The 57,671-nt window shown below is 61.4% G+C and carries 48 protein-coding genes and 1 other RNA gene (1 of these 49 running past the window's edge); 16 read left to right on the top strand and 33 right to left on the bottom strand.

All coding sequences use genetic code 11. From position 1 onward, the window contains the following. The 13 genes from ACG2LG_RS03250 to ACG2LG_RS03190 all read right to left on the bottom strand — a co-directional run. On the bottom strand, positions 1-1,595 hold the beginning of the coding sequence (locus tag ACG2LG_RS03250) for a sialate O-acetylesterase (RefSeq protein ID WP_396256258.1). 1,807 nt of this gene lie to the left of the window's left edge; only the first 1,595 of its 3,402 coding nucleotides appear in the window; it begins with the start codon at positions 1,593-1,595; its stop codon lies beyond the left edge, outside the window. 99 nt (positions 1,596-1,694) lie between these two features. After that, the gene (locus ACG2LG_RS03245; protein ID WP_396256256.1) at positions 1,695-5,402 is read right to left on the bottom strand and encodes a sulfatase-like hydrolase/transferase; all 3,708 of its coding nucleotides are present in this window, start codon (positions 5,400-5,402) and stop codon (positions 1,695-1,697) included. A 206-nt stretch (positions 5,403-5,608) separates the two neighbouring features. After that, positions 5,609-7,813, bottom strand: coding sequence for a hypothetical protein (locus ACG2LG_RS03240; RefSeq protein ID WP_396256254.1), 2,205 nt, complete (start codon positions 7,811-7,813; stop codon positions 5,609-5,611). A 97-nt stretch (positions 7,814-7,910) separates the two neighbouring features. Further along, the gene (locus ACG2LG_RS03235) at positions 7,911-8,594 is read right to left on the bottom strand and encodes a PEP-CTERM sorting domain-containing protein (protein WP_396256253.1); all 684 of its coding nucleotides are present in this window, start codon (positions 8,592-8,594) and stop codon (positions 7,911-7,913) included. 125 nt (positions 8,595-8,719) lie between these two features. Beyond that, a complete protein-coding gene (locus ACG2LG_RS03230) occupies positions 8,720-11,311 on the bottom strand; it encodes a hypothetical protein (RefSeq protein WP_396256251.1) in 2,592 nt (863 codons plus the stop codon). A gap of 352 nt (positions 11,312-11,663) precedes the next feature. Beyond that, positions 11,664-15,446, bottom strand: coding sequence for a LamG-like jellyroll fold domain-containing protein (locus ACG2LG_RS03225; protein WP_396256249.1), 3,783 nt, complete (start codon positions 15,444-15,446; stop codon positions 11,664-11,666). 338 nt (positions 15,447-15,784) lie between these two features. Beyond that, positions 15,785-16,525: a PEP-CTERM sorting domain-containing protein gene (locus ACG2LG_RS03220; protein WP_396256248.1), complete on the bottom strand. Its 741-nt coding sequence runs from the start codon at positions 16,523-16,525 to the stop codon at positions 15,785-15,787. Positions 16,526-16,803: 278 nt separating this feature from the next. Next, positions 16,804-18,825 (bottom strand): protein kinase, encoded by a 2,022-nt coding sequence (locus ACG2LG_RS03215; protein ID WP_396256247.1) that lies wholly within the window; start codon positions 18,823-18,825, stop codon positions 16,804-16,806. Next, positions 18,818-19,417 (bottom strand): RNA polymerase sigma factor, encoded by a 600-nt coding sequence (locus ACG2LG_RS03210; RefSeq protein WP_396256246.1) that lies wholly within the window; start codon positions 19,415-19,417, stop codon positions 18,818-18,820. The genes ACG2LG_RS03215 and ACG2LG_RS03210 overlap by 8 nt, the downstream gene beginning before the upstream one ends. A 260-nt stretch (positions 19,418-19,677) precedes the next feature. After that, on the bottom strand, positions 19,678-19,803 hold the full coding sequence (locus ACG2LG_RS03205; protein WP_396256244.1) for a hypothetical protein: 126 nt from the start codon (positions 19,801-19,803) through the stop codon (positions 19,678-19,680). Between the two features lie 329 nt (positions 19,804-20,132). Continuing rightward, positions 20,133-21,083 (bottom strand): hypothetical protein, encoded by a 951-nt coding sequence (locus ACG2LG_RS03200; RefSeq protein WP_396256242.1) that lies wholly within the window; start codon positions 21,081-21,083, stop codon positions 20,133-20,135. Between the two features lie 51 nt (positions 21,084-21,134). Then, positions 21,135-22,379, bottom strand: a complete 1,245-nt coding sequence (locus tag ACG2LG_RS03195; protein ID WP_396256241.1) for a tyrosine-type recombinase/integrase — start codon at positions 22,377-22,379, stop codon at positions 21,135-21,137. Then, on the bottom strand, positions 22,376-22,735 hold the full coding sequence (locus tag ACG2LG_RS03190; protein ID WP_396256239.1) for a hypothetical protein: 360 nt from the start codon (positions 22,733-22,735) through the stop codon (positions 22,376-22,378). The genes ACG2LG_RS03195 and ACG2LG_RS03190 overlap by 4 nt, the downstream gene beginning before the upstream one ends. A gap of 184 nt (positions 22,736-22,919) precedes the next feature. Between ACG2LG_RS03190 and ACG2LG_RS03185 the strand changes: the two genes are divergently transcribed. From ACG2LG_RS03185 to ACG2LG_RS03175, 3 genes are all read left to right on the top strand, one after another. Further along, complete coding sequence (locus ACG2LG_RS03185; protein WP_396256238.1) at positions 22,920-23,120, top strand: helix-turn-helix domain-containing protein; 201 nt, start codon at positions 22,920-22,922, stop codon at positions 23,118-23,120. Positions 23,121-23,477: 357 nt separating this feature from the next. Then, complete coding sequence (locus ACG2LG_RS03180) at positions 23,478-24,530, top strand: DUF5131 family protein (RefSeq protein WP_396256237.1); 1,053 nt, start codon at positions 23,478-23,480, stop codon at positions 24,528-24,530. A 156-nt stretch (positions 24,531-24,686) separates the two neighbouring features. Then, entirely contained in the window at positions 24,687-25,718 is a 1,032-nt protein-coding gene (locus tag ACG2LG_RS03175; protein WP_396256236.1) for a hypothetical protein, read from the top strand. A gap of 425 nt (positions 25,719-26,143) precedes the next feature. Here ACG2LG_RS03175 and ACG2LG_RS03170 read toward each other — a convergent pair whose 3' ends face one another. From ACG2LG_RS03170 to ACG2LG_RS03095, 16 genes are all read right to left on the bottom strand, one after another. Beyond that, entirely contained in the window at positions 26,144-26,593 is a 450-nt protein-coding gene (locus ACG2LG_RS03170) for a hypothetical protein (RefSeq protein WP_396256235.1), read from the bottom strand. 35 nt (positions 26,594-26,628) lie between these two features. Next, entirely contained in the window at positions 26,629-27,345 is a 717-nt protein-coding gene (locus tag ACG2LG_RS03165) for a M48 family metallopeptidase (RefSeq protein WP_396256233.1), read from the bottom strand. After that, positions 27,345-30,467 (bottom strand): type I restriction endonuclease subunit R, encoded by a 3,123-nt coding sequence (locus ACG2LG_RS03160; protein WP_396256231.1) that lies wholly within the window; start codon positions 30,465-30,467, stop codon positions 27,345-27,347. The genes ACG2LG_RS03165 and ACG2LG_RS03160 overlap by 1 nt, the downstream gene beginning before the upstream one ends. Further along, positions 30,464-31,204 (bottom strand): zeta toxin family protein, encoded by a 741-nt coding sequence (locus ACG2LG_RS03155; protein WP_396256227.1) that lies wholly within the window; start codon positions 31,202-31,204, stop codon positions 30,464-30,466. The genes ACG2LG_RS03160 and ACG2LG_RS03155 overlap by 4 nt, the downstream gene beginning before the upstream one ends. Continuing rightward, the gene (locus ACG2LG_RS03150; protein WP_396256225.1) at positions 31,201-31,443 is read right to left on the bottom strand and encodes a hypothetical protein; all 243 of its coding nucleotides are present in this window, start codon (positions 31,441-31,443) and stop codon (positions 31,201-31,203) included. Before ACG2LG_RS03150 ends, ACG2LG_RS03155 begins: the two co-directional genes overlap by 4 nt. Before the next feature lie 218 nt (positions 31,444-31,661). Beyond that, on the bottom strand, positions 31,662-33,005 hold the full coding sequence (locus ACG2LG_RS03145) for a type II TA system antitoxin MqsA family protein (RefSeq protein WP_396256223.1): 1,344 nt from the start codon (positions 33,003-33,005) through the stop codon (positions 31,662-31,664). Further along, positions 32,980-33,399 (bottom strand): hypothetical protein, encoded by a 420-nt coding sequence (locus ACG2LG_RS03140; RefSeq protein WP_396256222.1) that lies wholly within the window; start codon positions 33,397-33,399, stop codon positions 32,980-32,982. Before ACG2LG_RS03140 ends, ACG2LG_RS03145 begins: the two co-directional genes overlap by 26 nt. A 90-nt stretch (positions 33,400-33,489) precedes the next feature. Then, positions 33,490-33,786, bottom strand: a complete 297-nt coding sequence (locus ACG2LG_RS03135; protein WP_396256220.1) for a hypothetical protein — start codon at positions 33,784-33,786, stop codon at positions 33,490-33,492. A gap of 78 nt (positions 33,787-33,864) precedes the next feature. After that, entirely contained in the window at positions 33,865-34,806 is a 942-nt protein-coding gene (locus ACG2LG_RS03130; protein WP_396256218.1) for a phospholipase D-like domain-containing protein, read from the bottom strand. A gap of 633 nt (positions 34,807-35,439) precedes the next feature. After that, entirely contained in the window at positions 35,440-36,147 is a 708-nt protein-coding gene (locus ACG2LG_RS03125; protein WP_396256216.1) for a PD-(D/E)XK nuclease family protein, read from the bottom strand. Positions 36,148-36,231: 84 nt separating this feature from the next. Next, positions 36,232-37,878 (bottom strand): RNA-directed DNA polymerase, encoded by a 1,647-nt coding sequence (locus ACG2LG_RS03120; protein ID WP_396256215.1) that lies wholly within the window; start codon positions 37,876-37,878, stop codon positions 36,232-36,234. 42 nt (positions 37,879-37,920) lie between these two features. Next, positions 37,921-39,186 carry a restriction endonuclease subunit S gene (locus ACG2LG_RS03115; RefSeq protein WP_396256214.1) on the bottom strand — a complete coding sequence of 422 codons (1,266 nt, stop codon included), beginning with the start codon at positions 39,184-39,186 and terminating at the stop codon, positions 37,921-37,923. Then, the gene (locus ACG2LG_RS03110) at positions 39,183-40,322 is read right to left on the bottom strand and encodes a YhcG family protein (RefSeq protein ID WP_396256212.1); all 1,140 of its coding nucleotides are present in this window, start codon (positions 40,320-40,322) and stop codon (positions 39,183-39,185) included. The genes ACG2LG_RS03115 and ACG2LG_RS03110 overlap by 4 nt, the downstream gene beginning before the upstream one ends. Further along, a complete protein-coding gene (locus tag ACG2LG_RS03105; RefSeq protein WP_396256421.1) occupies positions 40,319-42,721 on the bottom strand; it encodes an N-6 DNA methylase in 2,403 nt (800 codons plus the stop codon). The genes ACG2LG_RS03110 and ACG2LG_RS03105 overlap by 4 nt, the downstream gene beginning before the upstream one ends. A gap of 240 nt (positions 42,722-42,961) precedes the next feature. Beyond that, positions 42,962-43,783 carry a hypothetical protein gene (locus tag ACG2LG_RS03100; RefSeq protein ID WP_396256210.1) on the bottom strand — a complete coding sequence of 274 codons (822 nt, stop codon included), beginning with the start codon at positions 43,781-43,783 and terminating at the stop codon, positions 42,962-42,964. A 297-nt stretch (positions 43,784-44,080) separates the two neighbouring features. Continuing rightward, on the bottom strand, positions 44,081-44,359 hold the full coding sequence (locus ACG2LG_RS03095; RefSeq protein ID WP_396256208.1) for a helix-turn-helix domain-containing protein: 279 nt from the start codon (positions 44,357-44,359) through the stop codon (positions 44,081-44,083). A 147-nt stretch (positions 44,360-44,506) separates the two neighbouring features. Here ACG2LG_RS03095 and ACG2LG_RS03090 point away from each other — a divergent pair, with 147 nt between their 5' ends. Beyond that, positions 44,507-44,863, top strand: a complete 357-nt coding sequence (locus ACG2LG_RS03090) for a hypothetical protein (RefSeq protein WP_396256206.1) — start codon at positions 44,507-44,509, stop codon at positions 44,861-44,863. Positions 44,864-44,950: 87 nt separating this feature from the next. Here ACG2LG_RS03090 and ACG2LG_RS03085 read toward each other — a convergent pair whose 3' ends face one another. Beyond that, a complete protein-coding gene (locus tag ACG2LG_RS03085; protein ID WP_396256204.1) occupies positions 44,951-46,114 on the bottom strand; it encodes a hypothetical protein in 1,164 nt (387 codons plus the stop codon). A 365-nt stretch (positions 46,115-46,479) separates the two neighbouring features. Here ACG2LG_RS03085 and ACG2LG_RS03080 point away from each other — a divergent pair, with 365 nt between their 5' ends. The 4 genes from ACG2LG_RS03080 to ACG2LG_RS03065 all read left to right on the top strand — a co-directional run bounded on the left by ACG2LG_RS03080 (position 46,480) and on the right by ACG2LG_RS03065 (position 48,992). Further along, positions 46,480-46,665 carry a hypothetical protein gene (locus tag ACG2LG_RS03080; RefSeq protein ID WP_396256202.1) on the top strand — a complete coding sequence of 62 codons (186 nt, stop codon included), beginning with the start codon at positions 46,480-46,482 and terminating at the stop codon, positions 46,663-46,665. Between the two features lie 224 nt (positions 46,666-46,889). Further along, entirely contained in the window at positions 46,890-47,579 is a 690-nt protein-coding gene (locus ACG2LG_RS03075; RefSeq protein ID WP_396256200.1) for a hypothetical protein, read from the top strand. A 91-nt stretch (positions 47,580-47,670) separates the two neighbouring features. Beyond that, positions 47,671-48,168, top strand: coding sequence for a hypothetical protein (locus tag ACG2LG_RS03070; RefSeq protein ID WP_396256198.1), 498 nt, complete (start codon positions 47,671-47,673; stop codon positions 48,166-48,168). After that, positions 48,165-48,992, top strand: a complete 828-nt coding sequence (locus ACG2LG_RS03065; RefSeq protein WP_396256197.1) for a RecB family exonuclease — start codon at positions 48,165-48,167, stop codon at positions 48,990-48,992. Before ACG2LG_RS03070 ends, ACG2LG_RS03065 begins: the two co-directional genes overlap by 4 nt. A gap of 155 nt (positions 48,993-49,147) precedes the next feature. On the opposite strand, the gene ACG2LG_RS03060 is transcribed toward ACG2LG_RS03065, so the two are convergent. Then, positions 49,148-49,897, bottom strand: a complete 750-nt coding sequence (locus ACG2LG_RS03060) for a DUF2321 domain-containing protein (protein ID WP_396256419.1) — start codon at positions 49,895-49,897, stop codon at positions 49,148-49,150. A gap of 471 nt (positions 49,898-50,368) precedes the next feature. Between ACG2LG_RS03060 and ACG2LG_RS03055 the strand changes: the two genes are divergently transcribed. The 5 genes from ACG2LG_RS03055 to ACG2LG_RS03035 all read left to right on the top strand — a co-directional run bounded on the left by ACG2LG_RS03055 (position 50,369) and on the right by ACG2LG_RS03035 (position 53,275). Beyond that, a complete protein-coding gene (locus ACG2LG_RS03055; protein ID WP_396256195.1) occupies positions 50,369-51,172 on the top strand; it encodes a DUF932 domain-containing protein in 804 nt (267 codons plus the stop codon). A gap of 13 nt (positions 51,173-51,185) precedes the next feature. After that, positions 51,186-51,548 carry a hypothetical protein gene (locus ACG2LG_RS03050; protein ID WP_396256194.1) on the top strand — a complete coding sequence of 121 codons (363 nt, stop codon included), beginning with the start codon at positions 51,186-51,188 and terminating at the stop codon, positions 51,546-51,548. Beyond that, on the top strand, positions 51,529-52,032 hold the full coding sequence (locus ACG2LG_RS03045; RefSeq protein ID WP_396256192.1) for a hypothetical protein: 504 nt from the start codon (positions 51,529-51,531) through the stop codon (positions 52,030-52,032). The genes ACG2LG_RS03050 and ACG2LG_RS03045 overlap by 20 nt, the downstream gene beginning before the upstream one ends. Positions 52,033-52,143: 111 nt before the next feature. Beyond that, entirely contained in the window at positions 52,144-52,452 is a 309-nt protein-coding gene (locus ACG2LG_RS03040; protein ID WP_396256190.1) for a hypothetical protein, read from the top strand. 424 nt (positions 52,453-52,876) lie between these two features. After that, entirely contained in the window at positions 52,877-53,275 is a 399-nt protein-coding gene (locus ACG2LG_RS03035; protein ID WP_396256189.1) for a hypothetical protein, read from the top strand. Positions 53,276-53,450: 175 nt separating this feature from the next. Here ACG2LG_RS03035 and ssrA read toward each other — a convergent pair. Both ssrA and can read right to left on the bottom strand, forming a co-directional pair. Continuing rightward, positions 53,451-53,807: a transfer-messenger RNA gene (gene ssrA, locus ACG2LG_RS03030) on the bottom strand. 38 nt (positions 53,808-53,845) lie between these two features. Continuing rightward, positions 53,846-54,496, bottom strand: a complete 651-nt coding sequence (can, locus tag ACG2LG_RS03025) for a carbonate dehydratase (protein ID WP_396256188.1) — start codon at positions 54,494-54,496, stop codon at positions 53,846-53,848. Between the two features lie 56 nt (positions 54,497-54,552). Between can and ACG2LG_RS03020 the strand changes: the two genes are divergently transcribed. The 3 genes from ACG2LG_RS03020 to ACG2LG_RS03010 all read left to right on the top strand — a co-directional run bounded on the left by ACG2LG_RS03020 (position 54,553) and on the right by ACG2LG_RS03010 (position 57,625). After that, positions 54,553-55,899, top strand: coding sequence for a replication-associated recombination protein A (locus tag ACG2LG_RS03020; RefSeq protein ID WP_396256186.1), 1,347 nt, complete (start codon positions 54,553-54,555; stop codon positions 55,897-55,899). Positions 55,900-56,138: 239 nt separating this feature from the next. Beyond that, complete coding sequence (locus ACG2LG_RS03015; protein WP_396256184.1) at positions 56,139-56,402, top strand: helix-turn-helix domain-containing protein; 264 nt, start codon at positions 56,139-56,141, stop codon at positions 56,400-56,402. Then, the gene (locus tag ACG2LG_RS03010; RefSeq protein WP_396256183.1) at positions 56,399-57,625 is read left to right on the top strand and encodes a type II toxin-antitoxin system HipA family toxin; all 1,227 of its coding nucleotides are present in this window, start codon (positions 56,399-56,401) and stop codon (positions 57,623-57,625) included. Before ACG2LG_RS03015 ends, ACG2LG_RS03010 begins: the two co-directional genes overlap by 4 nt. Positions 57,626-57,671 lie beyond the last annotated feature (46 nt).

The raw sequence follows: 57,671 nt of genomic DNA, 5'->3' as shown, positions 1-57,671 counted from the left end.
GGAATGGTGACCTCGGTGCTGACGCCGGCGGGTCCCAGCGCACCCGCCGTGTAGGTGATGGTCACCTTGTTGGGACCCTCGTTGTTGACGTCCTTCTTCACCCGGAAGTGGATCTTATCCAGCGCAAGGTCCAGGGAGTTGTTGTTCTGCACCACCAGCGTCAGCGTGAACGGTGAACCGAACTGGACGATCGCCTTCGAGTTCGTATCGACGGGATCGACGTCGAGGTCCGTGGTGCCCCAGAGAATGCTGTTGCTTTGGAAGTTGCCCGCGTTTGCGATGGCACCCGTGGTGCTGCTCAGCGTCACCGTGGTGTTGGCCATGGTGGGGCTCTGCAGGGCGACGTCATTGGTCCCGTCGAATCCGCCCACCAGAACGGGCTCCACCGGCTCCGGGTCGGTGGTGGCCTCGGCCGCCGGGGTGGACGCGGCGGTCTGGTTCTGGTTGGCGCTCTTGTCGCGCGCGGTCACGGTGTAGCTGTAGGTGGTGTCGGGGCTGAGGCCGTTGTCCGTGTATTCCGGGCTGTCCTGCCAGCCGCTGTCGCTGCCCCCGAGATTTCCGGAGGTTTCGGCGAAGTAGTATTCCACGCCGCTGGCGTCGGTGGCCGTGGTGGCCGTCATTGAGATCGAGTAGGAACCCGCCGCCGTGGGAACGACCGCGAAGGTCATCGGGTCGGGGCTGGGTTTGGCCGTGTCCGGCGCGTCGGTGGTAGCGGACTCCGGGTCCGAGGCTGCCGTTTCGTAAAGACCGACGGCATCACGCGCTTTCACCGTGTAGGTGTAGGTCGTATTCGGGCTCAGGCCTTCATCCGTGTAGGTCGGGCTGCTTTGCCAGCCGCTGTCATTGCCTGCACCGGAGGTGCAGGTAAAAAAGTATTCCACGCCGCTGGTATCGCTCGCGGTGGTGGCCGTCATGGTGATGCTGCTGTCACTCACGGCTGCCGGCACGCTGGCCCAGGTCATCGGGTCGGGGGTCGGTGGGTCGGTGTCGGCGGCGATCGTGCCGACCGTGAAGCTGTGCAAAGCAGCGCCACCATTACCGGAGCCGAATGCGATCGTGATTTGCGTTCCCGCAGCGATGTTGGAAAGGCCGGAACCGCTGAAATCATAGGCTGTCGGAGTGCCTGGTATGCCGTTGGTTGTAATCGTGCCGCCACTGAAGGTCCAATTGGCACCATTTGTCACCGTATCGCTGGTCCATGCGCTCGAGGAGATCGTTATGGTATCTCCCGTGCCATTCTCGTCTGCAAAGGTGAAGCCTTTGAAACTGAGGGTTGTATCAAAGCTGAAAATCCACGTCTGAGGGTTGCCATTGTTGATTCCGAATTTGTCGTTAAAGACGCCTACCGAAGTGCCATCCATTCCAAGTGCGCTTTCAGCATTATCTTGAAGGACTGACACGGTGGTGAGGTTAAGCGTGCCCCCGCCATCGGCGGCGCTCAGGGTCAAAGGTGTCGTTGTCCCCGCGCCGTTTCCCGCAAGCGCAGCCGCGTTGCCGGAGGTGTTGGTTACGAAGGTCGTATCCGCGTGGCTTGCGACAGTGAGCGCAAGCGAGGCGAGGGTGGAGAAGACCAGGATTTTTGGGTTGCGTTTCATGGCAGGTGGGTTGTTTGGATCGGGGTCAGATTGCTTCGGCATCGGTGGCTTGTGGATTTGAGACAATTCGTTTCGCAGATTCAGAAAACCGCCGAGGTCCTATTCTTGAGTGACCGCCAGCCGGAGGAAAAGTGCCTCCAGTTCCGGGGTGGTTGTGATGGTGATGGTTCGGGTTCCATCGGTGGTTTCCATGAGAGAGGTGGCCTTCGTGCCGTTGCTCGGGCCTGAAACCCCGTCGGGCGGGAACCAGTCGGAGAGGTCGGGCGACCACTCGTAGCCGGCGGACAAATTGGCCGGGGGATTCGGGTTTTGCGGATGTTGGATGCGCGTTTCGTTGGCGCCGGTCATCAGGATGGTCAGACCTGCATTGGCCACACCGGGGTGAGTGCCGAACCAGGCCTCCAGACCATTGGCAAGTGCATCGCCGTCAGGGTCGGCGCCGAAGGCGCGGTCTTCCACCGGCAATCCGAAGTCGGGGTTCGCCATCCAGATGGAAAAGAGGTTCAGTTCTGCTGCCGGGACTCCCCGGGCTGCAAGATCATCCAACTGAGCCAGGCTGAGGGCCTCATTGTAGACGGCCACATCATCGACCTGCCCGACGAAGGGTCGGTTGTTGGCACCGACCTGATCCCGGCCGATCTGGATGCTTCCACCCGCCAGCAGATTGACGATATGGTCGGTGCCGCTCGGAACGTCATACAGCTTGCCGTCCACATAAAGGTCGACGTCCCGGAAGCTGTCGCCTGTCGAGCTGTCGAAGACGGCCGCCACCGCATGGGTGTTGCCGTCACTCAAATCAAAGTCCGTGGACGACAACTCGAAGAAGGCGCCGGCAGTCATTTCGATGCGGTAGCCACCATTGCCCATGACAAACAGGCGCAGGTCCCTGCCGCCTTGGTTGGGGCTCGGGGAGTAGTTGAAGAAGGTTCCCAAGGTGTCGGCGGTGTGTCGGATAAAGGCAAACACGGTGAACGATCCGGTGCCCCCCAGTCCGCCATTGGTGTTGGCATCGAAATACGAACCCGAGCTTGGCAGATTGAGCGAATTCGACCCCGTCGGGGCGATGGCCGCGCCATTCGTCGCCGCCGAGCCGACAAGCGTGCCGACCGCGCTGCTGACGGAATCGGTCACATCGGAAGGGTCCACACCCTCGAAATCCCAATAAGCGGTCAAATTTCCCGGGCTTGGTCCGCTGACCTCGACCACCACCCGGGCGGTCGCCGCCGCGGCCCCGTCACTGACCGTGTAAGGGAAGGCATCGGTGCCGATGAAGTTCCTGGCCGGGGTGTAGACGAGGTCATTTCCGGAAATGACGACGCTGCCACCAATCGGCTCGCCCACCGAGCTGATGGATAGCGGCGAAGGCCCACCGTCCGGGTCGCTGTCGTTGGCCAGCACCGGAATCGTGACCGGATCGCCCGGACCCGAAAGACTTCCGCTGGTCGCGGCCTCGTCGTCGACGGCGCTGGGCGGTTGTTGCGGAGCCACGTCCACTGTCACGGTCGCGCTGTCGCTGCCATCACCGTCGGTGATGGTGTAGCTGAAAGCGGCGGTGCCTTCGAAACCCGCGGGTGGCGTGTAGCGGATCTTTCCGGTTTCGATGCCTGCCGTGCCGAAGTCGGGGGTGGCCACGCTCTGGATGGAAATGGGTGAAGGCAGGCCGTCATCCAAGTCATTGGCCAGCACGTCGATGAGTATGGATTGACCGATGATCGTAGTGGAAAGATCTGCGACTGCCGTCAGCGGCTGCGGGGTGGACGCAAAGAGCGCGGAGTCCGGCACCGGCTGTTGCGTCAAACCAGGCCCGGACCACTGGAGCGAAAGGTTGCGCCCCCCCGTGGCGTGCCGGTAGTAGAGGCGATAGGGATGCAGTCCGGCTTCGAGGTTCACGGCGACCGATGTGGCGCTGGGGCTGTGGTCGTAATCGTTGGCAATGAGGTGGCCATCGTGCAGGAAGAAGTCGACCCCGGTATCCGAGTCCAGGCGGAAGGTGTAGCTGCCTGACGTCGGGATCTCGATGTATCCGCTGTAGAGCATGCCGAAGTGTTCGTCGGCCGGGCGCACGTCGAGGCTGATGTTGGTGGTGGTGCCGGTGGCCGTCGGCGTCAGGTCCCGGAACTCGGGCACCCATTGCCAGGTGGCTCCGGGATCCGTGTAGCTCTTCCAGTCGACACCGGAGGTCAGGGTGTAGGCAAACGATAGCGCAGGCAGCGCAAGACCATCGTATGGCCGACTGACACCGCCGCCCGGACGACGCGCGGTGAGGGCGAGGGTCTGCATCTCGGCGGCGAGCTCGGGGAGGCTGCCCGCCAGGTCCGTGGCCTGCCCGGGATCGGTGGTGACGTCGTAGATCTTGAAGGGCTCGCTGCCCGTGCTGATGCCCGTGCGGACGCCCATGTGATTGCCCATGCGCAGAGCCTGCATTTCACCCTTGGTCTCTCCCCGGTGATTGGGGAACTCGGTCCAGTCCGGGGTGCTTCCGCTGTTTTGAAATTCAAAGTAGAGGTATCCCTTGTCACGTTGGGTGCCGCTACCTGTCAGCGCGGGCAGCAGGGACACCCCGTCGCACCAGGCCGGAGCCGGCACGCCGGCCATCTCGCAGAAGCTCGGCATCCAGTCCCAAAGTGCACTGGGATAATCAATCTCGTGAATATTGGCTTCGTTGCCGGTGGCTCCGGCAATGTTGCCCGGCCAGCGAACGATGGTGGGCACGCGGATTCCCGCCTCCCACATGTCGCGCTTGATGCCCTCCATGTTGGCGAAGGACTCGAAGGTGCGCGGGTTGTTGCCCTCGTTGTGCGGCCCGTTGTCGGAGCTGAAGATGCAGATCGTGTTGTTGTCGATGCCCAGGTCCTTGAGGGTCTGGAGGATGTCGGCGACCGAATTGTCGATGCGCCGGATCATGCCCACGTGCTGCTTTTCTGATGCCGCCCATGCGGAGGGAATGTCGGGGTGGGTGTAGCCGTCGATGGTGCCGGTCCCGTCGGCCGTCGAGGCGTAGCGGACGTTTCCCGATCCGTCGGTGGCGGTGGTCCATTGGATGCCCCCGGTCAGTGGGTCACCGTCATTGTCGATGGGCGGATAAGCCACCGCGGGCCGCTGCATGTTGAAGTGCGGGGCATCGTAGGCGATGTAGAGAAAGAACGGCTGGTCATCGCCATCAGTGGCCTCGTTGATGATCTCCTGCTTGGCACAAGCGGTCCAGGCGTCGGTGGTGTAGAGGTCAACCGAGGCATTGGTGATCTGCTGGTAATCGTCGTAGATGTGGGCGCTTTTGTTGGTCGTCCCGTTGCGCGGGTAGTGCTCATGGCCGTCGGAGTGAAAGAGGTAGCCGAAGAAGCGGTCGAAGCCCCGGTCCAGGGGGTGGGCGGCCAGATTCTGCGAACCGGTCCCGGTCAGATTGGTGGATCCCTCCCCACCGGACAAACCGTCCTTACCGATATGAATGGTGCGGTATCCGGCTGCCTTGAGAACGGATGCGACGTTGTGGCTATCGGGGAGCGCCTTGTCGAATTGGCTGTTGCGGACCTCGCAGTGGCCCTGGTGGCGGCCGGTCAACAGTGAGGCGCGCGACGGTGCACAGACCGAGGCGGCGACATAGTGATGCGTCAGCTTCGCCCCCTCGGCGGCCATCCGGTCGAGCGCCGGAGTGTCGAACTTCTTCGTGGCCGAGCGCTGGTCTTGCCAGAAGCAACCGAGATCACCGTAGCCGAGGTCGTCGGTGAAGAAGATGATGATGTTTGGCCGACCCTGGGCCGACAGAGTCGACAGTGCCAGCAGGCAAAGGAAGAGCGAGATTCGAGGCATGGATGGAAATGAAGTCAGGAAACAGGAAAGCCCGCTGAATGTCGCCCGGACGGTCGGACCACCGCCACTGCTGCCGGTGGGGACCAACTCACTGCTCGCCGCTGAAACACCCGCAGTCTGCGGATGCTGCGAAAAGCTGACTTGAAAGGTAGCTTCGAGGTGTTTCGACTCCTTGAGGCGCGTTGGTTTCAGGGATCGCAACATGTCTACGGTGTGGGAGCGATGGTGGTGCGCACACGAAGGAACTGGGAGTCCGCCGCTCCACAGGGGGTCGTGGAACGATAGGTCACCTTCTCGAAGAAGGCCCCGATCTCGCTCGGGCCGGTGAGGACTTCCACACCCGCAGCCGGGGAGAACGCGCCGGTATCGAGGCTGCCGGCGTTGCTGGTCTCGCCGGTCCGGGTTGCCTGGGGATCGACCTTGATGCGGTCGAAGACCAGAGCCGGGTAGTCGAGTGCGCTGTCCTCGACGCTGGTAAAATGATGAAGCGGAACACTGGATGAATCATCGGGCAGGGTGCCCCCGGCGTATTCCTCGCCGTTCGTGGCTCCGTCGCCGTCGGGATCGGCATCGACGAGGGCATCGGGGCCAGCCAGAGTCGGGAAGCCCTCGAGGTAGGCATCGAAACCGCCGTCGGTCACCTTCGAGTAGAAGGTGCCGATGACGCGTGTCGCGTTGGGCCCCGGGTTTCCGTCAAGGTCCCGCATGTTGCAGACCATGATGAAGCGCTTCAGTTCGGGGACGTAAAGAATGTCGGCGTCCTGGACCCGATAGTTGTCCCAGTCGTCGGTTTCGCCCTCGCGGGGTTCGAAGGCGATGCCGAGGTAGGTGAATGGTTGATTGATGTCAGTCGATGACCAGGCGATCACCCGATAGGGATTGGTCTGCGTTTCCAAATCGCAGAAGAGATAGTAGATGCCGTCGACCTTGATGATGGTGGCGTCGCCCACGCCATTGGCATTGCCCCCATCGGGATTGGGATCGACAGCCTTGGCATCGACCAGGGTCCAGTTTCCGAGGCCGGTGGTGGAAGTGTAGTGGGACAGGCTGGTGCCATCCGGTCCATAGGGAAAGTTGCCATACTCCCCGAAGATGTGGAAGACGCCGTCTTCATGGAAGACGCCGATGTCGTCGCAGGTGCCCGAGGGGAAGGTGCCGGCCTGGGTCCAGTTGCCGCTCGAGTTGACCAGGTCGCCGGTGTAGGTGAGGACCTTGCCGGCCTCGAAGAGGTAGTAGGTGTCGCCCACTTTGACGCCGTCGTCGTATTCATACTGTCCGTTGATCTGGTAGTTGCCCTCGATCAGGGTCCAGTCGGCGCTGTTCCATGAGAAGGTGTTGGTGCCCCAGAGGAAGGCGTTGGAGGGCTCATGGCTGACGATCAGGTAGTATTTGTAGGTGGATCCGGTCGGTTCGTGGAAGATGACCGCATCGTGGTTGTTGCCGTCCGTGGTGGAGAAGACCGGCTGGTCGACTGGCCGGTACCACTGCGTCCAGAGCGAAACTTGAGAGGGAGAGCTGTTATCCACCGACTCCGTCACCGTGACTTCGAGATTGCGGGTGGCCTCGTTGCCGTCCTTGCTGGCCGTCAGGGTGTAGGTGGTCGTCGCGTTGACCGTGACGCTCGTGCTGCCGCTTCCGTTCGTGCTCAGCGCAGCGGCATCGATACTGCCGGGTTCGATGACGAGCGTGTCGTAGTTGGAGGCGCTCCAGTTGAGCGTCACCGAAGAACCGGGTGTTGCGCTGGCGACATTGGATGTGAAGGACTGGATGGCGGGGTTGGGCGTGCCCCCTCCCCCGACCGAGCCAACCGTGAAGCTCTCCATTTCGACCGCACCGTTTCCTTCCACCCATGCGATCGTGATTTCAGTGCCCGCAGCGACATTGGACAGGCCGGAACCGGTAAAATCATAGACAGTGGAGGCCGCCGGAACAATGCCTGTCGTGATCGTGCCGACGCCACCTGCCTGCGTGAATACCCAGTTGCTGCCGTCGGTCACCGTATCACCACCCCATGCAGTCGATGAAATCGACATTTTATCTTTAATTTGATTACTGTCAAAGAGTTGAAACCCATCGAAGCTGAGGGTTTGATCGAAGGTGAAGGTCCAAATCTGGTTGGTCCCCCATTTGTCGTTGTTGGCACCCATTGAGTTTCCATCCATGCCCAGGGTTGGAGTGCCCGCATTCACCGTTACTAAATTCGTGGTCAAATTGAGGGTGCCGCCGCCATCATCGCTACTCAGGGTGAGGGCGGTGACATCTGTGGCACCAACCCCTTCCAATGCCGCCGCATCCGCCTCATTGGGGGCAAGAATCTTGGAGGCGGTGTTGTTGGTCAAAAAGGTCGTGTCGCCGTGGCTGGCAGCGGTCATTGCAAGCGAGGCAATGATGAAGTGGAGTGAGTTTCTCATTCGATGATTGAGGGTTTTATTCGATGGAAGCGGGGTCAAAAAAAGCCGCCGCATAAACCATGCAGCGGCTTCCTTGAAATGCAGATTTGCGCTGACCTTAACGCCGACGGCGGGCGAGGAGCGACAGACCTGCCAGACTGATCAGCGCCAGCGAACCGGGTTCGGGGATCACGCTGACCGTGAAGCTCTCGAGGCCGGTGCCGCCGTTGCCGCCCGCAAAAGCAATGGTAATCGAGGTGCCGGAAGTGATGTTTGCGAGGCCGGCACCCGTGAAATCATAGACTGTCGACGAGTAAGGCACATCGCCGGTCGTAATCGTGCCGGTAACGCTGTCGAAGGTCCAATTGCTGCCGTCCGTCACGCCGGTAAGGCCTTCCCATGCACTGGATGAAATGGACATGGAATCTCGATTAGTATTTGTGACCTCGTCGATGAATTGCACGCCATCAAAGCTGAGGGTTTGATCGAAGGAAAAAATCCAAGTCTGAAAGTTTCCATTATTTATTCCAAACCTGTCTCCAGCGACTCCTAGAGAGTTACCGTCCATTCCGAGACTGTTCTCCTTGGCATCTTGAAGGACTGACAAGGTGGTGACGTTGAGCGTGCCGCCGCCGTCACCAGCGCTCAGGGTCAGCGGTGTCACGGTGGTCGCGACGGCTCCATCAAGGTCAGCGGCGTTGCCGTTGTCGTTGGTGACGAAGACCGTGGCAGCGTGGCTGGAGGCGGCAAGCGCGAGCGAGGCAATGGCGGAGCGCAGGAGAAATTGGGAGGTGGTAGTCATGATAGGGAAGTGTTGGATGTTGATTTTCGAAGGTGGAACTGATCAGTGGCAGAATTCGTTCGGGGCAACGGCGGATGAAGGATGGGACAGATGGGTTATGTGATGAGAAGCGCGTGAACTCTGCTTCAGGGGGTGGACTCGGCACCCTCGAGGCGTCCGAAGAGCTTGCCTCCGGCAGACTGGGTGGCGTCGCTGATGGTGGCCTCGATGGCGATCAGGGGGTCGCCACTGGTATTCGTGCCACCGTCCGTCGCCACGAAGCTGACGCTTCCGGTGCCGTTGGCCTCGACAATCGGATTGGGAGCACCCACTGCGCCGGGCACCGGGACACCGAGCCAGGATCCGGCCAGGTCACCGTCCCACCCCAGGGTGAGTACGGCCGTCCCGCGGGCTGCGGCGGCCAGGCAGTCGAAGCTCATGACGAGATCTCCGCCATTTTCATCGCTGCTCGGCAGCAGGCCGGTCGCATTGACGTTGGGATTGTCCGCGCCAAGCAGGAAGGCAAGGCCATCGATCACTCCGTCGCCATTGGCGTCGCCTTCGAAGGTGACGCCGCTGGCTCCATCCCGCGCCGCCCATGTATTGAAGGCAGGGGATCCTCCGGCCACGGAACCGGAGAGGGCGAAGTTGTCCAGGCGGAAGCCCGTATTGCCGGCGGGGTCTTCCGGAGGCCCCGGGGTCCAGGTGAAGGTGGCGGTCTCACCACCCGCGAGCGTCGTATCCGCGAGGAAACCCGCGAGCGGGATATCGAACCCATTGCCAGCACCATTGGGGATGGCCATAATGATGCTGGCTGGCGCACCCAAGTTGCCCGAAGCATAGGCGATGGTGCAGTAATTCGGCCCCTGATTATTTATATCCTTCTTCGTTTTGAAGTGAAGGCCCTCCAGGGAAAGTTCGTCGGCCCCGTTGTTGGTCACCGTCAGCACCAGGGTCCAGCTGGTCCCGGTTCCTTCCTGGATGACGGCTGCACGGCCGGGATCCTGGGTGTTCGAAATGGAAGGTGCCTCGACATCGAGCGCGGAGTTGCCCCAGAGAATGCCATCCATCTGCGCGTTGCCGTCTGTCGGCACACCGGGCACTTCGGAGCTGGTGAGCGTCACGTCGACGTTGCTGATCGTTGCGCTCTGAATCGCGGTTGCGGAGGTCCCGCCAAAGCCGCCGATGAGGAGCGTCCCGATGCCCGTTGAAGGGTGGGTGGTCGCCGAGGCGGGTGATGATGCCGTCGTGGGGTTCTGGGCGAGGCTCTTGTCCCGCGCGATGACGGTGTAGGTGTATTCAGTGTTTGGATCCAGGCCGGTGTCGAGGTAGGTCGGGCTGTCCTGCCAGCCGCTGTCGCTGCCGCCGGGATTGCCGGAAGTCTCGTCGAAGAAGTACTCCACGCCATAGGGGTCGGTGGCGGTGGTCGCCGTCATGGTGATGCTCGTGGGGGTGATGGCGATCGGGGCGGTGGAGAATGTCATCGTACTGGGTGATGGAGGCGTCACATCCGCAGGATCGGTGGTGGCGGCCTCCTCGCCGGACGGATCGGTCGTGTTGCCCAGGGAGTCTCTTGCCGCCACGGTGTAGCTGTATTCAGTGCCTGGATTCAGGCCGGTATCGGTGTATTCCGGGCTGTCCTGCCAGGCACTGGTGAATTCCACACTGCCTCCCAACCCAAGCCTGCGGACGAACTGGTATTGCACCCCGCTCGGGTCGCTGGCGGTGGTGGCCGTCATGGTGATGATGCTTTCGGAGGTCGCCGTCGGCACACTCGCCCAAGTCATCGGATTCGGGGTCGGCGGGGCGGCAGGATCAGTGGTGGCGGCCACGGCCCCCGAGGCCCCGGTTTCGTGAAGACCGAGGGCATCGCGCGCTTTCACCGTGTAGGTGTAGGTGGTGTTGGGGCTGAGTCCGGTATCGATGTAGGTCGGGCTGGTCTGCCACCCGCTGTCATTGCCGGCGCCGGAGGTTTCGGTGAAGTAGTACTGGACGCCGCTCGGGTCGATGGCGGTGGTGGCCGTCATCGTGATGCTGGTTTCGCCGATGGCTGCCGGTTCGCTTTCCCAGGTCATCGGGTCGGGGGTCGGCGGGTCGGGATCGAGTACGACCGTGCCGACGGTGAAGCTATGCAGCTGGACACCCCCTCCGCCGGAAAGGTGGGCAATGGTGATCGTCGTGTTGGCGGGTACGCTCGACAGGCCGGAGGCGTCGAAGTCGAAAATAGTCGGCGACCCCGGAATCACCGCCGTGGTGATCGTGCCAACCGTGCCATCGGTCGTGAACGTCCAATTGCCGCCATCGACCACGGTGTCACTCCCCCACGCCGTTGATGAAATGGTCAGTCTGTCCTGAACGGTGTTCGCATCAGAGAGTGAGATGTCCTTGAGGCTGCGAGCCTGGTCAAAGGAGAAGGTCCAGACCTGGTCGACGCCCCACTTGTCATTGTTGACGCCAAGGGAATCTCCATCCATGCCGAGGGTGGTGGCTCCATTCTGGTCGACGACACTGACGGTGGTGAGATTAAGCGCACTCCCTCCATCGTCAGCGCTCAGGGTCAGGGCCGTGACGTCACTGGCGCCGATCCCTGCGAGAGGCGCACCATCGCCCTCGTCCGGGGCCAGGGTCTTGGGCGAGGTATTGTTGGTCAGAAATGTCGTGTCGCCATGGCTGGCGGCAGTGAGCACCAGCGAGATGATGGCGGGAGGAAGGAAACCTTTCGAGATTGCTGTCATCATGCGAGAGGGAAGGGCCGCGAGAAGTGGGAGTTTGAAGTGATGATTCATGCCTCCTTTTGTGATCCTTGCGATGAGCGGTGGTTGAATGCTGACGGGGGATCGAGGGTCCGGGGCGGACGCACGACCTCGCCGAAATGCCCGGATTTCGGGCATCTGTAGGAAAGAACCGTCCCGACGGGAAAATCGAAACAGTTGAGGCGAAATTTTTCCAAATTTCTGCGGTTTCACCGCGCGGGCGCACGCAGGAGGGCGCTTCGTGGCGGCCGACTATTGCCGTTCCTCGAGGATCGAGAGTTGCTCCTCGGTGAAGCGCCCCGGTGTCAGTTTGACCTCCTGCTGGGAGGTGAATCCGTCATGGGGTCTCGGTGATGCGGTAGAATCTCCGGGCCGGAAGGCTGGTGGGTGTCAACTCGTGGGTGGTGGTCGTTCCCTCGGAGGGAATATTGAGGCCGGTCGGCTCGGGGTCCCATCCGATGAAGTCGTCTGAACCCTCGATGTCGTAGGTGGCTCCGGGAAGGGAGTTCCACTGCAGCGTGACCGTGGCGGCTTGTCGATCCACATTGGTGAGCCGCCCCTTCAGCGAGCGGTCGATGGCACTTCCGATGGTGGACATGCCGCTGCCGGGCGCGAGGGGAGTCAGGTAGTCGCTGTCAAGGTCGTAGGGAGTTCCGGGAGAACCGCGCAGGTCCTCCCCGACGTAGAACCAGGTGGTGCCGTCGATCTCGACCCCCTCGCCGCGCCGGAACGCCTTGAGTAGTGGGTCGGCCCTGGCGACATCGTAGGCCAATGTGGATGAGCCGAAGGCATGCAGGAGGGACAATTCGGCGGCGCCCAGGCCGCGGCCCCAGAGGACCAGATCATCGAGTTCCCCGACGAAGGGTGCGTTGGTGTTGAGGGGATGACGCCCGATGAACATCTGCCCTCTCGACGAGGTCGTCTTTGTCAGGATGGTCTCACCCGGATCTGTGGTGTCGGCTGCATACTGGACACCGTCCACGTAGAACAGGACTTCGCCAAGGGTCGATTGGTCCCAGGCGGGGACGACGATGGCGCAGTGGTGCCACAATCCGTCATTGATCACCGGTCCCCCAAGCGCGGCGGCGGTGTAGGCGCCGATGTCGAGTTGCAGGCGACCGTCCGCGCTGATCTGTGCGTTGAACTCCCCGAAAGGTCTCTCGTCGTCTCCGTATCCGGCGATGTTCATGAAGCCGGGCCGGGACGTTCTGAGCCAGAAGGCGAGGGTGCGCGGCTTGGCGAGCGGAGTGGGGCATTCCCCCGCATTGATCTGGTCGGGGTTGCCCGCGACCCCTGCGAAGCTGAGGGCGTTGCCGAATTTGCCGGGGCCGAAATCGGGTGAGGCGAGCCATGCGGAGTCGAGGTCGCCGAGCCACTTCTTCTGGCCGTCGGCATTGAGGTCGGGAAGCGTGCCCTCGTTCGGCATCTGTCGGGTCCCGGCTGGATGATCGAAAGAATAGTGGAGGAGATAATCGTCGTGCTCGATATTGGCGAGAAACCCGGTGCTGTCCGAGACGACTTTTTCGGGGCCGGACTTGTCGATCGTGATTCGGCCGGAGGCCTTGAAGGGTTCCCGGATTTCAGCGAAGCCTGCTTTGCCGTTGCCGTCCTCCGGTTGCCAGTAGGGGACGGAGGTGTCGCGATACTGGCGACCGGTTTTGATCGTGCAGTCCAGTTGATCGGGGAAGACCCGGACGAGAAGGTAGTTGAGGACGCGTGATCCGGGCGGAGAGCCGTGGACGATTTGTTGGACGCCCTCGTGTGCGAGAGAAGCCGCGATGTCGTGGACTTCACCGGAGAAGTGCAGATCGACCCCGTAGTCCGCCATGGCTTGGAACAGCGGGCTGGACTCGCCATCGATGTAGGTCATGCCTGAGGAAGCGGTGGTCAGCACCGGCTGCAGGATCGGGGTGTGGCACTGGGTGATGATGTGGCGGATGGTCGGATCCGCTTCCGCCTCGGCGAGAAGGTTCTGGACCCAGGCGAGTTGAGTGGCTTCCAGCTCCGCTTTGACCGTGCCGCCATAGGGGTAGAGGAAGGTGCCCGGCCCGACGTGCTGCCAGACGTCCAGCGAAATGATCAGGGTGTCCTTGTGGCGCAGGGCGAAGGCGGTCTGCTCGTGCGGCGAGCCCACCGGCCGGTCCGGGTAGATGAGCGGAGCCGGCGTGTCGGCAAAGTCGGGGCTGGTGCGGTCGGGCCGTCCGCCCGGCGTGTAAGTGGACCACTGGCCGGCCGGAAAGCGGGTGAACCAGCGCGAGAACTCGCTGCGCATGGTCGGGATCAGCTTGGTGTTGGCACCGTTGATTCCCCAGTCGTTGTCACCGAGTTCATGGTCGCCCACGCAGGCGATGACCCGGAGGTCGTTGGCGCCGAACCAGGCGTTCTGATAGTGGCCGTAGAAGTAGTAGGAGCCCTCGATGAAGGCGAGCTCCCGGTTTGCATCGCTGTTGACCGGGCCGATGATCTGCCGCCCGGCGGCGTCCTTGAACCACTCGCCCTCGACGAGGTCGCCGGCCACAAGGAAGAGGTCCGGTGACTCGGAAGTCATCGACTGGAAGAGGCCGAGAAAACTGTCCTCGATCTCGGCCGTGCTGCCATTTTGACCGCCATCCCAACCGGAGGCGGCGGGCACCCCCGTGAGCGCACCGGACATGTCGGCGATGTCAGCATTGGTGAAGTCGGGCATCGACACAAAGGTCCACGCCTCTTCGTCGGGGAAGAGTGGATGGCCGACCAGTTCAACGCGATCGAGAAGCAGGGTCTCATCCTCCTCATCCGCGCTGAAGTCGGCGAAGAATCCGAGATTGGTAATCGGGCCGCTGAGATCACCGGCAGGCGGTGGACCAAGAACCGCCGAGTTGTCGGAAAGCGTGACAGAGCGCCAGTCAGCGGCGGCGGTCGAGAGGGTCAGGCTCTTGTTCTCAAAGGGAGAATTGTCCGCGGAGGTTCCGAAGGAGGTTGCCGATGCGAACCACTGCCCCCTCACCTCGATCATGGGGCGGACCTCGACGTTGGCGCCGTTGGCTCCACCGGCCTGCTCCCAGCGGAGTTCAAGTCCGGTATATCGCGCCGGGTCGTGGTCGATCCAATCCTCCTCGGTGGAAATGATCGCCTTGGTGTCCCCATTGGACTGGCTGGCGAAGATCTCCGCGTGGTCGTCACCGAAGATGCCGGCAATCTGCGCGGTGGAGGGCAAGCCGCCGATGGCGGCACGGTAGGTAAGTGTGTGAATTCCGACGCCGCCGGCACCGGAATCTGTTCCGTTGCAGCGGATGTTGAGTGTGCTGAGGACCGGGGGAGTGGCGAAGCTGAGAGTGGCGAGTTGCGCGAAGCTGGTGGCGGTCAGGGTCAGGGTCTCGCCGGCGAAAACAGCGGTTCCGTTGCTGAGTGTGGCCCCCGGATCCGAGGGGAAGCCGGAGAGCAGAATGGGCGAATCGTTGCCGCCAAATCCCGAGAAAGTGATCTCATCCACCACCATGCTGTCGACAGGGGTGATGTCGCAGTTCTCTCCCTGGCTAAGGGTGGTGGACTTAAACGAGCCAACGATCCCGATCGAGGTGTAGGTGGCCTCCTCGCCAATGAAGAGGTTGCCCGAGGCACTGCTGAAGCTGAGTCCTCCTGAACTCGCCGTGGCGCTGCCGAGGTCACCGCTGCCGAGGTCGCCTGCAGCGACCACGGTCTGTGTGGGGGAAATGCTGCCGCCCGACCCAGTGCCCGTCGCCGAGCTTGCATCCCAGCCGCAGGCGGCAAGCGGACGGGCACTGCGGCGACCGTTTGGGAACTCCTCCCGATAGAGCGTTTGTGGCTGCGGGGTATGGGAAAGGCTGACCAGGCTTATGCCCTTGCCTTCGGCATCCGCCTCCGGCGCAGAGATGGTAAAGAGGTCGACGTTCTGCGGGTTTGCAAACGCGACGGCCGCGACCTCGACGAAGCTGGTCGCGGTGAGGGAAAGGACGCCATTGGCAAAACTCGTCGTGCCATTGCTCAGCGGAGCCCCAGGATCGCTGGTAAAACCCGAAATGAGCACCGGCGAATCGGAGGGGTCGAAGCCGCCGAGTTCCAGGGCATCAATCCGGTTCCTGCGGTCGAAGAAGAGGCTGAGGGTTTCCGTTCCGGACACGGTTGCATTATCAAAGCCTCCTTCAATCCCGAGAATGGGAGTCCCGTTCAAATCGCCTCTGAATAGCTGGCTCCCACTCTGCGCCAGGACTCGCAGGGTGGCGTTTCGAACCACTTGCGGGAGACTGCCAGTCGGCCCCAATTCGGCGGGGAGCAAGGTCTCAGCCGCAAGCGGGAGCGTTAAGCTCGCCAGCAACGAGAGGGTTTTCGCACCGTTCATCAGAGCCGGGTTCTTGAGGGGCCATGCGAGGATAGGCACTCAGAGAGCGTCCCGACCTTCGTTCGGACGGAATCTGAAGCAGCAGGTTGGAGGCCTCGCCAGGCCACCAGCGGTCCGGATCAGAATCCACGACGGCGCCGCAGCAGCGCCAGCAGACCCATCGCTCCCAAGAGGGCCGTGGAAGGCTCCGGTATCGCGGTATAGGTGAAACCGCCAAAGCCGATGCCGCCTGCGCCCGCATCGCTACTTCCGGAGGTAACGGTGAATGAGTTCAAGCTGACGGGATTCTCAAAGTTGACGGTGACCTGATGGGCAAATCCATCGATCCGCAGTGTGAGCAGATCACCCACGCCGTCGTAAACGTAACCGTTCGGCTGGGCCTCCAGACCATCGCCATCAACGGCTCCCGTATTGGTGAAGCTTGAAACCGAAATCACTCCCGGATCACCCGCAAGCCCGATGAAGGCAGGGTCGTCATTATTCCCCCAGGCGTGCAAGGTAACCTGGGTGAGATTGACCTGTTGATTGAATGTGACGGTCACGAGTTCATTGTTGGAAAGCTCTGAAGCTTTCCAGCCGCTATGACCATTGTTACCGATCTGAACCATCTCGGTGCCGGATCCAATGTCACTTACAAAAATATTCGATGCGCTGCCATTGTTGGTCGAACTGATGGTGAAATCAGCATAGGTGAGCGTCGACGTGCCCAGATCCAGATCAGTGGCTCCGGTAATGCTGGCTCCGGAAACTTCGGCGGAGGCATTGATGGTGGCTTGATTCAGGACAACCGTGGTCGCGGAAGTGGTGAGAATCGAAGCGAGAAAGAGAGCAACGGAGACGATGGATTTCTTGGATTCCATGATTGGGAATGAGGTCGTGATTTGCAGGTGGTTCAGGTAGTTCCAGCGAAGAGAGTGCAAAAGTGCTTTCTTGTGCGCAATCTGAATGGTGACTGAATGCCAGCTATGCTCGCATTTCCTTGGTGGACACACGAAACTGACAGAACGCCCGGATTTCGGGCATTCGCAGGGAAGAACCGTCCCGACGGGAAAATCGAAACACTCGGGGCGAAATTTTCCCAAAGTTTCTGCGGTTTCGCCGCGCGGGGGCACGCAGGAGGGCGCTTCGTGGCGGCCGACTACTCCCGTTCCTCCCGCTCCTCGAGGATCGAGAGTTCCTCTTCGGTGAAGCGCCCCGGTGTCAGTTTGACCTCCTGCAGGGAGGGCATCCGGGTCAGCGGCTGGAGGTCTCGGACGTCGGTGTCACGGAGATCGAGGAACACCGGTTGCAGGCCGTTGAGTTCCTCGAGGTCGGTCACGCCGGTCCCCTCCAACACGAGCCTGACGGGCTTGAGGAAGCGCAGCAGACTGAGGTCGGAACAGCCGTGCCTTGCCCGCAGGGAAAGCACACGGACCTTGGCGCCGCGCACCACGAGGGACCGGTCCCGGGAGTCGAAGGTGAGTTCCACCTCGGAGGCATCCGAATTCACCACGGCGAGCACCTCGCGGAGGATCGCCACCCGCTCCTCATCCGGCCTGGGGAACTGCTGGTCATAGATCAGCATCCGTTCCATCAGGGGGTTGCGGCTCGGATCCTTCAAGCCGGCGAGGGTCCTCAGCAGTTCGGCGAAGGCTGGGGCTGGAAGGCACCCGGATTCGGTCTGAGCCGGAGCATGCTCGTGCGCCAGGGCGACCAGGTCCTCGACGTTGTCGAGGTTTCCGCTCCGGACTTGGAGCGCGCCCTTGAGATCCTGGGTGAGAAACAGCAGCCAGAACTTATATTGCCAAACCGGTGACTCAGGGGGTGGGTCGAGCGCGATCACCCGGTCCAGGCGCCGATGCCCTTCGCGGACCATTTTTGGCAGGATGGCTTCATTCTCAAAAAATGGCTTCCCTGTCAGGCGGCTCACCGACTCGGCAGCCAGGCGCCCCTGCTCTTCGAGTCGGCGGTCGGATTCCTCGGTGGCGGCGAGATAGTTCTGCAGGGCGGTTTCCGCCTCGACTTTCTGGGCGCGGTAGAGGTCCTGGGCCTGCTCGGCAAGCTGCCGCGCCACCACGGCCTCCTCGCGGCTTCGTTCGAGCCTTTCGATGAACACGGTGGTCCCCGCCACGAACAGCAGCACGAACCCCGCCACCAGCAGGCAGGGCGTGCGGTGGCGGCGGTAAAACAACTGCACTTCCCGAACAAACCCCGCATGCTCGACCGAGGTGCTGTAGCCGGCGAGGTAGCGCGACAGGTCCCGCTGGAGCCCGGCCACGGAGGAATACCGCTTGACCGGATTCTTCCTCGTGGCCTTGGCCACGATGGCCCCCAGCACCTCGTCGCCGCTCTCCGGTGCAAGCTCCGGGCCATCCGGCGCCTGCAGGGTGAGCAGCTCCTGCAGCATGCAGCCAAGCGAGAAGACATCCATCTCAACCGACTTCGGCCTGCCGGCCTCCGACAGCTCCGGTGCCATGTAGCCGGGCGTGCCGCGAGAGTGCCGCAGAAGCGGCCCGTAGAGGTCGGGGTCGAGGAGAACTTCGGTCTGTTCCAATTCGCCCTCGGGAGGCCGAAGCACCACGCCCATGCCCCAGTCGCAAACCTGCACCTCCCCGAACTCGCCGATCTGGATATTCTCCGGCTTGAGATCGAGGTGGAGAACCCGGCGCGAGTGGGCGTAGGCGACCGCCTCGCAGACACGGAGCAGGATCGAGAGCCGCTGCCTCAAGGGAAACTCCCGGCCCTCCTTTGCCTCCCGCAGCATTTCCCGCAGCGAGCGGCCCTTCTTGAGTTCCATGGTGAAGAACGGTCGCCCGTCCTCATCGACTCCCATGTCGAAGAGCTTCACGATCCCGGGGTGGTCGAGTCGTGCGGTGATGTGCGCCTCGCGCAGGAAGGCGTCAAAGTCATCCTCACCGAGGGACGGCAAAGGCTTCGCCATCGCGACCTCGCGGGTCGAGCGCAGGTCGCGGACCCGGAAGATCTCCTTGGCCCCGCCACGGCCGATCCGTTCCGCCCCTTCGTAACGGGCCGGGATGCCCTTCAGGGCATGGAACAGCGGCGCCGGGTCATCGCGGGTCTCGCAGGTGCTGGTCTGCGCCTCCGCATCGGCGTAGAGGTCAGCGGCGAAAGCGTCGATTCTTTGCAAGGACCTCTCGTAGAACGGGTCGGACTCATTCATGGCGCCCCCCCTCCAATTCCTGCTGAAGCCGTGCGATCTCCTGTCGGACCCTGGACTTCACCCTCGTCCTCAGGACGTAGACGCTTTCCTTGCGCAGGTCGAGGGTGGCGGCGATCGAGTCCACCGACTCGCCCTCGAGCGAGAGCGCGAACACCTCCATCGCCTTGCCGGAAAACACCTTCTTGAGGTTCTCGACCGCGAGGGTGACGACATGCCGCTGCCATTCCTGCTCGATGAGCTGCTCGATTTCCGGTCCTTTGGCGGCGATGCGCTCCAGGTCGCCCGACTCCAGCATGGATTCGCGCCCGACCTGGCGCTGCGCGCTGATCCAATTGATCGCGGAATTGCGGATCAAGGTCGAGAGCCAGTTCCGAAAACGGGCCCCGCCTGCGTCCCGCCGGTAGGACTTGAGCCCCTGCCAGAGTTTGAGCGACACCTGCTGCCGGACATCCTCCAGATCCATGCCCCGGAAACCCATCCGCAGGAGGATCTTGCTGATGAAGGATTCGTAGTAATCGAGCAGATCCTCCCATGTCCTGGTGTCATGGTGCGAGCGGGCCCTCTCGATGAGAGAATGCCGGGTTGGCAACATGTCGGGATTCGCTGGCATGGCAGGCCGGAGTGCGGATTCCCCAAATGTGGGGAATGGGTCGATGTCTTCACTTCAGAGTCGAGGAAATCAAGCGAATCATGCAGCGGCACGGCAATGTCTTTCCAAAAGAATCGGTGTCCCGCCGGTGGCTCGCCACCCGCGCCATGGTGGCACCACCGCGACCCGGAGGCGGAAAGACTCACGGCCCGATGCGGCACCTTGACGAGGAAGCCATTTCGACGCCGCCCCCGCACCTTCCGTCACAGCACGATCAGCAAAAGCACGCCGACCGCGAGGCCCACGAGAAGGGACAGGATCCGCAGGTGCCACTCGATCTGCTCCTGGAAGGAGGTGATCACGCCGAGCACCGGAGACGCGGACCCCACGACGGCCTTGAGGGTGAACTCGATGTCGAAGGGTGAATTCCACCCAGATTTGTTTGAAATCAGTTTTAACCCCCGATTTCTCCCCTCTCCTTGAGATTTGCAACCAACTCACAATCAGGAATATGTGAATGGTGGAGGCGAGGGGAGTCGAAGCCACTCATCATGGAAGGCTCGTTCTCGTCGCAACTGACAGACGTTCAGCGCTTAGCGACGGCGTACTGCGGCGTCACTCGAAGTGCATTTCTGCCACATATTGCCCCGCTTGTACCCCGATTCCATTTGAATTTTTTGAGGCCCGGACAGCTGCGGGCAGAGCTCCCAACCGGTCTTCAGGCGCGGACGTGAGTGTCGAAGCAGGCCTGGTGATCGAAGGGGAGTTTCTCTTCGATGAATCGAATGAGCACGTTCCCGATCTCTTTCCCCAGATCAGCGAGTGACTGCTCCATGGCGAGGAAATTCTCGTCGAGCAGCGTCCACTTTTGCTCCCATGAGGAGTCAAAGCGGCGATCCGAGAGCTGCAGAATCGGTAGGGTCCGGTGCAACATCCATGCGACTTCACACATTCGATTCATGAACATACCTATCGAGTCGTTCCGGGGCTTCGGTGCGACCGACATCGTGTCCCTCCCCAGAACAGTTGGACCATGCTCGAGGACCTGGGTGAGTAAAGCACCATGCACCTCCATATTGAAGAAGCTCTCCCAGATCCGAAGCTCATCGAGATCATCACTGGGAATTCCTGATTCTGCTCGGATCATGAGGCCGAGGACACGGCGTTCCTCGGCCATTATCTCCCTTCGCCGGCGTTGATCAGTTGGCGCTGCGGTTTGCTGGCCGTCGGGTGTCTCCCACGCTTTCAGCTTCGTGTAATTGGTCAGCCCGGAGAGCATTCCACCAAGCAGGAGGGCAGATTCCTTGAGGTGCCGCAGCCGGGTGAGCCCATCCATCGGGTACCCGTTGTGAAAGAGGATATCGACAGCCCGGACACTCCGGAAGTTCGCGAGATGCCAAAGCCACACCTCCGTGTAGGTGGCCGGTGTCGGATCTCGCCCTTGCTCTTCCCATCCCGCGGCCGCGAGCTCGATCGTGTCCATGTAGAACTCCTGAAAGGCATGTGAAAGCAGCCCAACCCCTCGAAAATTTGTCTCCACGAACTCCCCGTATCTGGCCTCGGCGTCGAGAATATGTCCCACCCGCTTGCCAATGATCCCATCAGTGGTGAATGCATCTGATAGCTTCTGCTGCAATTCCTTCCAATCCTCCGTGTTGGCGGCGCTCATGCCGGATTATGCCCCCGGTCGGCACTGCATTCAAATCGAGCGATTCATCGCTCACGCCACCTCGGCTCCCTCCGCCTCCCCATGGTCGGGGCGGATCTCGAACCAGGCCTCGCCTTCCTCCTGGGTCAGGGGGCGGCGGTAGTGCTTCCGGATCATTTCCGGGCTGTTGCCGGCCTGCTCGGCGACGAGGCCGATGTTCTGCTCCTTGGCCAGCAGGTAGCTGCAGAACGAGTGGCGCATGACGTCGCATGGCCAATCCTTGATCACGCCCTTGTCCCGCAGGTCCTTGCTCACGATCACGGCGGCCCGGGTCATCGCCACCTTGCCCTCGAGCTTGCGATACGGCAGCAGCCATTCCATCAGGTTCGCGCTCATCTTCACCCAACGGGCGATGCGGTTCTTTCCATCCACCTCGGCCCGGACCTTGATGTAGCCCTTCTCGAAATCGATGTCCTCCCAGCGAAGGGAGCGAGTCTCACCCGGGCAGGCGAGCTCGAATGGCCGCAGGCCGGCGAAGAGCCCAATCGCCACATACGGCACGCAGTCGTCCCGGACCTTGCCGAGAACCTCCTGGGCCTTCTCGACGCTGAAAATTGCCGGCTCCTTCTTCTCAAGCCGGTGGGGTGCGATCTTGGCGGGGACGACTTCCCCTTCCGGTAGGTAGCCCCAGACCTGGGCCTTCCGGAAAAAGGTCACCAGCTCGGCCCGGACCTTGTTGGCGTAGTTCTTCGTGCCCGGTAGCTGACGGAACCACTTCTCGAAGTCCTTCGTGGTCACCAGCCCGATGAGTTCGCCACCGAACCGATCGGTGAACTTCTTCACCTTGGAGCGGATACCGCTTCGGGCCTTCTGCGGCTTGTCGGCGATGAGCTCCATGTATTCCTCGAACACCTCGGAGACCATCCTCTCCTTGAAATTCTCAGGTGCGTGCATCTTCCAAAATCGTGCCGCTTCGATCCAGTTGGCCTGGCCGAGGTGCTTCTTCGCAGCTTCCAGCTCGGACAGCAGGGCGTGAACGTCACCGTCGGCAAGGTCCTGCAGCCGGCGCAGTGCCTGGTAGCTGCGGCCCGAGACCACCTGCTTCTTCGCGCTACCGTGATCCGCCAGCCTCGCGGCCACTTTCTCTGCCAGGTCGATGGCGTCTGCCTCCTTGGTCCGGGTCTTGGCGATGGTGCGACCACCTTCGTTCCAGGCGACTTGAAAGCGGAACTTCCCAGCCATGAAGTTCCGGTAGATTCTCACCGAGACGCTACCGTCTTTGATGATCTTGTAGGGCTTTCCCGTCTTTTGGCTCATCGCTTCTCCTTCACGACTTGGGTGGCCGTCTTACGGATGGGATTCGCCAGCGAGCTCATCCTCAGATCCGGGTAGATGCGACCCAGGGTGCGAACCGCATTCTCGATTAGGTCCACACTCAACGACTCGACCGCGGCCTTGTCCAGCACGACCACGCTCACCCCGTCCTTCAATGTAACCACCGGCTTCCCGCCTTTGGCGTCAACGGTGCAGTCCAGCAGGCCGACATCGATGTCGGCATCGACGAGTGCCTGCAAGTACTTCGACTTGGAAAGCCCAAGCTCCCTCGCACGGGCTTCGATCATCTCGATCCGTTCGGGCAGAAGACTGACACTAAATGGTTTGTAGCGGCTCACGGCGGTAAAATAGCACGAATGGGGCCTCGGCACATAAGTTTTTCTGTGTTTTCTTTTGACCTCTTCAACTTCCGGGCGTAGGGGACCTCTGTCACTGTGATTTCCATGCCTCCAAATCCCCGGAATCAGCAGAAGGCCCTCCCCGCGGTTGGGGTGGGCTGCACTGCGTGTCCGGAGCAATGGTATGGAAAGACCAGACAGGCTGCTGACTCGGCGCGAAATCGCCCGTTGGCTCCGTATCCGGCCCGAACGCATCGAGGTGCTGATCCGCGATCACGGATTGCCCGTCATCAACCTCCCCAGGGGGAAGAGACGGTCCGTGAGGTTCAGTCGCCCCAGCGTGGAGGCCTGGTTGAGATCCCGGGAGGACTACCTTCCGGAGTAATGATGATGCCCGGCAAACGGGCCAACAGTGAGATCCCCTCCACTGGGAAATGTGTGGATCCAGGGTCCGCTTCGGAAGCGCCCTTTTTGATGATCGAGATCACGACGGACCGGGGGCAGCGCCCCCCGTGTCCCGAGTGCCACTAAGGAGATTACCGAGGGCTGAAGCCCTCACACTTGGCTCGACGAGGGCGGACCTAAAGCCGCCGGGGAGAGGACTGTCCCGCCTTAGGGACACCCACCAGCAATTGGCTGATTGCCTCTCCATGGCGCACAGCGTCGTCCCGCGGGCACTAACCAACGAAACGAAATGAATACTCTACCAAGACAAACCAGAATCCCCATCTGTGACAATACTGTGAACCCCATCGTCGGATGCGACGGCTGCGAGTTGTGGCCGCACCCATCCGAAATCATCCCGGGTCTTGTTTCGGGTATCGGACAGCGCATTTCTATGCATGCCGACGAACTCCGTACCCGCGTCGAACGCGTTTTGGCATCCTACCAAACCGGAACTTCGATACTGCATGCTCGGTATCAAATCATCGACCGCCTGAACGAAGAGTTTCCCAAGATCCACTATTCTTGGTTCGAGCGGTGGATTCTTGAGCCCTTCCGCTGCTTCGCCGGCGTCAAGATTGCCGATCACGACTCCAGGTTTGTGGCTTCCAATGCCACGGGTGACAAAGAACGTTTGCCGATCTTCGAGAACGTCACCCCCATGCCCGGGCGGATGGAAAACGCCAGCCTTTGGTCGGATCTTCGCGGACAGGCTCGCGGTGGTAAGCCCTGGCTCAGCAACCTGTCCCGGACGATCCTCATCTCGTCCATGGGCGACGCGTTGAGCGAGGCAATCCCGTTCTCCTTTCTCAGTGAAGAGATCATCCACAACGTCGACAGCGAGCCCGGCTCCCGCCACAACTGGATCTGGATGACGAAGCGGCCCAGCCGCATGGCAGATTTCGCTGCTTGGCTTCGGACCGAACACGGCAAGCTCTGGCCGGGCAACCTTATGTCGATGACCTCGGTGACGAACCAAGCCACCGCCTACCTTGTCGATGAACTGCGGAATGTCCCCGGGTTCAAAGCCGTCTGTTTTGAACCACTCGTGGAAAAAGTGGTGGTCGATCTCACCGGCATCGACTGGGTGGTAGTGGGTGGCGAATCCGGCGAGTACGCACGCCCGTTCAATCTGGATTGGGTCCGCAGTTTACAAACCCAGTGCCGAATCCTGCGTATCCCCTTCTTCATTCAAGGGTTGGGGGCAAGGCAAATCGACGACGGTCGTGAGCTCCGTCTCGGCGGCGGCCGGATCGGCTACTGGGGCCGCTGGCCTGACGAAATGCGTGTCCGTGAGATGCCCTACATCTTCCGCCGCCCCGGTGAAGTCGAAACCGAGGTCGCCGTCTGAATCAACCGCCGGTAGCGGTGGGGCCCCGCTTCAACGCCGCCGGCGCTGCCCAAACTCGATACCTTCATTCGATCGATTTCTACTAATATAGGGTAACTCGTCTGCATTTTTGCATTCGTACATTCCCGTCAGCTCATCAATCCCCCCTTCAAGACCATGAACGATACAACCATCGCCAACTTTGGACCCTCCCCCTGCCGGAATGGGGTCATTCCCCTCAACCGCATGGAGTCCCAGTTGGACAACCATGAGGGATGGGAGTTCCTGCCCCAGAAACCCGTCACTTACCAGGGTGAACACCGTTCCAAGTTCGTCCTCAAGCGGATGATTGCCCCCAAGAAATACCTGACCGTCTATGGCTACAACGACGTCATCGACGGCTTCAAGGTCAGCCTCCCCAACCTGCTCTACGGTCATAACGCCCGGTTGCCCACCTCACAGGCGGAGCTCGACCGAGCCCTTGCACGCGTGGCCGAGCTGGTCTCCGAGATCTCTCCGGTCCATCTGACTTCCATCCCCCTCCAGTTCGTGTATCTCCACCTCACCCTTCAGGTCCGGTGGCCAGGCGTTTCCGCCCAACAATTCTTCACCTGCTTCCGCAACGCCCGCCACCCACGGATCCAGGCGGATGCGGTCGAATGGAAGGTTCGAGGGGACCGGTCGGGGATCCAGCTCCGAGGCACCAACCTCGAGATCGGGGCCTACGACAAGCGTCTTGAGAGAGACCACATTCCCGGCGATGTGGTCCGCTTTGAGATCAAACTCCGCAAGCATGTGCTGAAGGAGCTGCTCGGTCCGGGCGACGACGAATTCCCGACCTGGCTGCAGTTCGACCGCTGCTACGAGGCATTCCGAGGGATCATGCTCGGGTTTCCCTCCGTCCGCTCCCTGCAGGCCCGCTGCCCGCAGGGCCACTTCCGCCTTAGCCGCCTGCAGGCCTACATGGTAACCCTTCTGGCCGACCTCGCCCGACAGGGCGTTACGTTGACCGACGGTGTGGATCTGCTCAGTGGTTTCTCGAACTTCTGTAGGCAGAATTACACAAGGGGCGATACGGGGAGGAGGATGCTTGCGGCCATTGCTGCCACACAGCTCAACGACCTTGAAATCGACTTCGCGGAGATTTTTCCGCCCGAGTGGCCTCCCCAAGGCTTGGTCGCAGACCTCTACGCCGACGACCCAGCCTGAATCCCTAACCCTCCTACCAGCAGACCCACCATCCTCCCCATCAACGAGGAATAGGGTCAAGCGTAGCTGCCGGCGATAGCCGGCAGCTATCAGAGGGACCGCTCGTGACTCTCTACGGTTTGCGGAGGAGGGCTGCTGCACGGCGCAGCCGTGCAGAGACCGACTGGAGCAAACCCGTAGAGAGTCGGAGCCTGGTCCCGCTCCCTGACTCATCCGAAATTGTCAGGGCCTACCGCCCCACTGGAGCAGTGGCTGATCGGTATTTGGCAAGCCAATGCTCCAACTCCTCCCCTCGCGGTTACCGACCAACAAGCCGCCTACGCGGGCCGCGCTGCAACCCATTGATCCATTCCTGTCATTCTAATCGCTATGAACGAATGAGTCGCTCGCTGCGGTCATGCCAAAGCGTCTACTTCCTGGCCCTCCTACTCCCCGCTGTCCATCTCTCGCATCTCGGCCTTCAGTGCGTTGATAGAGACCGGACTGAACCGCGGACCATCGTCCTCCAGCAAACTCTGGATGGCCCGATCCATGAGTGCCTCGCGGTGTGTGGCACGGTTCTTCGGAAGCACAGGCAGGGCCATGCAGAGGATCAGCACGAGGTAGAATGGACCGATGAACGAGCGGAAGAATCCAGAAAGCTCACCCTTCGTCGTTCTTGCCTGAGCTGTGTTTTGCCCAAGAATATGATCAAACAAGACACCACACAACAAGCTGGCAAGGCATAGGAAGAGCGGACCAAGAAAACCGGCCAAGATGGCCACTGCGGCCCGCACGAACAACTCGCCTTCCATGAGAGAGTAGATCAGAATCACCGCAGGAATCAGGGCAATGTAATTGAGGGTGTTGGGACTCCAATCCCGTGGATGTTTCATGCTTAATACTGGAAATTCTCTACTGGCCTCCCCCATCAATACCCCCACGTCTCGTGCCGCACCGGTAGGCTGTTCAGTGTCGCCCGCCGGCTCCGCCAGTTCGGCATGAAGCGGTCCATGAGGCCGAGGAACCGATCGTTGTGGGTCGGCTCGAGGAGGTGGACCATTTCATGCACCACGAGATATTCGAGGCACTCCGGTGGCTTTTTCGCCAGCTCGCTGTTCAGCCGGACCGTTCCCCGCTCCGGGCTGCATCCGCCCCACTTCGTCTTCATGTGCTGGATGAAGAACCTCTTCACCTTCACGCCGAGCATCGGCTCCCAGCGGGCGATGAGCGGCGGCACCGCCTCCCGCAACCGGTCCCGATACCATGAAGCCAGAACCTCCTCCCGCTTCGCCTGCGTCGCCCCAGGACGCACTTGGAGGATCATCTGCCGATGGGTCAGCTCGACCTTCGGGGGCTCATCCTTTTCATCGATCGTCAGCAGATAACGCTTTCCCCACAGATAGTGGCTCTCACGCTCCACGTAGTCCCGGGGAGTCTCCCGGTCCTGACCCTTGAGCTTCTCCTGCTGCTTGCGGATCCACTGCAGCCGGGACACCACATAGACCCGCAGAGTGTCGATCTTCACGTGCTCCGGAGCGGACAGCCGGACCTTGCCGACCGGTGGCAGCACGCTCAGGTGGACGTTCTTGATGTCCTTGCGGATCACCTCCACCTCGAGTTCGCCGATCTGGAGGCGGGTGCTCATCAGTATTCCGCCTGCTGCTTGATGATCTCGAAAATCCGGTTCACCTCGTCGATGTCGTCACCGAGAAGCGGGAAGATCGCCGCCTTGATCTCGTTCTCCTTCGCCTGGTTGCCGCGGAAGTCCGCCCGCTTCACCCGCCGCACTTCGGCATCGATGTCCCGCGCTCGTTGCAGGGCCGCGTCCTTGTCGGTGGAATAGGCAGCCGGGGATTCGCTTGGGTTGCCGCCGGTCTTGTCGAGCAGGTTGTTGTAGATCGCCCGGACGGCCCTGCTCTTCTTCAGGGCCTCGGGAACGTCATCCTCGTGCCCGGCCTGCACCTTGCCCACCAGGGCGGCGATCTTCTGGAGGTATTTCTCGTAGGCCACGGCCTTCCGCTTCCGCTCGGCAATGATCTCGTCGAGCAGCTTCGACATCTTGGCGAAAAACGCCGGATCGTTCAGCTGCTCCTTGATGATCTTGCTGCGGACGTTGTTCTCGATGGTCTCGGCGATCGCGTCCTTGTTGCCCTTGAGATTCTTCAGCCTGCCGCCGATGGCCTTGGAAATGCCGCTCTTCACGATCAGGTCGAGCAGCGGCATGTCGTCAAAGGGCGAAATCTTCTTGGGGTCCCGTGCCTCGATGTAGGTGTCGATCAGGTGCCGCATGTCGGCCTCGTAGGCCTTGAGGTCGATCGACTCGCCGCTGGCGTTGCGGATCGTGTCGCGGAGCTTCACATAGTGGTCGAGCCGGTCCTTGATCCGGTTCCGGGCCGCCGCGTCGTAGCCGGCGGCGTCGAGGTCATCGGCGATGTTCGCATAGGCCCGCAGCAGACCGGCGGCACCTTTGTAGAGGGCGGTCCGTTGCGGCTCCCGGTCCTTCAGGTCCTTGGGGATCTCGGTGTTGCCGCAGAAGTAGCGAATGTGCTGCAACTCGTCCTTCGGGGCCTCCACCGGCTCACACAGCAGGGCCAACTGCTCGATCGCGTTGTCCAGCCGCTCCCTTCCCTTCTTCAGACGTTCCTTCAGCAACACCTCGGGATCGGGTCCGCCGTCCGAGTGGTCGAGTTCCTCGGAATAGACCGAGATCGCGTCCTCCACCTTCTTGAAGAGATCCTTGTAGTCGACGATGAAGCCGAAGTCCTTGTCGTCGCCGTCGAGCCGGTTGGTGCGGCAGATTGCCTGGAACAGGCCGTGATCCTGCATCGACTTGTCGATGTAGAGGTAGGTGCAGCTCGGGGCGTCGAAGCCGGTCAGCAGCTTGTCGACGACAATCAGCAGCTTCATCCGGGCGGGCTCGTCGGTGAAAAGCCGCTTGGCCTCGTCCTCATAGGTTTCGGTCTTGCTCTTGCCGGCCTTGGGGGTGACGTCCTCCAGCAGCTCGGTGTAGGTATGGTAGATCGTCTGCCGGTCGGTTTCCGAGTCGGCCCCGGTGTCCTCCCGTGTCACATCACCGGCCTTCGGGTCATAGGAGGTCACCACCGCACACTTGTCCTTCAGCGGCGTCTTGCGGAAGAGGTTGTAGTAGCAACAGGCCTCGTAAATGCTGCCGGCCACCAGCATCGCATTGCCCCGCTCGCTGCTGAGCCGGGCCTTTGTGCTGAAATCGAAGAGGATGTCGGCCACGACCTTCTCCATCCGCGAGCGTGAGCTGAGCACCTTCTGCATGGTGCCCCACTTCTTCTTCAGCTCATTCCGCTGCCACTGGTTCAGGCCCTTGGTTTTGGCCTCGAACCACGCGTCGATCTTCTCTTCGGAGCCCAGCACCTGGTCGATGTCGCGAGCCTCGTAGATCAGATCCAGGACCACCTCGTCCTCGACTGCCTCGCTGAACTTGTAGGTGTGGATGTAGCGGCCGAAGACCTCCAGCGTGGTCGCCTTGTCCTTCTTCAGCAGCGGCGTGCCCGTGAAGCCGATGAACACCGCGTTCGGCATCATCGCCTTCATCGCCTTGTGCAGCTTCCCGCTCTGGGTGCGGTGGCATTCATCGACGAAGACGAAGACCTCCCCAACCGTCTTGCTGGGCTGCGATTCGAGTTCCTTGATGAACTCGTCGAAGTCGTCAACGCCCGCCACGCCGAACTTGTGGACCAGCGAGCAGATCAGCCGCGGATTCGCCTGGCCGAGCTTCTCCCGCAAGTCGTGACCGCTGGTGGCCCTCACCTCGTCGGTCTCGGGCACCGCCCCGGCCTGCTTGAGCACCTTCTCGATCTGCTTGTCGAGCTCGTCGCGGTCGGTCACCACCACCACCCGGGCGTCGTGCCGGTTCTCCAGGATCCACTTCGCCAGCAGGACCATGACGATACTCTTCCCGCTGCCCTGGGTTTGCCAGATGATGCCGCCCTCCCGTGCCCTCACCTTCTCCTGGGCGGCCTTCACGCCGAAATACTGGTGGACCCGCGGCACCTTCTTCACCCCGCCGTCGAAGAGCACGAAATCGTGGATCAGCTCCAGCAGCCGGTCCTTGCGGCACATTTTCGAGAGGTACTTGTCGAGCTTGTAGCCTTCGTCGTCCTCCTCGTCCTCCTTCCACTTCAGGAAATACTTCTCCGGCGTGCCGGTGGTGCCGTATTGCAGCCCCTCGCTGTCGCTGCCGGCGAAAACCAACTGCACGGTGCTGAAGAACCAGTCGTTGAATTCCGGCCTCTGATTCGAGATCAGCTGGCGGATCCCATCGCCAATGCTCACCCGGCTGTTCTTCAGCTCGATCACTCCGAGGGCGAGCCCATTCACGTAGAGCACCAGGTCCGGTCGCCGTTCGTGATCCCCCTTGAGCGTGACCTCTTCGGCGATGCCGAAGTCGTTCTCGCCGCCCTCCCAGTCGATCAGGTGGACCGTCTCCGTCTCCTTGCCGGCCTCGGTCTTCACCTGCACCCCGTAGCGGAGCAGTCCATAGACCGCCTCGTTGTTGTCGTAGAGCTTCCGGCTCTTGTTGCCCGCCTCCCTCTGCAACTTCTCCAGCGCCCCATTGATCGCCGCCGGCGAATATCCGCGGCGGGTGAGATTGGCCGTCAGCAGGCCCTCCTCGACGTTGCTGTTCGCCGGCCGGTCCGACCAGTCGCCAAGGTAGGTGTAGCCGAGCTCGTCCACGAACAGGGCGATCACCCGGTCCTGCGTCTCTCGCTCTGGCTTGCCGATGTCGCTCACTGGCCGATCTTGTCCAACACTGCCTCCTTGAACCAATACGGAATTGTCGAGGTCTTGAGTTCGATTTCCTCGCCGTCCGTCACCTCGGCGATCCATGAACGACGCGAACCATCGCCCGAGTTATCGAAAATGTAGGCTCTGTTGCTCGCAACGATCGCGTCAAAGAGCAGCCCGAGCGACCGGTCGTAGCGACTGCGGATGCTGGCCTCAGGTACCGGGTGTCCTCCGAGAGCCACCCGGTTGGCCACCCGCGAGACGTTGATCTCCACATCCTCGGTTGCCACGTAGTAGAGGTAGCTCCGGTATCCCAGGTCCTTGGCCCGCACCAGCACGTCCACCTTCGACTCGTGTGACATGACGGTCTCAAACGTAAAACTCACCCGGCGTTCCATCAATTCCTCCCGCAGGCACTCGACGAGGGCCGACGCGAAATACGCGTCCACAGCCTCGGGTTCCACCTCGAGCACATCCTCCGATTCACCGTGCGAAATCCTGTCGGCAAATCCCGTGAATCCAGGACGGCGAAGCGAGCCAAGCCGCTCAAGGATCTTCCCGGATGCCCCGGCGAGCTGGATGGCGGCGAGATCGAGCCGTCGCTCCCGCCTGAGCGTAGCCTCGATCTCGTCGGGGTTCAGGTAAATCCCCTGAAGCTTCTCCGGAAGGACTTCCTTCAGTGAACTCTTCCCGGAGCCGTTGGGCCCGGCGAACATTCGCACCCTTGGCCGGGAGTCGCTCACCGGATCCGGATCTTCGAGCCGGCCTCAACCGCCAGCGGCTCGGGGATCGTCTTCACCACCACTCGTCCGCCGCCAGGGGAAATTCGGAACACCTTGGTGCCAAAGGCCTGGGTCACGCTTTCGCCCGCTGCGAGCGACCGCTTCGCCGCCGCTGAAAACGCTTCGGCCGAAAGGGTCGGGAAGTGTGCTTCCAGCTCCCTGATCTCGAGGCTCTCCTGATCCAGCGTTTTCTTGCTCATCGCGTGAGCCGATCCTAACCCTTCCGGATTCGGGAGGCAACCCGATCTTCGCCACCGCCGGTGGCTCCGGGTTTGGCGGTCATTCTCCCCTGGCTCATCGTCTCCGCGACCGGTGAACGAAATTCCGCTCCATGCGGTGTGTTTCGGGCCCCTGCGCCAGTGGAACCTCTACTCATCGGTCTCCCGTTTCCCCCGGCCGGGACTGACTTCCGTCCCGTTCAGGTCGAGGCGCTCGTCATCAGGGCCTTCCTCTCGATCTCACTAAGCTGTGGGAACAGCTTCTTTTTCTTCAGGTAGGCATAGGAGATGACGTCTTCCCCGGCACGCTTGTTGAAAACCTCGGCGGCAATCGCCGGGTGAACCTTGATCTCTGCGGCGTAGCTCTCCAGTTGCCAGATGGTAGGCTTGGGGTACTTGGACCTGAATTCCAGTTCCCGATCGAGGGATGCGAGGGTGTCGTAGGCCCATCGGTCCGCATTCTGCTCACGCTCGTCCTGATCCTGATCCTCGTAATCGGTGAAGACGTCCTTCGGTGACTTGATGTGGAGAAGGAGGTGGGCGATCTCGTGGAACAAGATGATCCAGAACTGGGAAAGACTGCGGAACTTCAGGCCATGGATGATCAGGGCCTTGGATGGCGTCAGCAGCCGCGTGGAGCCGCGTAGGGCACAGTCCTTCATGATGGGAACAAAGACGAGCGCCACGCCCGCCTTTGCCAGGATGTCGCGTGCCTGGTCGGCAACGTCGGCGAGCGGATGCTGGGTCAGCTCACGCAGTGACTTGACCGCCTTGTGCAGCTTTTTCCGATCGTAGGGCTCGGTGGCGATGCTGGCGGCCCTCTGTTCACCGATGTAGCTCCAGAGGCCCGCACTGACCGGGTTGAACTTCTGGCGGGTGTCCTTGAAGGCGGCAATCTGCTGCCAGCGCCGTGTCATGTGGACCTCCAGCTCATTCAGGTCCCCGGACTTGGTCAGTTTGCAGACTTCGCTCCGTTTCTCCTTCGGGCTGGCAGTGGCCTGAACCAACTCCATCTCCACGAGCCTGGGATAGTCGATGGCCGACAAGACCTTCTTTTCGTTGGCGTCCGGCTGCCGGTGTTCCCTGGGGTAGCTGACCTTGGGCCGGGACGAGAAATCCTTGCGACGAAGTCGCTCGAACGCCTCCTCATCACTGAGCAGCAGACGCAGGATGTTGCTGACGGACTCCGAGGGACGGGCGCGCCCCGAGGCCCAGCGGGAAATGTTCTTCTCGCCGTAGCCGGTGATCTGGGCGGCCTCCTTCTGCGTCAGGCCGTATTTGGCGAGAAACTGCTGCACCTCCTCGGGACTGATGGCGTTGAGGGCCTTGTCGAGGAATGCGTTGATGCGTGCGTTGCCTTCGTCTCCCGTGACCCGGTCCCCGCATTGGTCGCACACCAGCATGGGGACCTCGGGAATGGTCAGCACCTTCCCCCCGGCGACTTCCACCTGGTGGTCACAGAGAGTCGGAACCAAGGTTCCCTCCTCACACTCGAAGCAGGGGATACCCTGAGAGGCGTCAGTTCTTGGCTTGGTCGTTTTCATCGGTTTCATCGGTTTCATCGGGATAGGGAAGCGCTGGCAGGGTGCGAACAGTATCGCTCGGATGGACGGCCACGCGGACCCTTGGCGGCTCACCCCGCGGTGCAAGGGTGACGTGGATCACGATCGCAGGGTAGTCGTCGCCGTCTTCCGGACAATCGAGGATGCACTGGTAGGCCTGCGGTTTCCCAGGTTGTCGTTTCTTCAGAAAGAGATGATCGGAGCATTGCAGCCCGGCGATCAACTCCTCGTAAATCGTCGCTTCGGTGATGCCCCACTTGGCCAGCCAGTTGCCCGAACTGCCCGCCCGGTCGAGAAACCTCTGCCCGGGATTCCCCAGGGCTTCGATGATGGTCTCACGGACGGCTTTCGAGGCCTTGGCTGGAAGGGATGACATCGCCTCGCTGGAGAGAATAGGGTGCTTTTTGACACCCTTTGCAACCAATATCTGGTGAAATCGTGCTGAAAAACACTTTCCCGGGCCTCGCTATTCCCCGAAATGGCACCACTGCTCCTCCGACAGCGAGCGGAGGAACGCTCCGACTTCCTGCAGTTGTCCCTGGCCCTCCGCCCACTTCAGGTGCTCCTTGAATCGCAGCTGCTTCTGGATCGGCATGGATTCATCCCATGCGGCGAGAATGAGCGGCAGCGGTGGTTCCCAGCCGCCGGACGGCTTCCGCCGGGTGTTCTTGAGCATGCCGTAGAGCTGGTTCCAAGGGTCCGGCATCGGCACGAGCCGCTTGTTGGCCGTGCAGACTTCCCACAGCGAATCCGGTGTTTCCATGCCTTCACTCATAGCCGTTCATTCATTTTCCCGATCCCTTCCCCTTCGTCGATGTCCATCGCTGCAAGACATCACCGGTCAGCCTTCCCACGATCTCAAGAGCTTCCGCACCAGGGCGGCATCCTTCACGACGCCGCTACGCCCGACCTTCTTCTCGGCAGCACTGCCCAGTTTCCGGACCCACGTCGAAAACCGCCGTCGACGGCGATCAGGCCCCTCCACAAACAGGTAGCTCACCAGCTTCCCATCTCTCTTCCGCACGTCCTTCTTGATGACACTCGCCGGAGGGTAGACGAAGGCCCGCCCATCCCGTTCGGTGAGAATTCGGATCACCGCGTCCCCCTCCTGGACCGCACAGTTTCCGGCCCACTTGAAGTGATCCAGACGAAACCCTTCGCCGTGTTCACGACTCCGTTCTGCCTCGGCTTCACCCTTGTCGATGTTCTCTTGGTCCCACTCCGACCACTCGACGTCCCTCAGCCTGACGATTCTCAGCGGCGCAATCTCAGCCGCAACGGTGGTTTGACCGGCCACCCGCTTCCTGCCTTTGCCGTGCGGGAACTTCGGTGGGACATAAATACCCGCCAACCTCGCCAACGCTCCGGGAGTCAGCTCGCTGAGGCAGAGTCCCTCCACAAGTTTCCGTGCACTTCGGACAACGCCGGCGTCGTTGGAACGGACCACCACTTCCACCAAACGGCGTTCCGAATTCCATGAAGCATTGCTGGAACCGACATAAGCGGTTTCACCGATCACGAAGACCTTCGCGTGAAGGTTCTCCACGCTGTAGATCTTCACCCCCTTCTCAAGCAACCTTTCGAGAGTCGTCGGACACGTCTGGCCCGCCGCTACGACCCGCTCGTTCGCATTCACCACCAGCCGACTGCCACTGGGCAGCGGCAGCAAACGATCCGCTCCTTCCGAAAAGTACGCAACCGCCACATGGCAGGGCTTCCGGGCGGATTTCGCTGCCTTGGTGAGCTCCTTCCAAACACCTGTGGTGATCAACTTCGTGCTCATCGACTCCTTGCTTCTAAGCGGAAGGCCCTTTTCCAACCCGAATGTTCAGTTCGCGAACCAACCGGGTGATCATGAGATCATCCGTGATCTGCCGGATCCTGGCCGACGTGCGTTCCACGAACCGCTCCGTGGCCTGCCCCGCCTGCCAAGCGATCATCCTTGCCCTCATCGCAGGATCGCGAACCTCGTCAAAAGGATTGAAGTTCCGAATCGAAAGGATGCTGCCGTATTTCCTGCGTTCCGCACGCACCTCGGGCGATCCCGTCAAAATACGGAGCGGCTCGAACTCCGCTGAGGCAAGGATTGCGACCGCCCGCTGGCGTGCTTCCTGGTCATTGCCACCATGGATAAGGTGGAGCTCGAATTCCCGCCATCCAATGCCGAGTCCGATCCCCACCTCACCCGGTTCACCGTCACCGCTGAGATACCAGTGGGTGTCTCTCGTCTCCCCACCCCAAGCCGAGCACTGCCATGAGCCGCACGGGTTGAGCTCGAAGTCCTTCCTCAAAGCCTCGGCACCGATCCGGAGCCAGTGGTCCATGATATGAATCACCTGTGACTCGATTTGATAGAACGCAGTCCAACGCTCCATTGAATGGAAGACTTCGCCGGCTCGGTCGATAAGTTCCCTTTTCATTTTTTCCAGAGTTCCTGATAAAGGCCGATGAAGGCATTGAGACGATGGTTTGTCGGCGGCACCTTGCCGACGGATTCCCGCTCCCAAAGTTCCATCAGGTCCGCCAACGGCATAATCGTGCATTTCAACGGGACCCGATCCCAGGGGTTCGCTTTCTCCATCCCCTGCGGCCTCTCCATACTGTGAGCGGCTGGGCCCTTGTCCTTCCCGGTCGGCAGATAGACCACGTGAAAATCGCGCCGCCGCTCCTCGATCGCCATCGGGTTTCCCATCGGCCATGCTGCAGGATCCCAGAGGAAAACCTCATGGTGCCAATACCGATAAATCTGGTTCAACTGGTCGACCGCATCCTTCGCCTTGTTCTCGATGATCACCGCACTTCTCCTCGGCTCATTCCTCCAGATCAGGATGTCCACACGACCGGTCTCCACCGTTACGTGCCAGATGCCGGCTTGCGGTTCGGGCACTCCCAACTCCTCAAGAAAAGGCATCAGAAATATCGCTCCCTGTCCGTGACTTCCTTGTGGGTCGAGAAAGTCGCCGAGGATCCGACTGTGCATGGTCTCGCCGATCTTGAGCCAAGGTAGCGGATTGAACGACCGGCCCTCGGCGTGATTCGACCGGGCGATCGTGGCGTCGAGCCTCATCCAGTCGTCGAGCAGTTCCCCAATGCCCTGCCAGCCAGTCGTTTCCTCAGTCACCATAGCTCACAAAGAATCGCCTCCGGTATCATGCCCGAACCGCGTTTCCTGAGTAAGCCAGCCAACATCAACCATGATGCGCCAGCTTCACGTTGCATACGGGTTAAACAACTGAACTTCATCCAGGGCAATCACAAGGTGCGTCTTCCTGACGACTTTCTTGTCCACGATGCGTTTTGGATCGATTGCCGCCTTCAATCGTCGCGACTGGATCCAGTCGTTCTTCCAAATCGTCGGATTCCCGCCCCCAAGCAATTTGCAGATGGGTTCCGTGTATCCGATGGCCGCCCCTTGATGAAAGTGGGAGATCCGCTGCAACCAAATCTGAAGGTGGCCGGTGTTCGGGACACGCTCGAAGCGGTTCCTGATCTTGCCCAACAGGTCGTTGACCTCGACCCCCTTGCCAATGTTGCTCAGTAGCTTGCTGATGATCGCGGCAGTGATGGAGTAAGCCCTTGGGTTGTTTGCTGCAATATCGACAGTCAAAGCAATCATCGGCTTAGGGTCCGCTATCGCCTTTTTCCGCCTATGGATCCTGCGGTAGAACTTGACCAGAGCCCGGATCAAGCTGCCTGAGTTCGGGTGCTTCCGTGAAAACCCGTGGATGAGCAACAGGTGCTTCTGGAGGTTGCGGTTGAATTCCATCTGCGTGATCCAGTCAATCTTGTCCGGCTTCACCGACCCGGCGACGACGCTGGACGAAGGGCCGGTCTTGGCGGGGCTGAGCTTCATTCCGAGGAAATGCATCGTCTCGGTGAGAAGCCTGAGTATCTCTTCCCCCTCGGTTGGGTGATTGGTAAAGATTCGGTAGTCGTCGCGATAGCGAAGAATCTGGTAGTCCCGAATTCCGGCTCGGCGGATTTTGATTCTGAGGAGGCGGTCAGCATAGCCGAGGACAAGCTCGGCAATGAAATCCATCAGCACCGACCCCTGAGGAATCCCGTTCGTCTGACCGTGACTCATGTCCATGAGGTGTCGGTCGATGATGTTACCGATGAGGACCCGGTTGTTCCTGTTCACCGGTTGCTTCATGACCGCTCGACCGTGCAAGGCCCAACTCAGCGAATGAGTGTAGATCGATCCGTAGCAGTCCGTGATGTCGGCGTGAAAGAGATACTCATACTCGATCGAAAGCTGAATGGACCGCTGCTCCACATCTTCCCACCATTGGAGGACCTGAGCTGCCTTGTCTTGCTGGGCATTTCGAGACTCGACCGGAAGGCTCAAGCAGTGGATCTGCGGATCACGACGGGATCGCTTGAACGCGTCGAGAATCTTCGTCCAGTTGGCCGGATCGGTCAGGTGATGAACGAGGGACACGTAGAGTGCTGGATGCGTAAGCTGGATTGGACGCCAGGCGTAACGACCATCCTTATTGTTCAGGATCGTGTGGCTGATCGCATCGACTTCGCAAGGGCTGTTCGACCACATCGAGCTGAGGAGCCTCCCGGAAAGAATGGCATCGACGTTGCGAAGGATCGGCTCGAAGTCGAAATACGGCGGGAGGTCAAGATTGCAGTAGCTCTCTCCCTTCAGGAAGAATGACCGAGCCTCCGCGGCCGTCATTTTAAGAACGGATCTCGGGGTTACCTTCTTCGGAGGGGTCTTCTTCGCCGTGGCCTTCTTCGCCGTGGCCTTCTTCGCCGTGGCTTTCTTCGCCGTGGCCTTCTTCGCCGTGGCTTTCTTCGCCGTGGCCTTCTTCGTCGTGGCCTTCTTCGTCGTGGCCTTCTTCACCAGCCGGTTAGATGATTTCTTAGCAGGCATATCGGTGGCGGGCTAAATCAACCTCGTCTTTCCGGTGAGGAGTTCCTGCATCATGCCCTGCTTCACCTGGCGGGCCTTGGCCAGCTTGGCTTCGAGGGCGGCGAGCTCGGCGTCCATGTCGCTCAGGATCGCGGCGATGGCGGTTTGTTCTGATTTCTCGGGCACCCTGATCTTCACGGTGGACAGAGCCCGCCCATTCGTCAGTGCCCGAGTCGTGTAAGAGGCTTTCGCCACGATCTGATCCCGAACCTCTGGAGTCCGGAAACAAAAAGCTTTGTATGCATTGTCGAACACATCTTGTTTGGGCCGAGCCCGAAGAACGAATCCGCTGAAAACGGTGTCGACTGGCTCTCCTGTAATGACCGCCGCCATCCCAACCTCATCCGGGGTCTCCGAAGTTCTGGTGAAAAAGACGTCTCCGGAGCGGACGTCGTAGGCGTTCAACTCGCTTCGGGTCAGTGACACTTTGCCGATGAGTCGCTGGGGGGTGAGCATCGGTGCCTCGAATACGTCCATGTAGTTTACGATAGGGGTCCCGTGCCCAAAAAACTCCTTCGATTTATTGAGGCCATTCTTGAACGTGAACAGCTCGCCCAACGTCTTCACCTCCCACTCCCCCTCAAACCCCGGGAGGCGTTTCTTGCCGGTGAGGAGGTCCTGCATGGCCCCTTGTTTGAGGAGGCGTTTCTTGGCGATGAGTTGCTCCAGGGAGTCGATGAGGGCATCCGCATCGCTCAAGGCCGCAGCGATGGCTTCTTGTTCGGCGAGGGTGGGTGGTGCCGCAAAGCGAATTTGCTGAACGGTCGTGAGATTCATCCCTGCTTTTGCTCCCGAGTCAGTCAATGCCCGGAAGATCCGTTGGGTTCGTTCGGACCCCAAGAAGTAGGTCACATACTTCGGTGATATCCGCCCCCGATCGAATCGCACCAAGGCGATGTGCTGATTTATGTAGGCCGGTTTAGGCAATTCGTGGGACACGATGCCGACGATGCCAATGTCAGCTGTGATCGAAATGAGCAGATCGTCGTCCTGCAGGACAGTTCGCTGACCTTCGGTGTTTTGAGGCGGAATAGCGACGAAGCGGAGGTCATCGAGATCCAAGTGGATCGATCCCCGGTTCAGATTGGTGATCCTGATGAATGGCGACCCGTATTCCTCATAGTAAGCAGCCCACCCACGAGATCCGCTGGTGACAAATGGTCGGTAGTCTCCAATGGACGGCGTCTCCCAATCCTCCGGAATCACCCCGACCTCGGTCTGCTTGTATCCGGGCTTCACTGCGGCAGCCCTCCTTCCAGGTCTTCGGTGATCTGTTCGAGGCGGGCCTTGAGTTCCTCCTTGGAGGGGAGGTAGAGCTGGTATTTCGAGGCGAAGATGTTGGCGTCGGCGGGCAGGGTGAGTTCGACCAGCGCGTCGTTCTTGCGGTGGCAGAGGACGATGCCGATGGTGGGGAGTTCGTCGTCCAGCTTCACGTGGCGGTCGAAGTAGTTCACATACATCTGCATCTGCCCGAGGTCCTGGTGGGTGAGCTTGTCGCGCTTGAGGTCGATGAGGACGTAGCAGCGGAGCAGCCGGTTGTAGAAGACGAGATCGACGAAGAAGTGGTCGTTGTCGAAGGTGAAGCGCTTCTGCCGACCCTCGAAGAGGAAGCCCTTGCCGAGTTCCAGCAGGAAGCTCTCCAGGCGGTCGATGATGGCGGATTCGAGGTCGTCCTCGGAATAGTGCGGCCGCTCATCGAGGCCGAGGAACTCGAGGACCAGCGGGTTCTTGATGAGGTCGGCGGCCTTCTCGACGACCTGGCCCTCGCTGGCGAGGCGGCGGATCTCCTCCTTGTCGCGGCTGAGGGCGAGGCGCTCGTAGAGGGAGCTGGCGATCTGCCGGCGGAGTTCGCGGACGCCCCACTGGTTGGCGGCGGCTTCGATTTCGTAGAACCGGCGTTCGTCCGGGGAATCGATGGTGAGCAGCTCGACATAGTGCGACCAGCCGAGGGGGAAAAGAGCGGGCAGCTCGGCCATCATTTCCCCGCCGGGCAGGGCCGCCCGGGCGATCTCGGTGGAAATCCGAGACAGCGTCTCGGATTTGTCCGGCGTGGCCGCTTGGGAAATCCGGGACGGTGTCTCGGAAATCCCGTGACGGAGGATCTCGGGGCCGAATTGGAGGTAGAAGCGCCGCATCAATTCAAGGTTGTCCACCGAGAAGCCGCGCCCGACCGCGGCCTGCAGGGCGGAGGACAAGGCCTTGAGGGTCTGCTTGCCATAGCCGGCCCGGTCCTCGCCTTCCTGCTCGAAATGCACGATGTAGAGCCCGAGCAGGAAGTTGCGAGCGGTGAGGTGGGCGTTGATCGTGCGACCGGCGGCGGCGGCGAACCGCCGGTGCGTGTCGCCGCAGAGGGTGACGAGTTGGTCGAAGTTCATGCGAAGCCCATCCTTTCCAAGTGGGCGGCGACCTTGGCTTCGAGTTCGGCCACGCGGTCGGTCATGGCGGGCATGGGGGTGGCGTAGCGGTCGGCAAGTTCCTTGACCCGGCCGGTAAGGGCCTGCTCGATGCGGTCGATTTCGCCGTGGATGGCGGTGCCGAGGGTGGCAAGCCATTTGTCCTCGACCACCAGCGTCTTCACCTCGCCCTCGGTGAGCTTGGGATACTGGGCGTAGGCGGCGGCATCGAGCTTCGCCTCGGCGTCCTTGATGACCTTCTTCAGCGAGGAGATCTCCTCGCTAAGGTCGAGCCACTCCTTCAGGACGGCCCGCTCATCGGCATCGTCGCCTCCCGCCTTGAGTTCCTTCAGCCGGGCCTTGACCGCCGCGGCGTTGATCTTCTCGAACTCGCCGAACGCCCCTTCCTCGCCGCCGTGCTCCTCCTCAAGCTCGGTCTGCGCCGAGACCAGCGCCTCCAGGTCGGCGGTGGCGGATTCGATGTCGTCCAACTCCTGGGCAAAATACCGGGCAACCACGAGTGACTTCGGCACGAGGTCGCAGGTCCAACCCTTGTCCTTGGTCTTGCCCTTCTTGTCTTCGACGAGGATGCGGTAGGTCTCGGCCTTCCAGCCATCGGCGGCGATCAGGTAGACGTCGTCCTGCATGGTCTCCGCCCAGTAGTCCATGAGGTGCTGATAAACCGCGTAGGCGTCGAGCAGCAGCTGGCCCAGATAGTGGGCCAGCAGGCCTTCGGAGAGGTCGTGGATGACCTGCTTGGGCTGGCAGGCGGGCTCGAGCTGGCGGAGCGACTTGGCCATGGCGTCCCGCCAGGTGGCGAAGTGCTTCTCGGTGCCCTCCACAAAGGCGGCGAACTCGGGATGCCCGTGGATGGTTTCCTTGAGGGCACCCGTTTCGACCGTGAGGTCGAGGTAGCCGGGGCGGTTGGCCTTGAAGAGGGACTTCCTCAGCCCCGGGCAGACGGCCCAGGTCTCGGCGAGGCCTTCGAGGTCGGCCTCGGGGATGCCGCCCTGTAGGTGAGCCTCGATGTCCTGAGTGTCCTCGGCCTCGCGGTTGTCGATGTAGCGGGGCAGGTTGAGGTTGAAGTCGTTCTTCTCGATCTCGGCGACCGGAACCATCCGCGAGTAGCCGTCGATCTCGACGCCCTTGGTGAAGGCATCGACGATCTTGTGGATGTCGCGGGAGCGGAGGCGGTTCTTGTTGCCGTCCTTCTGGAAGCCCGCACTGGCGTCGATCATGAAGATTCCCTTGCGGGCGGCGGCATGCTCCTTGTCGAGGACGAGGATGCAGGCCGGGATGCCGGTGCCGTAGAAGAGGTTGGCCGGCAGGCCGATGATGCCCTTGAGGTAGCCGCTGCGGATCAGCTTTTGGCGGATGGCGGCCTCGGCATTTCCCCGGAACAGCACGCCGTGAGGCAGAATGCAGGCCCCCTTCCCCGTCGACTTCAGCGAGCGGATGATGTGCAGGAGGTAGGCGTAGTCTCCCTGCTTGCCCGGCGGCACGCCGAAGTGACTGAAACGGTCGTAGGGATCGTTCTCGGGATCGACCCCGTTGCTCCACCGCTTGTCGCTGAAGGGCGGATTGGCGACGACGAAGTCGAAGAGTTTGAGGCCGTCGCCGTCCTTGAAGAGCGGGTTGGCGAGCGTGTTGCCCTGCTTGATTTCCGCCGTCGGGTAGTCGTGCAGGATCATGTTCATCCGGGCCAGGCCCGAGGTGGCGGAGTCCTTTTCCTGCCCGTAGAGGGAGACGGGGGTGCGAGCCTCGTCGGCGACCTTCAGCAGCAGCGAGCTGGAGCCGCAGGTGGGGTCGAGCACGGTGGTGTCCGGACTCGTCTCCGTCTGCCCGATCCCGATCACCCGGGCCATGATGCGGCTCACCTCCGCCGGCGTGTAGAACTGGCCTTTGCTCTTGCCGCTCTCGGTGGCGAAGTGCCGCATCAGGAACTCGTAGGCGTCGCCGAGGATGTCGTCGCCGTCGGCCCGGTTGCGTGAGAAGTCGAGGGCCGGATTCTCGAAGATGCCGATCAGGTTCGTGAGGCGGTCGACCATGTCCTTGCCGCTGCCGAGCTTGTTCGGGTCGTTGAAGTCGGGGAAATCGGCTTGGGAGAGCTGGCTGTTGGCCGCAGCCAGCGGGGCGATGATCGTCTTGTTGATCTGGTCGCCGATGTCCTTCTTGCCCTTCAGCTTCACCATGTCGGCAAAGCTCGCGCCGGCCGGGATCTTGATCGCGGCGAAGGGTTTGCCGGCGTACTTGTCGCTGATGTACTTGATGAACAGCAGCACCAGCACGTAGTCCTTGTACTGGCTGGCATCCATGCCGCCCCGCAGCTCGTCGCAGGACGCCCAGAGGGAGGAGTAGAGTTCGGATTTTTTGAGGGCCATGGGGTGGGAAAGGGTCGAAAGGTCGTCAGCATCGCCGACCGGGTCGGACATCCGCAGGGGGCGGTTGATAGATTCCTCCTCGGACGGGCTCACATTAGAGGGGGCCTCCCAAGGGATTCCAGAATTTCCGCCGCCATTGGAGAGCCGCCGGGGGGACAAAGAATCCGCCACCCCGACGGCATGCCTCTGCTCCCGGTGGCGTGGACGGGCTGTCCGGCCACCGGGAGAGGGTTTCCTCGATCAGGCGGCCTCGTCAGCGCCGACTGGCGACAGCAGTCCGAGGATCTTGTCGAGGGCCGAACGGACCCGAGCCACTGCCTGGTCGTGTTGGGTGCCGTCGCATTCCCGGTTCACGCCGGCCACGATGGCGACGATGAGCCGCTGCTCGCGGGCGGCGACGATGCGGCTCGCCGGCCTGTTCTTCCGCGGGGCTGCCTGCTGGATCAAGTGTTCCAGTTCACCACGGCTGATGAGCCCCTCCGACCAGTTCGCGTTGGTCAGCGACAGACTCTTGCCGTCGGCAAGCTCCAGTCCGTCCCCTGGCTCAGATTCCGAACCAGAGTCCACCGCCTCCTCCTCGGCCGTTTTGTCGGTAGCCGCAGTCTTCGCTGCGACCGGCTTCTTCGGCTTTTTGAGAAGCCCGTTGGCCTCACGGATGCTCAGTTTCGGAAACGTTTCCGATTTCTCCAGATCACCGCGGTGGGTGTGGAACCGCATGTACATGCTCGCTTTCTTGGACGAGCAGCCGAGGTGTTTCTCCACGTAGGCCTCCCACCGACCGTGACCGCACGCCTCCTTGAGGCGGCAGAAGATCTCGCCGAGATCCAGGGCCTTCTCGAAGCTGGCATGCTGTTTGGCCACGAGCTTCCTGTGCAATTTCTCGACCTCGGATTCCGAGGCGTTGATCTCACCGATCAGTTCGCGGGCCTTCTTTTCGTCTTCCTCGTGACCGGCAAGTGCCGCCACGGTCTCCTTCTTCACTCGATCTGCCTGGGGCTTAGGGCCCTTGGCGACTTTCTTCGTTGAGACGACCTTGCCGTCTCCAATCGTATTCTGTTTCACTATTCGTGTTTCAGGTGGCGGAAACCACCACCCGCATCGCGGGCACGAATCATCGGCCTAAAAAATAGGAATGAGCTCATCCGAAATGTGGGTCAGTGATTTCCTGTCAGGTCCGTTCGGATGGCCGCGGAGCGTTTCACTCATGCGGCCGACCCCTTTTTCGGCTTCTCTGGACCTAAGGATCCACCAAGGGGAACTACACTCCCGTTGCCGGGATTTCTCCAGTGACCTTCGACAGTCACCAGCAGCAGAACGTCCTCCATCCAAGAGATCGTTCAACTTTTTTTTTGGGGGGTCTCAGCGCCGCCCCTCGATCAGGTCATCGAGGTCGGCCTTGAGAGCCTTCACCGGTGGCAGCAGCGCCGAGGCATCCACCCCGAGCACCTGGGCAATGACGGCCAGCTCGAAATCGAAAACCGAACGGATCTGGGACTCGATCTTCGCCACCGCCACCCGATCGACCGAGTGGAGACCGGCCAGCTGCAGCTTGGCGGCCAACTGCTCCTGCGTCAGTCCGCCAGCCATCCGAAGATCACGGACTTGAGGCCCAACACAGTTGCGAAATCGCTGCTCCATTTCTGTTCCCGACCGGGAACTTGACAATGGCATGCGGGTTGGCTGGATTGGTTCCCCGTGGGGAACACGCTGTCAGCGTGCCAAGGGGTTGACTGGCGACATCCACTGGCTGAGCCCAAGACAGAGCAAACCGAACTGATCAAAGCCATGACCATCAAGAAAACCGCATCCATCGGAGCGGCTCTTTGCCTCCTAATCTTGATCTGGCAGCTCGTTGCGGAGGCACTCCCAGCTCCGAGCTACATCAAGGAGACGTTTCCAACGATGAGAGAGGCTCAGATGGCCCAATACGCCGGGAAGCCCGTCTCCTTGAACTACCGAGAGACCGAGCTCGTCCTTCGCTACTACGACTACACTTGGGAAAAGGTGGTGAAGCTGAAGCTCGCGGTCTGGTGTCTGATGCTGGGTTGTGGAGCGCTGTTTGTTCTGATCGTGAGAAGGGCAACTAAAGAAGAGACCAGCGAGAAAGCTGCTACTGGTGAAGACAAGCCATTGGCTGGGTAAACACCTCCCCGCTCGGCCTGTGACACCATCAAGGAAAGATCTGCTTTGAGCCCGGTCCGCACGGGCGAAGGCTGACAGCAGGCAATATCAATCATTCGCCTCGAGATCCCGAAGCAACGCCAGCCACTCATCGGCGTGAGCGACCAGGTCTTCGATGTGGTAGTTGCGGCCGTCGGCACTTTGCACGGTCCAACTCCATCCGCCGTCGTTCCCTCCTTCCTTGACGACTCCGTCAGGGAACAACGCGGCGAGGGCACGGAGATACCGTCTGCCTTCCTCGCTGTCACCACATCCATAGTTCCGCCATGTTCCCTTCTTCGAGAGGGTGGCGATGTTCATGCCGGGCTCGCCCGCCACAATCTTCAAGCTGGCTCCCCGCGGGGTGGCTTCGATACGCAAGCCGTTCTCCTGAATCTTGGCGAAGAACTCCCGCAGCTTGTCGGCCAGCGACGAATTCCCGGCCACCTCCTCGATGAAAAGCTCTTCGGTCAAAGTTCGACGGCTTGATCCCGAGCTCCCCGGCGACTGCTTTGCCGCTTTGTTGTCCGTCTGCTCAATCCGAACTCCATCCTCCGCCCGAACGATGAGCCGACCGATCTCCACTGTTTTCGCCAGAACGCGGGGCTGCACCAACAGGCGCTCGTCTCCGGGCAAATTGAAAAGTCCCATCTCCACCAACCCGAGAGCGAAGCTCAAACCGGCGTGCTGGTTCATGAAGCGGGCGATGTCCTCCGTGCTCTCCCGGATTCCGTCCCCGACGATGAGCAACAGGAACGTTCCATTGCTCAAGTGGTGCTGCACTCGATCCAAAAACCGAGCCTCGTCATCGAGCGAGAACGCCTCCTTCGCGATCTCCCATAATCCGGCACCCGCGGGAGCGACGGACTTGCCAAGGGCTGCATCGAAATCCGCGAGCATCCAGCGACTCACCTGCTGGGCGTAGTCCAGAATCTGGCCAACGACCTTGCGGCGAGCCTCAGGGTTTCGCCACAGCTTGCATTCCACGAAGGTCAGCAGCCCTCGTTCGTTCACGTAAACGTTGTCGATCGGGCCAACTCCGGTCGGAAGCTCCCGACATACCGGAGTCAGCCCCGAGAACGCCGGCTCGATGTCATCAACGGGAATCAGGCTCGGTTGGTCGTGCAGGAGCTTTTGCAGCCACTCCTCGTCGTGGGCTCCTTCTCCTCGCACCGCCAGATCCACGGGCTCAAGAGCGACCGATCCGATGTCTCCCGTCGGGTTGACAAGCATCGGGACGGAGTATTGAGACTGTCCGAGTGAGGTCATGTTTGAAGTTCACCACGGTCCCCGCCGAAGCGGAAGATTGAATCAGCGTGGATCCGCTTGACCTGCCCACCTGGCAAGACACTGCCGCTCATCTGAGTCTCCGACCGGAAGACATCGATCCCTACACCTGCGAGCACAACACTCCAGTCATCAAAGTGCCTCCCTGAGAGCGTCTCACCCTCCGATTTGACCGGCGAAGCGTCGAAAAATGGCTGAAATCGAGGGAGGAATGGCTACCTGAGTAAAGAAATTGGGTCGAAACAGCCATAATAACATGATCCGTGGATTAGCTATCCGCGGCTCGTTCTGAACCCGAAATCACGGAGAAAATGGCCCGAAACCGCAGCTATTCTCCCCGGATCGAGCGTGATCTCGTGTCTGCCCTCTACCACGAGGCGAAGCACCGGAGGATCCCCATGACCAAGCTCGTGGACGACCTCCTCCGTCCGGCCCTCAAGGCCGGCGAGACCACCCGACTCCGGGAAGAAACACGACAGGACTACCGCCATCGGTAGTCGAAACCAATCCCGCCCGGCAGCACGACCAACCCGCCCTCACCGGCGGGCTTTTTCGTGCTGCCGGGCATCAATCCCTCTCCCCCCATCCGCGTTCCACCCGCGGGAACGGGAGCCACCCTGGCAATCGCCACGGCAGGCTCCCGCGGTGGGGGCCGTCGTGCGGTTGCCTTTCAACCCCTAACCGAAAGGAAACCAACACGATGAGCCCAGTGCTCAATGACATGCTCGAACATCAAGTCGCGCCCCGCCTCAGTCACGCGGCCAGGACGATCCCCAAGGTCGGACACGAGGACGACGAGGAAATCACCCAGGACGCCACCCTGATGGCCGCCCGGATGATGGACTCCGCCGAGAAAGCCGGCCGGCGCTTCACCGCCGGCAACATGGTGTGGTATGCGACCAAGGCCGCCCGCAGCGGACGCCGCAGCTACTACACCGGTCGCAGCGACGCCATGTCGCCCGGCTGCCAGCTCGACGGCAAGGCCCGCCACGAATGGCTGGACGAGTCCGTCGAGACGGAGTTCGGAGACATCGGCACCCTGCACGAGGTCGTCTCCTGCCACCCCTACCAGGGGCAGGAACCCGACCCCTCCGAGGAAGCCGCCCGCAACCTCGACTGGGAGGCCTTCATGGCCGCTCATCCGCCCCGCCACCGGATCGCCATCCTTGCGCTGGCGGAAGGCGGCACCATGCGGGAGGCCGGGAAACGCTGCGGCATCAAGGACAGTGCCGCACTGATCCTGAAGCGGAGGATCGCCACCGACCTGATCGAGTTCTTCGGCGAGGACGTGATTCGGCGACTGCTCGATGGCGTGAAACCCTCTTGGGAATCCGATCTGCGGTCCGCACGCGAGCGGCATGCCTGCCACACGACCTCGACTACGAAGCCGACGACGACCTGCCTCAAATAAAGACCCCACAAACCGCCCGCCACGACGACGCCCGGCCCATCACGGCCGGGCTTTTTCGTGCCCGGGCACAACCACAAACACACAACCAGCCATGGCTATCCGCCTGAATGCAACCTACTCGAAACGCCTGGGACTCCCGGGCTACTCCAGTCATCAGTTCTCCGTCTCCGTTGAGACCGAACTGGTGGCTACCGACGACGTCGCCGCCGAGTCCCGGCGGCTCTACGACCTGCTCCAGACCAATGTCGACGAGCAGATCCAATCCACCGGCTTCGTCCCGCCCGGCGACTACGGGATGGACGACGCCCAACCGCACACCGACGGCTCCAACGGGCACTCGCCCAATGGCGACCGCTGGCAGTGCAGCGACAAGCAGAAGGAACTCATCCTGAAGCTCGTCGACGAGCACAGCCTCGACAAGGACGAGGTCGACCACCTCGCCCGCCAACGCTTCGGCAAGGGCGTGAAGCAACTCAACAAGATGGAGGCCTCCGGCCTGATCGACGAGTTGCTCGACACGCACGGCGGAAAGCCCCAGCGCCGTTCCAGCGGCCGGGCCTACGCCAACGGGAAGGGAGGTCACTCATGATCGCCCCGACCCAGCAGGCGGTGGCGCCAGCCCCCCGGACCCTCCCGGACCACATCTCGCCCAGCGCGGCGAAGTCGTACCTGTCGTGCTCGTTGAAGTTCTTCTTCGAGCGCGTGCTGCGTCTGCCGGCCCCGGTGTCGCCGTCCCTGCATCTGGGGAAGGCGATCCACGCCGGGCTACAGGCCTTCCACCTCGCCCGCTGGCGGGGTGGAAACGATTCGCCCGAGATGCTCGCCAGCGTCTTCGAGGTCGAGTTCCGGCGTCTGGAGAAAGAGGAAGGCCCGGTGTCCTGGAAGGACGACAAGGCCCGCACCAAGGCCCGGGAAGACGGGCTGCGGGTGCTGGCCGCCTACCTCGACTCCGGGGAGGCACCCACCGAGCGCCCCAAGGCGGTGGAAGTGCCCCTCGACCAGAAGCTCGACGGGCTCCCGGTGCCGTTGGGCGGGGTCATCGACCTCGTCACCCACGACGGCGTCCCGGTGGACTTCAAGTCCGCCGCGGCGCGCCCCGACCCGAAGCAGGCGGCCTTCGACCACGAGATCCAGTTGGTCAGCTACCAGCTGCTGGTCGAGGGCGCGACGGGAGAAACCCCGCCGTCGCTCGACCTCGTGTTCCTGGTGAAGACCAAGACGCCGCAGGTCATCAAGGTCAGCTCCCCACCCGCCGACCGGCAACGGAAGGACCGGGTCGTTCGGATGCTCGAGACCGCCGTGGAGGGGATCGTTGAAGAACGGTTCTTCCCACAGCCCGGCATGCACTGCTCGTGGTGCCAGTTTCGCAAGGACTGTGCCGCGTGGCCGCCATCTAGCAGGACTTCGGCGTAGAGCAAATTCGGGCCCGGTCCTCTGCCCGAGTGGGTGAGGATCGGGCTTCACATGTCCCGTTCTCTAGGGGTTTTACTCAAAACCGACTAGACAGCTCTGACAATGGTGCAGGTAGGTTCTCGAGGCTGATTGCAGCTCTGAATGCAATTTGATTTTTAGTAGCCTTGAGGCACTATCCAAACAGTCACCTTAAGACCTCCCTCAGAGCGACTTAAGTCCCGCTCAATGCCTCTCGGATTTGCGACACGGCCGTCTGGGTCATAAACAAAACAGATTAAGTGCTCACAATCGGGGTGGGATTGGTAACGGCCAATGTCTTCGATGAGCTGTGTTCCGAGCTCCTTCGCCCCGAGGCCCTTTCGAGTCATTTTGACCTCAATCACAATTCCAGTAGCCTTCAAGAGAAAGTCCATTCGGGAAGACTTTCCCGCATAGCTGGGCGTCCACTCTTCAGGCCGGATGTCGTCGAAATAGAGTCGCAAGAGGCTATGCAGTAGGTCCTGCACATCGTACTCATCCTCAACATCGAGTGTTGAGCGAGAAGCGTGACGCTCTCGAAGCTGTTTGGTGACAAGATGAAACCTAGAGCACGCTACCCGCACTAGATCAGCAAAGTCGACTCCCGAATCTTTTCCGGATTGAGTCGCCATCTTCTTTCTTCTCTCTGTCCAAGGGAATTGTGCTCCACAGGATGTGCAGTGTGATGGGACTGGCTCAGAACCGGCCACAAAAACTCCCTCGTAATGCTGATGGCCTGGAATTGCTTTGCTGCATTTAGGGCATTCTGTGATGGTTTTCTCACCACATTCTGGGCAGTGGTCCCTCATGGCTTCGGGACTAAACTTGATTCCATCCGTGATCTGATGTCCGTTTAGGCAAACTTGCTGTGTGTCTAGGTAGTTCATGAAGATTCGTAGTGGTAAAATGCTTTGGCTTTCTTGCGACAATAGTTCCGCTTCAGTTGGACCGATTGAACCGAGGTTGATCGGCTTGCCCTGCACGAAGGAGGCCTAAAAAGGCTTTATCCGGGTTGAGCTCAAAACTCAGGGGGGTCAGGGCTAGACACGGGCTTTGATGCCGAGGCGTGAGGTGCGGTTCATGGGCGTTGCCTAATTGCAGCTTACTCGTCACCACGCCCACGTCCATCCCGCCTTGGGCGACGATACAGGCTCGGAGCATCCCGACCATTGGAGGTGACGGGCGTCGGAAGTGGTAGCACATGGGTTCCTCAGCAGCTGTTCCAGCTTTCCTCATCTCCTTTGATGGCTCAAGGCGGAAGCTTTTCGGCCAGACTCTGATTCTCCGCACCAAGGGCGGCTCCGGTTTCCGGGGCCGCCCTTCGTGCATTCCTAGAAACCAACAACCAGCCAAACCAAATGACTGAACTGATGAATCCCGACGTTCCCGTGCCATACGAGATCGTCGATCCACCCATCGAAAGGCCCGTCGCCGGAATGCTGCTCCACTGCGGGGCGGAACTCGTCGACCGGCCCACCCTCAATGCCGTGCCCACCCCAAGGGGCACCACCACCTGGTATCCACTCGCCCATCGGGCGTTGCTGGAGGAAGTCCAGACCCAGCTCGAAACCGCCGGCTTCCAGATCGGCCGCGAAAGCCACGCCCTCTCCCACGAGGGCCGACGCTACTTCGGCGTGATGGAGGTTCGCCAGCCCGACACACCCGAGCGTGACTACGCCTGGGTCGTCGGCCTGCGGAACAGCCACGACAAGACCTTCCCGGCCGGACTCGTGGCGGGCACCTCGGTCTTCACCTGCGACAACCTCGCTTTCTCCGGCGAGGTGAAAATCAGCCGCAAGCACACCCGCTTCGCCTACCGTGACCTGAGGCATCTGACGGCCCGTGCCGTCGGTCGTCTTGGGGATCGCTTCCGCGGTCTGGATCGACGCATTGACGCCTACCGGGATCGGCCCCTCGCCGATTGGGAGGTTCACGACCTCGTCATTCGGGCCACCGACTGCGGGGCGATCACGCCGATGCAGGTGCCGGACGTCGTCCACGAATGGAGAGAGCCGAGTCACGCGGCCTTCAGGCCACGAACGGTCTGGAGCCTCTTCAACGCCTTCACCGAGGTCTACAAGGGCCAAAACCCGAGCCTGACACTCGCCCGCAGCGAAGCCCTCCACGGGCTTTGCGACGGCGTCGTCGGACTCGCCAACTGAAAGGAGGAGCACCATGAAGACCATCATCAATACCGTGCTCCTCCTGCTGACCGCATTTCTGCTGAGCAGCTGTGATGAATCCAGCGGAGGCGCACCACCACCACCGCGTTCGCCGGGTGCCAGTCCGGTTAGCGTGATCGAGGATCGAGTGAAGGCCGAACGCCAGCTCCGACAACAAGCCGAAGCCAAGGTCGAAGAAGCCAAAGCCGAAGTCCAAGAGGCAGAGGCCAAGGTCGAGAAGGCAACCATGGGCAAGGGCCGATGGCAGTTGGCCGCCCTGGGTCTGGCCTTCGTCACCGTGATTGCCTTTGTCGGAGGAACAGCAATCGGATCCAGCTCAAGGGGGGAGAGCAGCCATGCAAGCGCTACCTCCTGATCCCGGCAAGCCGGTGCCCGAAGAGCCGGCACCGCTCGGGCCACCCGGCCGGCCGGTGTTCCAACTCGCTCGGCAGGTCTGGAGGCCGGCCCCGGTGGCCAGGCCCGTGATCATCGCCCAGCTCGACCGACTCCGATGGCCGGAGCGCTCCGCCGAGGTGGTGCGTTACAATCTGTTGAGAGCCGAGCACTGGCTCTCACCGAGTGGATTCCTCCGGGAGTGGATCCGGGTGAGCCTGTGGTTGGCTGTCGTCCTGACCGTCGCTGCCGTGCTCATCATCCCACCCGTGACGGCACTTCTCGCCGGCCTGGAATCGTGGAGCGGTCTGGTCAGCACCTCGCTGACCAACATCACCACCGCAGTCTCGGCCATGCCGCCGATCGTCCTGGCTCTGGCCACCGCCTTCCTGGTGGTGAAGCTGATCCAACGGCATCGGGCTACCCGGCGACCAGATCGCCACCACCCCTACGAGCATTACAACTGATCCCGTCCCAAGAGCTCGCCCCGGCCCCGGCCGGGGCGGGTTCTTTTTCTTAGCGGTCAGCAGCCGGGAATTGGCTCGCCGACACACCACACCGCTCCGCAAGGTAGGAACATGTCTGTCGCCATCGCCGCCGGTTCCTCCTGCCCCTCCGACTGGAAAGATCACCCCGATCAGGAAGGGCAGATCTTCGTCCAGGTCGCCACCGGACTCGAGCACCTGGAAGCCGCCCCCGTCTACGTCTGTTCGCTGGCAGGCGACTCCCAGCACTGGGTGGCCGAGGGGGCATCAGCCATCTACCACCCCAGCAAGTCCGGATTCCGCATCAACCTCAGGTTTCCTCCGGGCGGTCACAAACTCACCGCAAAGATTGCGTGCGAAAACAACTGGCGGGTGACTTGGGCTGCCTTCGCTTCGGAGTAGCCGAATGATGCAAACCAATCCCACCGCTTCAAGGCAGCTTCGTGACGCTCTTCCAGAATATGTGCCTCCTGGGAGCCTGAAAGCGGTCTCCTCAATCGGTTCTTGGATCCGATGTGGCAGCAGCTTCGACCACTGGCTGCTCCATTCGTGTATTTTCAATTCTCTGTTGATGCCTGATCTACAACGAATTGCAGCCTCTGGCCCTTCGGGTTTTGGCCTCCTTGGTGGGAACAATTCCTATCCAGATCGAATGCACAAAATCTCCGAAAAAGCATGATTTTTGAGAGGTCATCTTCTCAATGGCTTTTTCCGCAGCGCGAATCTTGCGTAAAAATGACCCACTCGGCCGCCCCGATTAGCCCGGCGATGACGACTTCCAAGGGCCTCCGGTTGGCCTGAAGGATCCCAACACTCGATCAACCCAATGGCGTCCTGCACCAGCTACACCTGTCCCAGCTGCGACTTCACGGTCGACTCCTGGGATGACGGGAATCCGTACGTCCAAGGACCGGACGGAGAGCGCCACCACTTCTACCACCCCGGGGGCGAACAGGAACTCGAGGAGATCGTCGCCGACATCCTCGGCCATCCACCAACCGCCAACGAGATCGAGCAGGTCGTGAAGGAGCGTGGCGGAAACGAATCCGACTACCTCTGCGAAGCCTGCCTCGAGATCGTGAAGCGGGATCCCGACCGCGACGAACTCACGTGCACCGAGTGCGGCAGCTCCGCTCTCGTCGACGTGGCGAAGCTCGCCGGCCGAAGGTGTCCATCCTGCAAAAACGGCACCTTCGATCAGGGAGCGCTCGGAGCCATTTCCTGAAGCTCAACCCGCTGGCGACTGGCGAGCAGGATTGCCGACTAATGGATCTGAATGACCGCTTCGACAGGTGCCCGGGAGACCCCCAAATTCGGGCCTGATTTTTTGAAATCCTTTTGAAAGTGCCGATCAGACCACAACCCCGGTCCGTAAGTAACTCAAAATCAAAAGGAAAGAAAAGTGGAGGCGAGGGGAGTCGAACCCCTGTCCGAAATGCCTTCAGTGCTGGCATCTACACGTTTAGCTGACACTCGTTGCTTCGGATGGGATCAGCCCGTCAGCCGCGTCCCCCACCCTAGCGTCCTGTTGAATCTCACCGCCGGACCCGGTCGCCCGGTCCGCCAGCCAGCCTGTTGGTTGGTCGCCTTCCCCCTTAACAGGCATCAGGGTTCAGACGTTGCCGTCAATTAAGCAGCAAGTGCGAGCTCGTTAGAGTCTGCAATTATTCTGTTTGATCGGCTTTTTAGGAGGCCAACCGATCAACCTCCACGTGCAGCCAGCTCGTCGAACATCCCGTCGAAACCAGAACGCCCCCGTTTGCTGAGTCGGCGCAAGATGCCCCTGCCCCGCCGATTATTCAACCGGCAATTTTCCGGCATCCGGCCCGCGGAACACCGCCGGGTCGAAAACGGCGTGATTGATCGACGGCGCGAGCGGCTTGATCAGGCCGTTGCCGAGGTCGTAGATCCAGCTGTGGACGCCGACCTGCTGGCCGCGGTCCCACGCATCCTCGACGATGGTCGAGCGGGCGATGTTCTCGGCATTGGCCAGCACGTTGAGCTCGCACAGGCGGTCGATCCGCTCGGCGGGTTCGAGGTCCTGGAGTTCGTCCGCCCTCCGGCGCGCGATGTTGCGGATGTGGCGCAGCCAATTGTCGATGATTCCGTGCGGCACGGTCTCGAGCGCCGCCTGCACGCCGCCGCAGCCGTAGTGCCCGCAAACGATGACGTGGCGGACCTTGAGGACGTCCACGGCGTACTGGAGCACGGAAAGCATGCTGAAATCCGTTTGCACGACCACGTTGGCCACGTTGCGGTGGACGAAGACCTCGCCGGGCGCGAGGCCGGTGATCTGATTGGCGGGCACGCGGCTGTCGGAGCACCCGATCCAGAGGTACTCGGGGTTCTGCTGGGCGACCAGACGACTGAAGAAACCGGGATCCTCCTCGAGCTGGCCCGCAGCCCACTCACGATTCTTTTCCAGGAGGTGCTTCAGCGTCTGCATGCCGAAATCCCAATTCCGAAATCGTCATCGGGCAATCTCCAATCTTGAATCATCCCGTGGCCGACCTCTTCGCCAGCGACGCGGAACCCTCGAGACCCCGCGAGGCCTCCGCCGATGAACCGCTCGCCGCGCGGATGCGCCCGCGCACGCTCGACGAGATCCTCGGACAGGACCACATCCTCGGCCAAGGCAAGCTGCTGCGCCGGGCGATCGAGTCCGACCGCTTCACCTCGCTGATCTTCCACGGCCCCCCGGGCACCGGAAAGACCACCCTCGCCCACGTCATCGCCCGCACGACCGGATCCCGCTTCGAGGCACTGAATGGCGTCGAGTCCAACGTCGCCGAAATCCGCGCCAAGATCGATCAGGCACGCACCTACCGCGATCTCCGCAACCAAACGACCGTTTTGTTTATTGATGAGATCCACCGTTTCAACAAGTCCCAGCAGGACGTGCTGCTGCCTCACATTGAGAAAGCAACCGTTCGTTTCATCGGCGCAACCACCCATAATCCCTACTTTTACGTCAACTCGCCGCTGGTGTCCCGCTCCCAGATCTTTCAGCTTGAATCTGTTTCAAGCGAATGCTTGATTCAATTGTTGGAGCGGGCGATATCGGATTCGGATCGCGGCTTTGGCTCGATGGCGATCGAGGCTGAATCGGAGGCCCTGAGGCACCTGGCGGAGATGTCCGACGGCGACGTCCGAAAAGCCCTGACGGCGCTGGAGTTGTCGGTCCTGACCACGCCTCCCGCGGGGGATGGCACGATCCACCTGAGTCTGGCGGTCGCCGAAGAGAGCATCCAGCGCAAGGCGATTGCCTACGATGCGGATGGCGACGCCCACTACGACACCGCCTCGGCCTTCATCAAGTCCATCCGTGGCTCGGACCCCGATGCCGCCCTCTACTGGCTGGCAAAAATGCTCCACGCCGGCGAGGACCCCCGCTTCATCGCCCGCCGGTTGGTGATTTCGGCAAGCGAGGACATCGGTCTGGCGGACTCCAACGCCCTGCGGGTGGCGATGGACGCCCACCAGGCCTTTGAGTTCATCGGCATGCCCGAGGGCCGCATCCCGCTGGCCCACGCCACCGTCTACCTCGCCACGGCACCGAAATCGAACAGCGCCTACGCCGCCCTCGGTGCCGCGATGAAGGACATCGAAAAGGGCCGGACGCTGGCGGTACCGGAGCACCTGCGCACCAAGACCCGGAAAAAGCTGGCGTCCGCCAGCGGAACGGAAGACGAGAAACTCCAGTATCTTTACTCCCACGACTACGAGGGGGGCTACGTCCCCCAGGCCTACCTGCCCGAGGGCCGGAAATACTACACGCCCACCGAGAACGGCCTCGAGAAGCGGATCAAGGAGCGCCTCGACTACTGGCGGCAGCAGATGGAGCGGTAAGAACGCGCGACGCCGTCGCTCCCCGCGAACCCAAGAAGTCCCGAATCTTCCCCACGGCTCAAACTCCCGGAAAGGCAGGCAGCGACCGCCTTTCGACCCTTGCCGGGAAAAGAACACCTCGAGCCCAGCGATGCGCGACAGCGTCGCGCGCTCCATAAGAGCTTGTATTTTGTCTATTTTGCCCTTATTGAGCTTTTGTGGACAAAATATCGACTTTTCAACAACGGAACCCGACTCACTTGACGCGTCAGATTGGCCACCGGATTCGCGATCATCGCAAGGCCCGGGGTTGGACCCAGGCGGAGCTGGCCGAGCGGTCGGGGATCAGCCTTTCGACGCTCAAGCTGCTGGAGCGTGAGGGCAAGGGCTCGCTGCAGCGCCTGGCGAAGGTGGCGGTGATCCTCAATCTCGACGGCGGCCTGCGGGAGCTTTTCGCGGAGACGCCTGCCTATGCCTCGCTCGAAGCGGTTGAGAAGGCCACCCGCGGCTCGATCAGATCATGAAGCTCACCGTCCGCCATCTGGGCATTCCGGAGGGACCGGTCATTGGCCGGCTCTTCGAGGCACCCGACCACCGGGTCTTTTTTGAATTTGATTCCGAGTGGGCGGCACGTGGCATCGAGCTTTCGCCCATCTACCTCCCGGCCAACACCCCGGGCTCGGTCACGACGCCCACTCCCGCCTTCGGGCCGCTGTTCGGCTTGTTCGAGGACTCGATGCCCGATTGGTGGGGCACCCGGTTGCTGAAGCGGTTCTTTGACGAGAAGGGCATTCCGTGGCGGCGCGTGGGCTCCCTGCAGAAGCTGGCCGCCCAAGGCGACTATGGGATTGGGGTGCTGGGCTACGAGCCGGACGAAGCGCCTCCGGATTTCCGCTCCGAGGTCGCCATCGATGTGGCCGATCTGGTGGATACCGCGCGGCGGGTTTACGACGGTGAACCCGCCGAAGGAATCACCCAGCTGATTCGATCCGGGATGACGGCCGGGGGCGCCCAGCCCAAAGCACTGGTCCACCTCTCCAAGGACTTTGCCACACTCTGGCCCGGAGGCGGCAACCCACCTGAAGGCTCGTCGCCTTGGCTTCTCAAGTTCCAGCTCGATGCGGAGGGGATGGAGACGCGGGAAGAGCATGCCTGCCATCTGATGGCCGCTGCGGCAGGCATCCACGTGCCGGAGACCCGACTTCTCACCGACGCGCGCGGGCGGGCGCATTTCCTCACCCGTCGATTCGACCGCCTGGATGGTCAGCGTTTCCACGTCCACACCTGGTGCGGGCTGACCCACACATCGCCCGGCGACGGGCTGGACTATGCCGACCTGATGAATCTCGCGCGGATGCTTTGTGCCGAAGAATCCGCGGTCGATGAGTTCTTCCTTCGAGCGGTGTTCAACGTCAGTGTCGGCAACGACGATGATCACGGGCGAAATCACGCCTTCCTGATGGACTCCGAACACCAGTGGCACCCGAGTCCGGCCTACGACCTGACCTTTGCCTCCAATCCGCTCACGTCGAATCTCCGGAGCGCGGCCGTGAATGGCCGCCATGCGGAGCTGAAGCCCGACGATCTCCGCCGACTGGGCCGGGATCAGTCGGTCCGGCGGATCGACGAAAAAATCGGCCGGGTCATCGATGTCGTGCGGCGCTGGCCGGAATTTGCGGCCACGGCGGGCCTGCCGGAGGGTCATGCCGCCCGGTTGGCCACTGAAATGCCGACATCGAGGTGGTAATGGAGCGCCGATGATGAAATCGGCCCGGCTGATGCCGATTTCATCA

This window comes from Haloferula sp. A504, from assembly GCF_044385805.1.
Classification (GTDB): Bacteria; Verrucomicrobiota; Verrucomicrobiia; order Verrucomicrobiales; family Akkermansiaceae; genus Haloferula.
This window is presented reverse-complemented; position numbering and strand designations above follow the sequence as displayed.

Coding starts and splice junctions, on each gene's coding strand:
- ACG2LG_RS03235 (WP_396256253.1), bottom strand. CDS start 8,594: ATGACTACCACCTCCCAATTTCTCCTGCGCTCCGCCATTGCCTCGCTC.
- ACG2LG_RS03145 (WP_396256223.1), bottom strand. CDS start 33,005: ATGAAAACGACCAAGCCAAGAACTGACGCCTCTCAGGGTATCCCCTGC.
- can (WP_396256188.1), bottom strand. CDS start 54,496: ATGCAGACGCTGAAGCACCTCCTGGAAAAGAATCGTGAGTGGGCTGCG.
- ACG2LG_RS03010 (WP_396256183.1), top strand. CDS start 56,399: ATGAAGCTCACCGTCCGCCATCTGGGCATTCCGGAGGGACCGGTCATT.
- ACG2LG_RS03070 (WP_396256198.1), top strand. CDS start 47,671: ATGGCTATCCGCCTGAATGCAACCTACTCGAAACGCCTGGGACTCCCG.
- ACG2LG_RS03170 (WP_396256235.1), bottom strand. CDS start 26,593: ATGAAACATCCACGGGATTGGAGTCCCAACACCCTCAATTACATTGCC.
- ACG2LG_RS03185 (WP_396256238.1), top strand. CDS start 22,920: ATGGAAAGACCAGACAGGCTGCTGACTCGGCGCGAAATCGCCCGTTGG.
- ACG2LG_RS03110 (WP_396256212.1), bottom strand. CDS start 40,322: ATGAACTTCGACCAACTCGTCACCCTCTGCGGCGACACGCACCGGCGG.
- ACG2LG_RS03165 (WP_396256233.1), bottom strand. CDS start 27,345: ATGAGCACCCGCCTCCAGATCGGCGAACTCGAGGTGGAGGTGATCCGC.
- ACG2LG_RS03240 (WP_396256254.1), bottom strand. CDS start 7,813: ATGAGAAACTCACTCCACTTCATCATTGCCTCGCTTGCAATGACCGCT.
- ACG2LG_RS03080 (WP_396256202.1), top strand. CDS start 46,480: ATGGCCCGAAACCGCAGCTATTCTCCCCGGATCGAGCGTGATCTCGTG.
- ACG2LG_RS03135 (WP_396256220.1), bottom strand. CDS start 33,786: ATGGAAACACCGGATTCGCTGTGGGAAGTCTGCACGGCCAACAAGCGG.
- ACG2LG_RS03200 (WP_396256242.1), bottom strand. CDS start 21,083: ATGAGCGCCGCCAACACGGAGGATTGGAAGGAATTGCAGCAGAAGCTA.
- ACG2LG_RS03045 (WP_396256192.1), top strand. CDS start 51,529: ATGCAAGCGCTACCTCCTGATCCCGGCAAGCCGGTGCCCGAAGAGCCG.
- ACG2LG_RS03090 (WP_396256206.1), top strand. CDS start 44,507: ATGACCATCAAGAAAACCGCATCCATCGGAGCGGCTCTTTGCCTCCTA.
- ACG2LG_RS03105 (WP_396256421.1), bottom strand. CDS start 42,721: ATGGCCCTCAAAAAATCCGAACTCTACTCCTCCCTCTGGGCGTCCTGC.
- ACG2LG_RS03060 (WP_396256419.1), bottom strand. CDS start 49,897: ATGAACTACCTAGACACACAGCAAGTTTGCCTAAACGGACATCAGATC.
- ACG2LG_RS03075 (WP_396256200.1), top strand. CDS start 46,890: ATGCTCGAACATCAAGTCGCGCCCCGCCTCAGTCACGCGGCCAGGACG.
- ACG2LG_RS03035 (WP_396256189.1), top strand. CDS start 52,877: ATGGCGTCCTGCACCAGCTACACCTGTCCCAGCTGCGACTTCACGGTC.
- ACG2LG_RS03085 (WP_396256204.1), bottom strand. CDS start 46,114: ATGCTTGTCAACCCGACGGGAGACATCGGATCGGTCGCTCTTGAGCCC.
- ACG2LG_RS03150 (WP_396256225.1), bottom strand. CDS start 31,443: ATGAGCAAGAAAACGCTGGATCAGGAGAGCCTCGAGATCAGGGAGCTG.
- ACG2LG_RS03130 (WP_396256218.1), bottom strand. CDS start 34,806: ATGAGCACGAAGTTGATCACCACAGGTGTTTGGAAGGAGCTCACCAAG.
- ACG2LG_RS03095 (WP_396256208.1), bottom strand. CDS start 44,359: ATGGAGCAGCGATTTCGCAACTGTGTTGGGCCTCAAGTCCGTGATCTT.
- ACG2LG_RS03040 (WP_396256190.1), top strand. CDS start 52,144: ATGTCTGTCGCCATCGCCGCCGGTTCCTCCTGCCCCTCCGACTGGAAA.
- ACG2LG_RS03210 (WP_396256246.1), bottom strand. CDS start 19,417: ATGTTGCCAACCCGGCATTCTCTCATCGAGAGGGCCCGCTCGCACCAT.
- ACG2LG_RS03220 (WP_396256248.1), bottom strand. CDS start 16,525: ATGGAATCCAAGAAATCCATCGTCTCCGTTGCTCTCTTTCTCGCTTCG.
- ACG2LG_RS03245 (WP_396256256.1), bottom strand. CDS start 5,402: ATGCCTCGAATCTCGCTCTTCCTTTGCCTGCTGGCACTGTCGACTCTG.
- ACG2LG_RS03050 (WP_396256194.1), top strand. CDS start 51,186: ATGAAGACCATCATCAATACCGTGCTCCTCCTGCTGACCGCATTTCTG.
- ACG2LG_RS03195 (WP_396256241.1), bottom strand. CDS start 22,379: ATGAGCCAAAAGACGGGAAAGCCCTACAAGATCATCAAAGACGGTAGC.
- ACG2LG_RS03140 (WP_396256222.1), bottom strand. CDS start 33,399: ATGTCATCCCTTCCAGCCAAGGCCTCGAAAGCCGTCCGTGAGACCATC.
- ACG2LG_RS03055 (WP_396256195.1), top strand. CDS start 50,369: ATGACTGAACTGATGAATCCCGACGTTCCCGTGCCATACGAGATCGTC.
- ACG2LG_RS03215 (WP_396256247.1), bottom strand. CDS start 18,825: ATGAATGAGTCCGACCCGTTCTACGAGAGGTCCTTGCAAAGAATCGAC.
- ACG2LG_RS03125 (WP_396256216.1), bottom strand. CDS start 36,147: ATGGTGACTGAGGAAACGACTGGCTGGCAGGGCATTGGGGAACTGCTC.
- ACG2LG_RS03065 (WP_396256197.1), top strand. CDS start 48,165: ATGATCGCCCCGACCCAGCAGGCGGTGGCGCCAGCCCCCCGGACCCTC.
- ACG2LG_RS03175 (WP_396256236.1), top strand. CDS start 24,687: ATGAACGATACAACCATCGCCAACTTTGGACCCTCCCCCTGCCGGAAT.
- ACG2LG_RS03230 (WP_396256251.1), bottom strand. CDS start 11,311: ATGATGACAGCAATCTCGAAAGGTTTCCTTCCTCCCGCCATCATCTCG.